The organism is Stenotrophomonas sp. SAM-B, from assembly GCF_013387485.1.
Classification (GTDB): domain Bacteria; phylum Pseudomonadota; class Gammaproteobacteria; order Xanthomonadales; family Xanthomonadaceae; genus Stenotrophomonas; species Stenotrophomonas maltophilia_AA.
Genome location: NZ_JABBXB010000012.1, coordinates 1 through 57,671 on the forward strand (window position 1 = coordinate 1; position 57,671 = coordinate 57,671).

The 57,671-nt window shown below is 66.8% G+C and carries 46 protein-coding genes (1 of these 46 running past the window's edge); 26 read left to right on the top strand and 20 right to left on the bottom strand.

Annotation, left to right across the window (positions count from 1 at the left end):
* Positions 1-187: 187 nt before the first annotated feature.
* The 5 genes from HH110_RS16955 to rpmH all read right to left on the bottom strand — a co-directional run bounded on the left by HH110_RS16955 (position 188) and on the right by rpmH (position 5,162).
* Positions 188-1,240, bottom strand: a complete 1,053-nt coding sequence (locus tag HH110_RS16955) for a glycerophosphodiester phosphodiesterase (protein ID WP_176990789.1) — start codon at positions 1,238-1,240, stop codon at positions 188-190.
* Positions 1,241-1,375: 135 nt separating this feature from the next.
* Positions 1,376-2,719, bottom strand: coding sequence for a tRNA uridine-5-carboxymethylaminomethyl(34) synthesis GTPase MnmE (gene mnmE / locus HH110_RS16960; RefSeq protein WP_176990743.1), 1,344 nt, complete (start codon positions 2,717-2,719; stop codon positions 1,376-1,378).
* Positions 2,720-2,827: 108 nt separating this feature from the next.
* Complete coding sequence (gene yidC / locus HH110_RS16965; RefSeq protein WP_176990744.1) at positions 2,828-4,525, bottom strand: membrane protein insertase YidC; 1,698 nt, start codon at positions 4,523-4,525, stop codon at positions 2,828-2,830.
* Entirely contained in the window at positions 4,525-5,016 is a 492-nt protein-coding gene (gene rnpA, locus HH110_RS16970) for a ribonuclease P protein component (RefSeq protein ID WP_176990745.1), read from the bottom strand. The genes yidC and rnpA overlap by 1 nt, the downstream gene beginning before the upstream one ends.
* A 5-nt stretch (positions 5,017-5,021) precedes the next feature.
* Positions 5,022-5,162, bottom strand: coding sequence for a 50S ribosomal protein L34 (rpmH, locus tag HH110_RS16975; protein ID WP_006404565.1), 141 nt, complete (start codon positions 5,160-5,162; stop codon positions 5,022-5,024).
* 252 nt (positions 5,163-5,414) lie between these two features.
* Here rpmH and dnaA point away from each other — a divergent pair, with 252 nt between their 5' ends.
* From dnaA to HH110_RS17055, 16 genes are all read left to right on the top strand, one after another.
* Positions 5,415-6,749 carry a chromosomal replication initiator protein DnaA gene (gene dnaA / locus HH110_RS16980; protein ID WP_176990746.1) on the top strand — a complete coding sequence of 445 codons (1,335 nt, stop codon included), beginning with the start codon at positions 5,415-5,417 and terminating at the stop codon, positions 6,747-6,749.
* A gap of 276 nt (positions 6,750-7,025) precedes the next feature.
* A complete protein-coding gene (gene dnaN / locus HH110_RS16985; protein WP_019184048.1) occupies positions 7,026-8,126 on the top strand; it encodes a DNA polymerase III subunit beta in 1,101 nt (366 codons plus the stop codon).
* Between the two features lie 1,133 nt (positions 8,127-9,259).
* Positions 9,260-10,357, top strand: coding sequence for a DNA replication/repair protein RecF (gene recF / locus HH110_RS16990; protein WP_176990747.1), 1,098 nt, complete (start codon positions 9,260-9,262; stop codon positions 10,355-10,357).
* A gap of 113 nt (positions 10,358-10,470) precedes the next feature.
* Entirely contained in the window at positions 10,471-12,930 is a 2,460-nt protein-coding gene (gene gyrB / locus HH110_RS16995; protein ID WP_176990748.1) for a DNA topoisomerase (ATP-hydrolyzing) subunit B, read from the top strand.
* A gap of 73 nt (positions 12,931-13,003) precedes the next feature.
* Positions 13,004-13,855, top strand: a complete 852-nt coding sequence (locus tag HH110_RS17000; protein WP_176990749.1) for a CPBP family intramembrane glutamic endopeptidase — start codon at positions 13,004-13,006, stop codon at positions 13,853-13,855.
* 71 nt (positions 13,856-13,926) lie between these two features.
* The gene (locus HH110_RS17005) at positions 13,927-14,733 is read left to right on the top strand and encodes a M48 family metallopeptidase (protein WP_176990750.1); all 807 of its coding nucleotides are present in this window, start codon (positions 13,927-13,929) and stop codon (positions 14,731-14,733) included.
* A 142-nt stretch (positions 14,734-14,875) separates the two neighbouring features.
* Complete coding sequence (locus HH110_RS17010; protein ID WP_176990751.1) at positions 14,876-16,072, top strand: lipopolysaccharide assembly protein LapB; 1,197 nt, start codon at positions 14,876-14,878, stop codon at positions 16,070-16,072.
* 257 nt (positions 16,073-16,329) lie between these two features.
* Positions 16,330-16,887 carry an energy transducer TonB gene (locus HH110_RS17015; protein ID WP_026069914.1) on the top strand — a complete coding sequence of 186 codons (558 nt, stop codon included), beginning with the start codon at positions 16,330-16,332 and terminating at the stop codon, positions 16,885-16,887.
* An 86-nt stretch (positions 16,888-16,973) separates the two neighbouring features.
* The gene (gene exbB / locus HH110_RS17020; RefSeq protein ID WP_176990752.1) at positions 16,974-17,732 is read left to right on the top strand and encodes a TonB-system energizer ExbB; all 759 of its coding nucleotides are present in this window, start codon (positions 16,974-16,976) and stop codon (positions 17,730-17,732) included.
* Between the two features lie 57 nt (positions 17,733-17,789).
* Positions 17,790-18,215 (top strand): biopolymer transporter ExbD, encoded by a 426-nt coding sequence (locus HH110_RS17025; RefSeq protein ID WP_176990753.1) that lies wholly within the window; start codon positions 17,790-17,792, stop codon positions 18,213-18,215.
* 3 nt (positions 18,216-18,218) lie between these two features.
* Positions 18,219-18,632, top strand: coding sequence for a biopolymer transporter ExbD (locus HH110_RS17030; protein ID WP_176990754.1), 414 nt, complete (start codon positions 18,219-18,221; stop codon positions 18,630-18,632).
* A gap of 115 nt (positions 18,633-18,747) precedes the next feature.
* Positions 18,748-20,208 carry a cardiolipin synthase gene (gene cls, locus HH110_RS17035; protein ID WP_176990755.1) on the top strand — a complete coding sequence of 487 codons (1,461 nt, stop codon included), beginning with the start codon at positions 18,748-18,750 and terminating at the stop codon, positions 20,206-20,208.
* A 68-nt stretch (positions 20,209-20,276) separates the two neighbouring features.
* Entirely contained in the window at positions 20,277-20,537 is a 261-nt protein-coding gene (locus tag HH110_RS17040; RefSeq protein WP_019184059.1) for a hypothetical protein, read from the top strand.
* Positions 20,538-20,541: 4 nt separating this feature from the next.
* On the top strand, positions 20,542-21,285 hold the full coding sequence (locus HH110_RS17045) for a pyridoxine 5'-phosphate synthase (protein WP_176990756.1): 744 nt from the start codon (positions 20,542-20,544) through the stop codon (positions 21,283-21,285).
* A gap of 285 nt (positions 21,286-21,570) precedes the next feature.
* Positions 21,571-22,662 carry a PA0069 family radical SAM protein gene (locus HH110_RS17050; RefSeq protein WP_176990757.1) on the top strand — a complete coding sequence of 364 codons (1,092 nt, stop codon included), beginning with the start codon at positions 21,571-21,573 and terminating at the stop codon, positions 22,660-22,662.
* 103 nt (positions 22,663-22,765) lie between these two features.
* Complete coding sequence (locus HH110_RS17055; RefSeq protein ID WP_176990758.1) at positions 22,766-23,131, top strand: hypothetical protein; 366 nt, start codon at positions 22,766-22,768, stop codon at positions 23,129-23,131.
* Here HH110_RS17055 and HH110_RS17060 read toward each other — a convergent pair whose 3' ends face one another.
* From HH110_RS17060 to HH110_RS17070, 3 genes are all read right to left on the bottom strand, one after another.
* The gene (locus HH110_RS17060; RefSeq protein ID WP_176990759.1) at positions 23,132-23,842 is read right to left on the bottom strand and encodes a 2OG-Fe(II) oxygenase; all 711 of its coding nucleotides are present in this window, start codon (positions 23,840-23,842) and stop codon (positions 23,132-23,134) included.
* Positions 23,843-23,951: 109 nt separating this feature from the next.
* Positions 23,952-24,968 (bottom strand): class 1 fructose-bisphosphatase, encoded by a 1,017-nt coding sequence (locus tag HH110_RS17065; RefSeq protein ID WP_176990760.1) that lies wholly within the window; start codon positions 24,966-24,968, stop codon positions 23,952-23,954.
* 131 nt (positions 24,969-25,099) lie between these two features.
* The gene (locus HH110_RS17070) at positions 25,100-26,302 is read right to left on the bottom strand and encodes an aromatic amino acid transaminase (protein ID WP_176990761.1); all 1,203 of its coding nucleotides are present in this window, start codon (positions 26,300-26,302) and stop codon (positions 25,100-25,102) included.
* Between the two features lie 176 nt (positions 26,303-26,478).
* Here HH110_RS17070 and HH110_RS17075 point away from each other — a divergent pair, with 176 nt between their 5' ends.
* Positions 26,479-28,605: a TonB-dependent receptor gene (locus HH110_RS17075; RefSeq protein WP_176990762.1), complete on the top strand. Its 2,127-nt coding sequence runs from the start codon at positions 26,479-26,481 to the stop codon at positions 28,603-28,605.
* Position 28,606: 1 nt separating this feature from the next.
* Here the strand turns inward: HH110_RS17075 and HH110_RS17080 are convergent, their stop codons facing one another.
* Positions 28,607-28,948, bottom strand: a complete 342-nt coding sequence (locus HH110_RS17080) for a hypothetical protein (RefSeq protein WP_176990763.1) — start codon at positions 28,946-28,948, stop codon at positions 28,607-28,609.
* Positions 28,949-29,092: 144 nt separating this feature from the next.
* Between HH110_RS17080 and HH110_RS17085 the strand changes: the two genes are divergently transcribed.
* From HH110_RS17085 to ligD, 3 genes are all read left to right on the top strand, one after another.
* Entirely contained in the window at positions 29,093-29,488 is a 396-nt protein-coding gene (locus HH110_RS17085; RefSeq protein WP_176990764.1) for a hypothetical protein, read from the top strand.
* A 95-nt stretch (positions 29,489-29,583) separates the two neighbouring features.
* The gene (locus HH110_RS17090; RefSeq protein WP_176990765.1) at positions 29,584-30,525 is read left to right on the top strand and encodes a Ku protein; all 942 of its coding nucleotides are present in this window, start codon (positions 29,584-29,586) and stop codon (positions 30,523-30,525) included.
* A gap of 6 nt (positions 30,526-30,531) precedes the next feature.
* Positions 30,532-33,093 (top strand): DNA ligase D, encoded by a 2,562-nt coding sequence (gene ligD, locus HH110_RS17095; RefSeq protein ID WP_176990766.1) that lies wholly within the window; start codon positions 30,532-30,534, stop codon positions 33,091-33,093.
* On the opposite strand, the gene HH110_RS17100 is transcribed toward ligD, so the two are convergent.
* The 4 genes from HH110_RS17100 to adh form a co-directional block, all read right to left on the bottom strand.
* Positions 33,094-33,489 (bottom strand): hypothetical protein, encoded by a 396-nt coding sequence (locus tag HH110_RS17100; RefSeq protein ID WP_176990767.1) that lies wholly within the window; start codon positions 33,487-33,489, stop codon positions 33,094-33,096. It lies immediately after the preceding gene.
* Between the two features lie 56 nt (positions 33,490-33,545).
* On the bottom strand, positions 33,546-33,923 hold the full coding sequence (locus HH110_RS17105) for a DUF779 domain-containing protein (protein ID WP_176990768.1): 378 nt from the start codon (positions 33,921-33,923) through the stop codon (positions 33,546-33,548).
* A 115-nt stretch (positions 33,924-34,038) separates the two neighbouring features.
* Positions 34,039-35,067, bottom strand: coding sequence for an alcohol dehydrogenase AdhP (adhP, locus tag HH110_RS17110; protein ID WP_176990769.1), 1,029 nt, complete (start codon positions 35,065-35,067; stop codon positions 34,039-34,041).
* 82 nt (positions 35,068-35,149) lie between these two features.
* Positions 35,150-36,679, bottom strand: coding sequence for an aldehyde dehydrogenase (adh, locus tag HH110_RS17115; protein WP_176990770.1), 1,530 nt, complete (start codon positions 36,677-36,679; stop codon positions 35,150-35,152).
* A 239-nt stretch (positions 36,680-36,918) separates the two neighbouring features.
* On the opposite strand from adh, the gene HH110_RS17120 reads away from it, so the two are divergent.
* Positions 36,919-38,802: a sigma 54-interacting transcriptional regulator gene (locus HH110_RS17120; RefSeq protein ID WP_176990771.1), complete on the top strand. Its 1,884-nt coding sequence runs from the start codon at positions 36,919-36,921 to the stop codon at positions 38,800-38,802.
* A 19-nt stretch (positions 38,803-38,821) separates the two neighbouring features.
* On the opposite strand, the gene eda is transcribed toward HH110_RS17120, so the two are convergent.
* Together eda and HH110_RS17130 are read right to left on the bottom strand one after the other, a co-directional pair.
* Positions 38,822-39,460, bottom strand: coding sequence for a bifunctional 4-hydroxy-2-oxoglutarate aldolase/2-dehydro-3-deoxy-phosphogluconate aldolase (eda, locus tag HH110_RS17125; RefSeq protein WP_176990772.1), 639 nt, complete (start codon positions 39,458-39,460; stop codon positions 38,822-38,824).
* The gene (locus tag HH110_RS17130; protein WP_176990773.1) at positions 39,447-40,463 is read right to left on the bottom strand and encodes a sugar kinase; all 1,017 of its coding nucleotides are present in this window, start codon (positions 40,461-40,463) and stop codon (positions 39,447-39,449) included. The genes eda and HH110_RS17130 overlap by 14 nt, the downstream gene beginning before the upstream one ends.
* A gap of 271 nt (positions 40,464-40,734) precedes the next feature.
* On the opposite strand from HH110_RS17130, the gene HH110_RS17135 reads away from it, so the two are divergent.
* The 3 genes from HH110_RS17135 to HH110_RS17145 all read left to right on the top strand — a co-directional run bounded on the left by HH110_RS17135 (position 40,735) and on the right by HH110_RS17145 (position 50,908).
* A complete protein-coding gene (locus HH110_RS17135; RefSeq protein WP_176990774.1) occupies positions 40,735-43,494 on the top strand; it encodes a TonB-dependent receptor in 2,760 nt (919 codons plus the stop codon).
* A gap of 264 nt (positions 43,495-43,758) precedes the next feature.
* Positions 43,759-46,938 carry a TonB-dependent receptor gene (locus HH110_RS17140; RefSeq protein WP_176990775.1) on the top strand — a complete coding sequence of 1,060 codons (3,180 nt, stop codon included), beginning with the start codon at positions 43,759-43,761 and terminating at the stop codon, positions 46,936-46,938.
* 151 nt (positions 46,939-47,089) lie between these two features.
* Positions 47,090-50,908, top strand: coding sequence for a LamG-like jellyroll fold domain-containing protein (locus HH110_RS17145; protein WP_176990776.1), 3,819 nt, complete (start codon positions 47,090-47,092; stop codon positions 50,906-50,908).
* 33 nt (positions 50,909-50,941) lie between these two features.
* On the opposite strand, the gene HH110_RS17150 is transcribed toward HH110_RS17145, so the two are convergent.
* From HH110_RS17150 to HH110_RS17170, 5 genes are all read right to left on the bottom strand, one after another.
* Entirely contained in the window at positions 50,942-51,781 is an 840-nt protein-coding gene (locus HH110_RS17150; RefSeq protein WP_176990777.1) for a PhzF family phenazine biosynthesis protein, read from the bottom strand.
* A gap of 68 nt (positions 51,782-51,849) precedes the next feature.
* Positions 51,850-52,440, bottom strand: coding sequence for a cysteine dioxygenase family protein (locus tag HH110_RS17155; protein WP_176990778.1), 591 nt, complete (start codon positions 52,438-52,440; stop codon positions 51,850-51,852).
* 116 nt (positions 52,441-52,556) lie between these two features.
* The gene (locus HH110_RS17160; protein ID WP_176990779.1) at positions 52,557-53,420 is read right to left on the bottom strand and encodes a rhamnogalacturonan acetylesterase; all 864 of its coding nucleotides are present in this window, start codon (positions 53,418-53,420) and stop codon (positions 52,557-52,559) included.
* Positions 53,420-55,042 carry a carboxylesterase/lipase family protein gene (locus HH110_RS17165; RefSeq protein WP_176990780.1) on the bottom strand — a complete coding sequence of 541 codons (1,623 nt, stop codon included), beginning with the start codon at positions 55,040-55,042 and terminating at the stop codon, positions 53,420-53,422. Before HH110_RS17165 ends, HH110_RS17160 begins: the two co-directional genes overlap by 1 nt.
* Positions 55,035-56,027 carry an alpha/beta hydrolase gene (locus HH110_RS17170; RefSeq protein WP_176990781.1) on the bottom strand — a complete coding sequence of 331 codons (993 nt, stop codon included), beginning with the start codon at positions 56,025-56,027 and terminating at the stop codon, positions 55,035-55,037. Before HH110_RS17170 ends, HH110_RS17165 begins: the two co-directional genes overlap by 8 nt.
* A 152-nt stretch (positions 56,028-56,179) precedes the next feature.
* Between HH110_RS17170 and HH110_RS17175 the strand changes: the two genes are divergently transcribed.
* Positions 56,180-57,001 carry a 2-keto-4-pentenoate hydratase gene (locus tag HH110_RS17175; protein ID WP_176990782.1) on the top strand — a complete coding sequence of 274 codons (822 nt, stop codon included), beginning with the start codon at positions 56,180-56,182 and terminating at the stop codon, positions 56,999-57,001.
* A 37-nt stretch (positions 57,002-57,038) separates the two neighbouring features.
* Positions 57,039-57,671, top strand: the 5' portion of a protein-coding gene (locus HH110_RS17180; protein WP_176990783.1) for a TRAP transporter substrate-binding protein. 372 nt of this gene lie beyond the right edge of the window; only the first 633 of its 1,005 coding nucleotides appear in the window; it begins with the start codon at positions 57,039-57,041; the stop codon falls past the right edge of the window.

Below are 57,671 nucleotides of genomic sequence, written 5' to 3' on the forward strand. Positions count from 1 at the left end.
AAACCGGCGTGGGGACCCAAGCTACCCAGCGGTCGCAAGACCTAGAGCCACACGGTCGCCCACGCCGGGCTCTCGGCACCTAAAGTGCCAGATCGGCAAGAGATAAGAGCCACGCCATGCGTGGCTGCCGTGCGCCGGACATTCCGATATCGCGCCGATCACGATCGTACCGACCAACGGTCGGTACCTACCGGGTCGCCGGTGTGCCATCCCCATCCACCGCACGCCGGCCCAGCGCCGGGTCATCGGTGAAGAACGCATCGATGCCGGTGGCCAGGTAGGCCCGCATCTCGGCGACCGAACCTTCCGCGTTGCGGGCATTCGGCTCGCCGCTGCGGAACTCCGCGGCCTGGAAGTAGTTCTCCGGCCGGAACGTATACGGCACCACCATCAGACCGGCCGCATGCGCATCGTGTACCAGCGACGTCGGGGTGCCCAGTTTTCCCTGCGCGTCCAGCGGAATGACCATGCGCAGGCTCGGACCGATGCCATCGGCGTAGGTGGCCACCTCGCGCAGCCCGGCCGGGGTGATCAGGTCGGCATAGCGCTGGCTGCCCTGGGCGGCCAGCACGTCACCGGGCTGCTGCTTCGGGTCACCGAGCAGCTGCAGCAGGCGGATGTTGCTGTCGCGACCGAGCTTGCCGCGCAGGTAACGCAGGTTGCCGACCTCGAAGGACTGGATCGTCACCGGTGCCACGCGCGTATAGGCGTTGCCCCGCAGCGCGGCGACCACCTTGTCTTCCATCGGCAGGCCGATGCGCGTGAAGTAGGTGCCGTGCTTGATCTCCGGTACCAGCCCGATGCCGCGGTTGGCGCGGCCGGCCTGCTGCACCAGGAAAGCGATGATCTCGTCCAGCGTGGCGATGCGGAACTGGCCGTCGAACGCGGTGCTGCGCAGCTGCGGCAGGCGCTCGCGGGCGTAAAGAGTTTTCAGTTCGGCGAGGGTGAAGTCTTCGGTGAACCAGCCTTCGATGCGTTCGCCATCGATGGTCTTGACCGCCTTGCGGCTGGCGAACTCCGGATGCGCGGCCACATCGGTGGTGCCGCTGATCTCGTTCTCGTGGCGCGACACCAGCACACCGTCCTTGGTCATCACCAGGTCCGGCTCGATGTAATCGGCGCCGTCGGCGATGGCCTGCGCGTACGCGGCGAGCGTGTGCTCGGGCAGCAGCGCACTGGCACCGCGGTGGCCGTAGACGGCGGCCTTGGCAGGCGTGGAGGAAGACGATTCAGCGCTCATGGCCACCGATGGTGCCACGGCCAGCGACACCAGCAACACACATCCCCACAACTGCTTGGACACTGCAAACCCCTGTCGACAAAGAACGCGGTCAGTCTGCTGCAAGGCTGTGACAGCGCGAAGAAAGGCGCCCCCCTACTTCCCGATGCAGAAGCTCGAGAAGATCCGCCCCAGCAGGTCGTCGGCGCTCATCCGCCCGGTGATCTCGCCCAACGCCTCATGGGCCAGGCGCAGTTCCTCGGCGGCCAGCTCCAGGTGCTCGTGGACCAGCTCCGATTCGGCGCGCTCGGCATGGCCGATGGCCTGGCTGATCGCCTCCACATGGCGGGCACGCGCGGAGAACTCGCCGTCCACGCTGTCGCCGGCGCTGCCACTGGCCAGCGCGCGCAGGCGCGCGTGCAGCTGATCCAGGCCGAGGCCGGTCGCGGCCGAGACATGCACCACGTCCGCGGGGGCGTCGGACGGGATCACGTCCAGCAGGTCGCTCTTGTTGTGGATCCACAGCTGCTGCGGCACGTCGGCGATGCTGTCGCCCACCGCGTCGCGGCCGGCCTGCGGGTCGCGCGCATCGACCACAACGATGGCCAGGTCGGTGCGCTGCATCTCCGCGCGCGCCCGGCGCATGCCTTCGCGCTCGATGGCATCGCCCCCTTCGCGCAGGCCGGCGGTGTCGACCAGGGTCAGTTCCAGGCCGTCGATGCGGATGGTTTCGCGCAGGGTGTCGCGGGTGGTGCCGGCGATGTCGGTGACGATCGCCCGCTCACTGCCGGCCAGCGCATTGAGCAGTGAACTCTTGCCGGCGTTCGGCGGGCCCACCAGTACCGCATGCAGGCCGTCGCGCAGTTTGCGGCCGCGCTCGGCATCGTCGCGCAGCCGGAGCATCGCCTGCAGCGCGGTGACCAGGCCACTGCGCACCTGCGCCCCGCCGAGGGTATCGAGCGGTTCGTCGGCGAAATCGATTGCCGCCTCCACGTGGATCCGCAGCAGAACAAGCTGTTCCGCGACCTCATCGACGCGGCGCGAGAACACGCCGTCCAGCGAGCGGCGGGCCGCGCGCGCTGCGCGGGTGTCGCTGGCGGCGATCAGGTCGGCGATGGCCTCGGCCTGGGCCAGATCGAGCTTGCCGTTGAGGAAGGCGCGCTCGCTGAACTCACCGGGTCGCGCCTGGCGTGCGCCCAAGACAATGCAGCGCGCGACCAGCTGCTGCAGCACCACCGGGCTGCCATGCCCCTGCAGTTCCACCACTTCCTCGCCGGTGAAGCTGTTCGGCGCCGGGAACCACAACGCGATGCCGTCGTCGATCACCTCGCCGCCCGCATCGCGGAAGCGCGCGTAGTGCGCGTGCCGCGGCTGCATCGCGCGCACGCCGATTGCTTCGGCGATGGGCCGCGCCTGCGGGCCGGACAGCCGCAGCATGCCGACGCCGCCAGCGCCGGGCGCGGTGGCGATGGCCACGATGGTGTCGGGGGCATGGGTCATGTCGGGCTCACTGCAGCGTGCGGGGAATCAGGGGGCATTCTACGGACCACGCGGCTGCGCGGGCCGCAGATGCAGGAAACCCGCCTTGCGGCGGGTTTCCTGTGTGGCTTACTTCTTGGCGGTGACGACCGGCAGCGGATCGCTGCCATGACGCTTGGTCATCCACCACTGCTGGAGCAGGCCCAGGCCACCGTTGACGACCCAGTACAGCACCAGACCGGACGGCATGAAGGCCATCATGACGCCGAACACCAGCGGCATCAGCTGCATCATCTTGGCCTGCATCGGGTCCATGCCCGGCGCCGGGGTCAGCTTCTGGGTGGCCCACATCACCGCCACGTTGATCACCGGCAGGATGAAGTACGGGTCGCGCGCGGTCAGATCCTGGATCCAGCCGAGCCACGGGGCCTGGCGCAGTTCCACCGATTCCACCAGCACCCAGTACAGCGCGAAGAAGATCGGCATCTGGATGAGGATCGGCAGACAGCCGCCCATCGGGTTGATCTTCTCTTTCTTGTACAGCTCCATCATCGCGGTCTGGAACTTCTGGCGGTCATCGCCATAGCGTTCCTTGAGCTGCGCGATGCGCGGCTGGAAGCGACGCATCTTGGCACCGGACTTGTACTGCACGGCCGAGAGCGGATACAGCACCAGCTTCAGCAGCACCACCAGGCCGACGATCGCCCAGCCCCAGTTGTTGACGACCTTGTGGACCTGGTTGAGCACCCAGAACAGGCCCTGGCCGATGATCGCCATCAGCGAGAAGCGGCTGTAGTCGACCACGCGGTCCAGGCCCTTCACGTCTTCCTTGGCGATCAGGTTGACCAGCTTCGGGCCGACCCACAGGCGGGCCTCGGTGCTGACCTGCTGGCCCGGAGCCACGGTGAAGGCCGGGCCACGCGCTTCGATCTGGTCGCGGCCGTTGTTCTGCGCCAGCGAGTACTGCGCGGCCTGGTCGGCCTGCGGAATCCACGCGGTGAAGAAATGGTGCTGCAGCATCGCCAGCCAGCCGCCGGTGATGGTGCGGTTGAGGTGGCCGTCGTCCAGGTAATCCTTGAACGCGCGACGCTCGTAACCGTCCTGCGGGCTGAACCAGGTCGCGCCGTTGAAGCTGAACGAGTCCGGATTGGTCATGCTGCGCGAAAGGATGGTCGGGGTGCGGTCCAGGGTGCGGAACACGTAGCCGCTCCACGGAGCGCTGCCGCCGTTGACCACTTCATCCTTCACCGTGATCGCGTACTCGTTGCGACCCAGCGAGTAGGTACGGCGGATGGTCACGCCGTTCGGGCCGGTCCATTCGAAGGGCACCGTGACCTCGTCCTGGCCCTTGGCCAGCACGAAGTCGTGGTTGTCGCCGACCAGCTTGAAGCCGTTGGCGGCCGGCACCGGCATGGTCTTGTCTTCGCTGATCCAGCCACTCACCGCGCGGTACGGGTGGGTCGCCTCTTCGGTCAGCAGGCGGACCGGCGGGCTGCCTTCTTCCTTGGTCTGCGGGAACTGCAGCAGCTCGGCGTCCAGCACCGTGCCACCGTCCAACACCAGGCGCAGCACGTCGGTGGTGATGGTCACGCGGGCCGGGCCCGTCGCGGCCTGCGCGGTCGGCTGGGTCGCCGGCAGCGTGCCGTCGGCCTGGGGCACGGCGGCACCGGGGATGCTGCCGGCAGCGGCACCCGGCACGCTGGCCTGGGTGGTCTGGGCGGCCACGGCCGGGGTCGGCGGCGCGGCTTTGTCGCGGCCCCACTCCATCCACAGCAACACGGCCACCATCAGCCAGGCAAAAATCAGGAAAACGCGGGTCTGGTTCATCAGCGTGCAGGCTCGGCGGGGCCGGCACGCAATGCCGGCTCGGACTGGGAAAGGGGTGCAACGCCCAGGGGCGGCGGCATTGTGCCGTCCGCGCCCGGCATGGGCAATGCGCCAAGGCGGCGCAGCAGGCGTTCAAAGGCCTGGCGGATTTCGGGATTGCTGGCGGTACGGGCGGCGCTGCGCGCAACGACGACATAATCGCCGGCACTCATCCACGGCCGTAGATGGCGTGTGGCATCGCGCAACACACGCTTCACTCGGTTGCGACCCACGGCTCGGGGATCGACTTTGCGCGACACCGCAAGACCCAACCTGGCTGGCGTATCGCTCTTCAGCCAGTGCAGGGTCATCAGCGGATCGGACACACGGCGGGCGCCGTTGAAGACCGTTGTATATTCGGCACGCGTACGAACCCGCGCAGAGCGAGGAAATCGCTTGCGCGGGTCGGAACTGCTCACAGTCAGGATTGCGTCTGCCGCGGAAAGCGGCATTGCAATCAAGCGCTCAGGACTTTACGGCCCTTGGCGCGGCGACGCGACAGGATCTTGCGGCCGTCAGCGGTCTTCATACGGGCACGGAAGCCATGGTCGCGCTTACGCTTGAGGTTGCTGGGTTGGAAAGTGCGCTTGGTGGCCATGCGGGCCTCTATATGAAGGGGACGGAAAGAACCGGAAATTCTATAGACCTCATCGAGGTCCCGTCAAGTGTCTGTCACTACGGGAATTCACCGGGCTGTGCAATAGCTGTGGATCATTTTGTGAATAACTTTGGGACAACCATTCCCGGCCCCCCTCGTCGGTGGTAGTCTGCGCCATCCATTCTTCCCCCTTCCGGCCTGCGGTGCGGCGCTTTTGTTCGCCTATCCGCTGGCCTCAGACGATTATTGCCGATGGATGCCTGGTCTCGTTCCCTCGAACGCCTCGAAGCGGAGTTCCCGCCCGAAGATGTTCACACCTGGTTGAAGCCGCTGCAGGCAGATCTGCGCGCGGACAGCCTGGTGCTTTATGCGCCAAACGCCTTCATCGTCGACCAGGTGCGCGAGCTGTACCTGCCGCGCATCAAGGAGCTGGTGGCGCACTTCGCCGGTTTCGGCGACGTTTTTCTTGAAATCGGCTCGCGTCCGCGTCCGGTAGAGGCGCAGATCGCGTCGATTCCGGGCCTGTCCGCGCCCGCGGCCCCGGCTGAGCCGCTGGTGCCGTTCGCCGGCAACATGGATTCGCACTACACCTTCGCCAACTTCGTGGAAGGCCGCAGCAACCAGCTGGGTCTGGCCGCGGCGTTCCAGGCGGCGCAGAAGCCGGGCGACCGGGCCCACAACCCGTTGCTGCTGTACGGCGGGACCGGCCTGGGCAAGACCCACCTGATGTTCGCGGCCGGCAATGCGATGCGTCAGGCCAATCCGGCGGCCAAGGTGCTGTACCTGCGTTCGGAACAGTTCTTCAGCGCGATGATCCGTGCGCTGCAGGAAAAAACCATGGACCAGTTCAAGCGCCAGTTCCAGCAGGTGGACGCGCTGCTGATCGATGACATCCAGTTCTTCGCCGGCAAGGACCGTACCCAGGAAGAGTTCTTCCATACGTTCAACGCCCTGTTCGACGGCAAGCAGCAGATCATCCTGACCTGCGACCGGTACCCGCGCGAAGTCGAGGGCCTGGAAGCACGGCTGAAGTCGCGGCTGGCCTGGGGCCTGTCGGTGGCGATCGAGCCGCCGGACTTCGAAACGCGTGCAGCGATCGTGCTGGCCAAGGCCCGCGAGCGTGGCACCGATATCCCCGACGATGTGGCGTTTCTGATTGCCAAGAAGATGCGCTCCAATGTCCGCGACCTCGAAGGTGCGTTGAATACCCTGGCCGCCCGCGCCAATTTCACCGGCCGTGCGATCACCACTGATTTCGCCCAGGAAACCCTGCGCGACCTGCTTCGCGCCCAGCAGCAGGCGATCAGCATTCCCAACATCCAGAAAACCGTGGCCGACTACTACGGGCTGCAGATCAAGGATCTGCTGTCCAAGCGTCGGACCCGGTCGCTGGCCCGTCCCCGTCAGGTCGCCATGGCCCTGACCAAGGAACTGACCGAGCACAGCCTGCCGGAAATCGGCGACGCCTTTGCCGGCCGGGACCACACCACGGTGCTGCATGCCTGCCGGCAGATCCGGACGTTGATGGAAGCGGACGGCAAGTTGCGGGAAGACTGGGACAAGCTGATCCGGAAGTTGAGCGAATGATGCATGTACGCCGCTAAGGCGTCATCGCATAAAACGGTGCAGAATCCGGTAGTAAGCGCGGGATAGGTTGTGGATAAGAAAGCCGCTCGATTCGACGGTAAAGTTATCCACAGCTTTCCCCACCCCTTGGGGGCTAGTAATGCAGAGGGTTTCGAGGTCAAAAATCCTTTTGTTTACAACGGCTTAGTCGTGTTTTCCCGCGATTCTGGCCCTACCAGCACCACCAAGCTTTTGATTTATTCCACATTTTTTTAAAGCATAGGGGCACGGAACCACATGCGTTTCACACTGCAGCGCGAAGCCTTTCTCAAGCCGTTGGCACAAGTCGTCAACGTGGTCGAACGCCGCCAGACCCTGCCGGTTCTGGCTAATTTCCTGGTTCAGGTCCAGAACGGACAGCTGTCGCTGACCGGCACGGACCTAGAAGTGGAAATGGTGTCGCGGATCGCGGTGGAAGATGCCCAGGACGGCGAGACCACCATCCCCGCCCGCAAGCTGTTCGAGATCATCCGCGCCCTGCCCGATGGCAGCCGGATCACCGTCTCGCAGACCGGTGACAAGATCACCGTCCAGGCCGGGCGCAGCCGCTTCACCCTGGCAACGTTGCCGGCGAACGACTTCCCGTCGGTAGACGAAGTCGAAGCGACCGAGCGCGTGGCCATCGGCGAAGCGACCCTGAAGGAACTGATCGAGCGCACGGCGTTCGCGATGGCCCAGCAGGACGTGCGCTACTACCTCAACGGCCTGCTGTTCGACCTGCGCGGCGATGCCCTGCGTACCGTGGCGACCGACGGTCACCGCCTGGCGCTGTGCGAAACCGAGCTGGAAAAAGCCAGCGGCGCCAAGCGTCAGATCATCGTGCCGCGCAAGGGCGTGACCGAGCTGCAGCGTCTGCTGGAAAGCGGCGATCGCGAGATCGAGCTGGAAGTCGGCCGCAGCCATGTCCGCGTCAAGCGCGACGATGTGACCTTCACCTCCAAGCTGATCGACGGTCGCTTCCCGGATTACGAGGCCGTGATCCCGATCGGTGCTGACCGCGAAGTGAAGGTCGATCGTGAAGCGCTGCGTGCCTCGCTGCAGCGCGCTGCGATTCTGTCCAACGAGAAGTACCGCGGCATCCGCGTGGAAGTCTCGCCGGGCAACCTGAAGATCAGCGCGCACAACCCGGAGCAGGAAGAAGCCCAGGAAGAAATCGAGGCCGACACCACGGTCAGCGATCTGGCCATCGGCTTCAACGTGAACTACCTGCTGGACGCGCTGTCGGCACTGCGCGATGAGCACGTCGTGATCCAGCTGCGCGATTCGAACTCCTCCGCCCTGGTCCGTGAGGCCAGCAGCGAGAAGTCGCGTCATGTGGTGATGCCGCTGCGTCTGTGACCTGAGACGCGCAGGTTCCACGTGGAACCGAGTGGTTCAGAGAAACCCGGCACTGCCGGGTTTCTTTTTGGGCGGAAGAACCGATGTTCCACGTGGAGCATTCAGCGGATGGGCGGATATCGATACCGGTGTGCCGCCCGGTTGAACCTTCGAACCTCCAGCAAACGCCTTGCCGGCAGTTCCATCGGTCGAGCGGTCATCGGCAGCATTGCGTCACCTGGGGCGACGCTCACACGCCAGCCTCGATCCAGCGCTGGCCATCGACCTGGAGGCGATCATCCGATCCAGTCGATTGCCCGCTCCCGCCGTGGTCGATTCCCGAAGATCCAGCGTCGTGAACGAGCTGGATTTCCTCTTGCCCTGGAGCGCGGCGGCGGCCTGCTTTTGAACGGCTGAATCACAGCTCTAAGCTTTTAAAAACTGTATATAAATCTAAAGCTAGGTGGTGGTGGTAGGGCCAGATTTGGTTGAAAAGTAGGTTAAGTGTTTGGTTTGAAAGGGAAATATGGCCTCGAAACCCCCGGTAAAACAGGGTCTAAGCCTGGGGGTGATCCTGTGGATATCTTTCAAGCCCCTCCAAGGGGTGCTTTTTATCCACAGATTGCCCATGGGTTGTGCATAAGTCATACATGGGGGATGTGGACAGTCTCGTTTGGGTCTGCGTGGCGTCCGTTGGATTCTGGACAGCCGTCTCCACCTCCGTCTCGCAGAATTCGAAGAAATGGGCTGTCGGCTCAGATCGAGCCGTCCTGACGGGTGGAAATCAGCGCGAATTTCTTGAAATCTGCACGGCCTCCCTGCTGCGCACGCCTCAGATTTGAAGAAATTCAGCGGGTTTCCGCATCGCGATGCTGCTCATCCAGTGACATGTTCCACGTGGCGCGCCGTATGTGCCCAACTCGGCCTGGGCGGCGGTACCGCAGCGGCCGGTCTCTTGTGGTGGCTCGCACCCTTGGATGGATGCCTTTGGGGGCCCGGATGCCTTTTGGGCCCAGACATCCTGCAGGAAGAGTCGACATCTCCACCGCAGTCCACTCTGCGCGAGGCGGTGTCCCACGTGGAACCAGGGCAATGCAGTAAGCTGATCGATTCCCCCTACCCGTCTGCCGCCCCGTGCGGCGTTGATCTCCCGCATGCACATCCGCCGTCTGTCCCTGCACCAGGTCCGCCGCTTCGACACCGTCGAACTGGCGCCGAAACCGGGCATCAATCTGATCACCGGTGACAATGGCGCCGGCAAGACCAGTGTCCTGGAGGCGCTGCATGTCATGGCGTATGGCCGCAGTTTCCGCGGACGGGTGCGGGATGGCTTGGTACGCCAGGGGCGGGAAGCGCTGGATGTGTTCGTCGAATGGGACGAGCAGCGCGAAGGCGCCGATACGCCGACCCGTCGAAAGGCGGGGCTTCGCCACAGCGGCCAGGAATGGAAAGGACGGCTGGACGGGGAAGACGTCGCCCAGCTGGGCACGTTGTGCGCAGCCTTGGCCGTGGTGACCTTTGAACCTGGCAGCCACGCCCTGGTCAGTGGCGGAGGTGAGCCTCGCCGGCGATTCCTCGATTGGGGCTTGTTCCACGTGGAACCAGACTTCATGGGACTGTGGCGGCGGTACTCACGGGCCCTGAAGCAGCGCAATGCCCTGCTCAAGCAGGGCGGGCACCCGCATGCCCTGGATGCATGGGATCGGGAACTCGCCGAGGCCGGCGAACCCCTGACGACCCGCCGCCAGCACTACCTGGAGCGGCTGCAGGAGCGGACCGTGGAACTGGCCGCCGTACTGGCGCCCAATCTGGGCATCCGGTCGTTGAACCTCAGCCCCGGCTGGCGCAAACAGGAGCTGTCCCTCTCCGACGCCCTGCTCCTGGCCCGCGAGCGCGACCGGATGGCCGGCTACACCTCGGTGGGTCCGCACCGGGCCGACTGGAGTGTCGTGTTCGAGACCATCCCCGGGCGGGATGCGCTTTCGCGCGGACAGGCCAAACTGACCGCCCTCACCTGCCTGCTGGCCCAGGCCGAGGACTACGCGGAACAGCGCGGGGAATGGCCGGTCATCGCGCTGGACGATCTTTCTTCCGAACTGGATCGCCACCACCAGGCGCGGGTGCTGGAGCGGTTGAAGGCGGGCCCCGCGCAGATCTTCATCACCGCCACCGAAGTCCCGGCGGCTCTGGTGGACGCACCGGATATCACCCGGTTCCACGTGGAACATGGACAGGTCCAGCCTGTGCCATAGTGGTCCCCCAGGGGCCACGGTGCCCGGCTGGTATAATTGCTGTTGCAACCCCTTATTACCCGGCGCCCCGCCTCACCGCGGCGGCCCGACCTGCGGAGCCTACGGCAAGCGCAATGACTGAAGAACAGAACATCCCCGCAAACAGCGGCAACTACGACGCCAACAGCATCACCGCCCTGGAAGGCCTCGAGGCTGTCCGCAAGCGTCCTGGTATGTACATCGGCGACGTCCATGACGGCACCGGTCTGCACCACATGGTGTTCGAGGTTGTCGACAACTCCATCGACGAAGCCTTGGCCGGTCACGCGGACAACGTCTCGGTCATCATCCATGCCGATGGCTCGGTCTCGGTGTCGGACAACGGGCGCGGCATCCCGACCGGCAAGCACGAGCAGATGAGCAAGAAGCTCGACCGCGAAGTCTCCGCGGCCGAAGTCGTGATGACGGTCCTGCACGCCGGCGGCAAGTTCGACGACAACAGCTACAAGGTTTCAGGCGGCCTGCACGGCGTCGGCGTCAGCGTGGTCAACGCGCTGTCCCAGAAGCTGCTGCTCGATATCTACCAGGGCGGCTTCCACTACCAGCAGGAATTCGCGGACGGTGCGGCGGTCAATTCGCTGAAGCAGGTCGAAGCCAGCAGCAAGCGCGGCACCACCCTGCGCTTCTGGCCGTCGGTCAAGGCGTTCCACGACAACGTGGAGTTCCACTACGACATCCTCGCCCGCCGCCTGCGCGAACTGTCCTTCCTCAATTCCGGCGTCAAGATCGCGCTGGTCGACGAGCGTGGCGATGGCCGCCGCGACGACTTCCATTACGAAGGCGGCATCCGCAGCTTCGTGGAGCATCTGGCGCAGTTGAAGACGCCGCTGCACCCGAACGTGATCTCGGTGACGGGCGAGTCCAACGGCATCGTCGTGGACGTGGCGCTGCAGTGGACCGATTCCTACCAGGAAACGATGTACTGCTTCACCAACAACATCCCGCAGAAGGACGGCGGTACCCACCTCGCCGGCTTCCGCGGGGCGCTGACCCGCGTGCTCAACAACTACATCGAGCAGAACGGCATCGCCAAGCAGGCCAAGATCAACCTGACCGGCGATGACATGCGCGAAGGCATGATCGCGGTGCTGTCGGTGAAGGTGCCGGACCCGAGCTTCTCCAGCCAGACCAAGGAAAAGCTGGTCAGCTCGGATGTGCGCCCGGCCGTGGAAAGTGCCTTCGGCCAGCGCCTGGAAGAGTTCCTGCAGGAAAACCCGAACGAAGCCAAGGCGATCGCCGGCAAGATCGTGGACGCCGCGCGTGCCCGTGAAGCGGCGCGCAAGGCGCGCGATCTGACCCGCCGCAAGGGCGCGCTGGATATCGCCGGCCTGCCGGGCAAGCTGGCCGACTGCCAGGAGAAGGATCCGGCGCTGTCCGAACTGTTCATCGTCGAGGGTGACTCGGCAGGTGGCTCGGCCAAGCAGGGTCGCAACCGCAAGAACCAGGCGGTGCTGCCGCTGCGCGGCAAGATCCTCAACGTGGAACGCGCGCGCTTCGACCGCATGCTGGCCTCGGATCAGGTCGGTACGCTGATCACCGCGCTGGGCACCGGCATCGGCCGGGACGAATACAACCCGGACAAGCTGCGCTACCACCGCATCATCATCATGACCGATGCCGACGTCGACGGCGCGCACATCCGTACGCTGCTGTTGACGTTCTTCTACCGGCAGATGCCGGAGCTCATCGAGCGCGGCCACATCTACATCGGCCTGCCGCCGCTGTACAAGATCAAGCAGGGCAAGCAGGAGCTGTACCTGAAGGACGACCCGGCACTCGACGCCTACCTGGCCAGCAGCGCGGTGGAAAACGCCTCGCTGATTCCGGCCGAAAGCGAACCGGGCATCGAAGGCGTGGCCCTGGAGAAGCTGCTGCTCTCCTATGCCTCGGCCCAGGAAACCATTGCGCGCAACGGCCATCGCTATGACCGCCAGGTGCTCGAAGCGCTCATCGATTTCACCCCGATGGATCTGGAACACCTGCGCAAGGCCGGTGCCGACGAAGGCCTGGCCGCGCTGGCAACCCGTCTCAACCAGGGCAGCCTCGGCTCGCCGCGCTACACGCTGGAACTGCAGGAACCCACCGACGAGCGTCCGGCCGCCGTGCTGGTCACGCGTCGCCACATGGGCGAACAGATGATCCAGGTGTTGCCGCTGGCCGCGTTCGAAACCGGTGAACTGCGTGCCCTGCACCAGTCCTCGCTGCTGTTGCATGGCCTGGTCCGCACCGGTGCCAAGATCAGCCGCGGCGCCAAGTCGGCCGAGGTGGCCAGCTTCGCCGAAGCGCGCAACTGGCTGCTGGACGAGGCCAAGAAGGGCCGCCAGATCCAGCGATTCAAGGGCCTGGGTGAAATGAATCCCGAGCAGCTGTGGGACACCACGGTGAACCCCGATACCCGCCGCCTGCTCCAGGTGCGCATCGAGGACGCCGTGGCTGCCGACCAGATCTTCAGCACGCTGATGGGCGACGTGGTCGAACCGCGCCGCGACTTCATCGAAGACAATGCGCTGAAGGTCGCCAACCTGGATATCTGACACAATCGGGGACGGGCCGGCCGGGTGCGACCTGCACCCTGGCCGGCCATCGCTCCCCGATGCCAGGAATCCGATGTCTGCAACCACCCCGGCGTCCATGACGCCTCCGCTGCCCCCTGCCGTTCCGTCATCGCCGCGTACGCCGGGTTCCCCGCTCGCGGGCTTCTTCATCGACCTGGGCATCGGCGCAGCGGTACTGCTGTCGCTGAGCCTGATCGGCGGGCTGATCTGGGGGTTGTATCGCGGCGCGACCGTGGGTTACCAAGCCGCCCGCAACGGCGCGGATGCGTCCGCCGTGGCGGATCTGGCCCAACAGCTGGGCCAACCGGGTGCACTTGCCCAGATCCTGATGGCACTGGGCGCCACCGGTGGCGCGGCGCTGGTGCTGTACTTCTTCCGTCGCCGGGCCACGCCCGCCGAACGTGCACTGTCCTTCCAGGCCGCGCGTCGCCCCTCGACATGGGGTTGGACGTTGCTGGTCGCCACCGCTGTGATCATCGGCAGCAACCTGATCGCCTGGCTGGCCAAACAGGCCGGCATCGAGCCGGTCCCAACCAACCTTGCGCTGATGGAACAGGCGATCACGCGCTTCCCGTGGTTCCTTGCTCTGTTTGCCGTCGTGCTCGCGCCGGCCTATGAAGAGCTGCTGTTCCGCCGTGTCCTGTTCGGTCGCCTGTGGCAGGCCGGCCGTCCGGCGCTGGGCATCGTCCTGAGCAGCCTGGCCTTCGCCCTCGTGCATGAAATCCCCGGCACGAGTGCCAACGGCCCGTGGGAAATCGCTCAGCTGTGGCTCGTCTACGGCGCCATGGGCGCAGCCTTCGCCTGGTTGTACCAGCGCACCGGTACCCTCTGGGCCCCGATCGCCGCACATGGGTTGAACAACGGCATCGCGCTGGTGGCGCTGATGTTCCTGGGCATCCAATGATCGATGCGCGGCTTGACGAAAATTTACGTCGCCGCGTTCCACACTGCGCACATGAACACGGGGGATCGCACATGAAACCAGTGCTGTTGGGAATTGCCATCGCCATGCTGGTGAGCGCGTGCGCCACCACGACCTCGCCGACGGGCCGCCGCCAGATGGTCGGCGGGGTGTCGCAGGCCGAACTGGATCAGCTCGGCGCGCAGGCATTTACCGAAACCAAGTCCAAGGGCACGCTCAGCAAGGATCCGAAGCAGACGGCCTACGTGCAGTGCGTGGTCAATGCCCTGGTCGCCCAGCTGCCCCAACAGTACCGTGGCGTACGGTGGGAAACAGCGCTGATGGTCGACAAGGAACCCAACGCGTTCGCCCTGCCCGGCGGCAAGGTCGGGGTCAACACCGGCATCTTCACCGTCGCCAAGAACCAGGATCAGCTGGCCGCGGTGATCGGCCACGAGATCGGGCATGTCATCTCGCGCCACCACGAAGAACGCATCACCCGGCAGATGGGCGCGCAGACCGGCCTGTCGGTGCTCGGCGCCCTCGCGGGCGCGGCGTACGGCGAGGGGGCGGCCAGCACGGTCAACCAGCTCGGTGGCGCTGGCGCCCAGGCAGCCTTCCTGCTGCCAGGGTCGCGCACCCAGGAAAGCGAGGCCGATATCGTCGGCCAGCGCCTGATGGCCGAGGCCGGTTTCAACCCGGCGCAGGCGGTCGATCTGTGGCAGAACATGATGGCGGCCAGTGGCGGCCGATCACCGCAGTGGCTGTCCACCCACCCCGATCCAGCCAACCGCATCCGCGAATTGCAGCGAGACGCGCCGTCCCTGAGTGGTGTATACCAACAGGCCCAGGCAGCCGGGCGGCGGCCGAAGTGCGGCTGATGCCCCCGTATGCGACCAAAAGATGCTGTATTGCAGCATCGGAAACGATTTCTCACGCCATCAGTTTCTGATACGTTTGGCGGCTCAGATTTTTCTGACAGTCCGTTTTGATGCCGCTGCGGCGGTTCGATCGAGGTGAAAGATGATTTTCAGCAATCACAAGCAAGCCGTCCTTTCCGTCCTCATCGCGACCGCTGTAAGTGGCGCCATGATCACCGATGCCTTTGCCCAGGCCCGCTCCTCCGAGCGCGGTGCCCGCGGTGGGAAGAAGCAGGCCAAGGCCGAAGTGCTCTACCCGAACGCAACCCGCCAGGAGCCGGAGCAGAAGTCCTCGGCCAAGGTCGGCCCGAAGCTGCAGAAGCTGATTGACAGTTACAACGATCAGAAGTTCCCGGAAACCCGCGCGCAGGCCGAAGAGATCCTGGCCAACCCGGCCGCGAACAACTACGACAAGTCGCTCGCCGCGCAGCTGGCCTCGCAGGCCGCCTACCAGCTCGACGACAACGTCGCTGCCAAGAAGTACCTCGAGCAGGTGCTGCAGCTCGGTGGGCTGGACAACAACGGCCACTACCAGTCGATGCTGATGCTCGGCCAGCTGCAGCTGCAGGACGACCAGACCAACGAAGGCCTGGCCACGCTGGACAAGTATTTCGCCGAGACCAAGTCGAGCAAGCCCGAAGAACTGATCGCCAAGGGCCAGGCGCTGTACCAGGCCGAGCGTTACGCCGAGGCCATCCCGGTGCTGCAGCAGGCCATCGCCGGCTCGTCGGAGCCGAAGGACAGCTGGAACCAGCTGCTGATGGCTGCCATGGCCGAAGGCGGCCAGACCGGTGAAGCGGTCAAGCAGGCCGAAGCCCTGGCCGCAAAGAACCCGAACGACAAGAAAGCCCAGCTGAACCTGGCCAGCATGTACATGCAGGCCGACCAGATGGACAAGGCCGGCGCGGTGATGGGCAAGCTCTACACCGCCGGCCAGCTGACCGACGAGCGCGAGTACAAGCAGCTGTACTCGATCTACGCCAACAGCGAGAACAAAGAAAAGGACGTCATTGCCGTTATCAATGATGGCCTGCAGAAAAACATCCTGAAGCCGGATTATCAGGTATACCTGGCACTGGCCCAGGCGTACTACTACTCCGACCCGCAGCAGGCGGACAAGGCGATCGAGGCGTGGCAGAAGGCTGCCCCGCTTTCCAAGGACGGCGAGACCTACCTGAATCTGGCACGCGTGCTGCATTCGGAAGGTCGCATTCCGGAGGCCAGGCAGGCCGCCCAGCAAGCGCTGGCGAAGGGTGTGAAGAACCAGGCGGATGCCAAGAAAATCATCAACCTGAAGTAAGTAGGAATAACGCCTGAATGCCTGCAGAAGTGATGCGCAGGCGCTCAGGATTGGTATAAGCTTGGAGGTTCCTGCGGTGTCATGCACCGCTGATCATGGGCTACCTGTCCCCGGGTATCCCGGCCCCACTAATGAGCTCTTGGCGCATGACGGAACAACTAGTCGTTCACAGGTACGAACAACGCGATGACACCGGCCTCTCCTGGCCGCGTATCGTGGGTATCGCTTTTGTAATCGCACTGCATCTCGCCGCCTTCATGATGCTTCTGATCCCGGCTGTGGCTCCCAAGGCCGTGGCGGAGAAAGAACGCAACATCATGGTGACCCTGGTCGACGCTCCGCCGCCGCCCCCACCGCCGCCGCCGCCGCCGCCGCCGGATGACACCCCGCCGCCGCCGGTAAAGAACCTGTCGCCGCCGAAGCCGTCCCCGGTTCCGCCGCCGCCGCAGGCTCCAGTGGTCGATATCCCGGACCCGCGTCCGACCGACATCGTCACGCCGCCTTCGCCGCCGTCGCCGCCGCAGCCCCCGAGCACCATCGAGGCAAGCGTCGACATCTCGTCGAAGAACATGAACCCCCCGCGTTACCCGCCGGCAGCGTTCCGTGCTGGTATCCAGGGTGAAGTCATCCTGATCATTGACGTCGATGCCAATGGCAACGTCACCAATGTGTCGGTCGAGAAGTCCAGCCGTAACCGTGACCTCGATCGCGCCGCCATGGAAGCAGCTCGCAAGTGGAGCTTCCGTTCCGCGGAATCGGGCGGGAAGAAGGTCGCAGGTCGCGTTCGCGTCCCGGTCAACTTTGCGCTGAACTGATAGTGGCCGGTGGCCCGCCGGCCACCGCCTCTAGCGGTTATTTCTAGCAATACCCTTTATCACCACACACAACAAAGGTAAGCGTCATGCTGCAGGAACTTTTCATCGCCGCTGCTGCCGGGGGCAACTCCAACGCCCTGTCGCAGATGGGCTTCGAGCACCTGATCCACGAGATGACCACCCAGCCGGGTGACTTCGCGGTCTCCTGGGTCGTGCTGCTGACCCTGATCATCATGTCGGCCATGTCCTGGTACTGGACCGTCATCAACATCTTCCGCGCTGCCCGTCTGAAGGCCGCCGCCGACAAGGTCACCAGCCTGTTCTGGGATACCCCGAACGCGCAGGACGCCATCCGTGCGATGGAAGAACAGCCGGCTTCGGAGCCCTTCTCCAAGATCGCTCTGGACGCTGCACAGGCTGCTGCGCACCACCAGCGTTCGGAAGGCGGCACCTCGGGTGGCCTGGGTGAAAACCTGAGCCGTTCGGAGTTCGTCGATCGCGCCCTGCGTCAGGCCGTGACCCGCGAAAGCAACAACCTGCAGTCGGGCATGACCCTGCTGGCCACCGTCGGCGCAACCGCTCCGTTCGTGGGTCTGCTGGGTACCGTGTGGGGCATCTACGGCGCGCTGATCAAGATCGGTGCCACCGGTTCCGCCTCGATCGACGCCGTTGCCGGCCCGGTGGGTGAAGCACTGATCATGACCGCCATCGGTCTGTTCGTGGCTATCCCGGCCGTGTTCGCCTTCAACTTCTTCAGCAAGATCAACAGCGCCACGATCAGCAAGTTCGATACGTTCGCTCACGACCTGCACGACTTCTTCGCCACCGGTTCGCGCGTTCGCTAATAGCGACGCGCGTCACCCAGCGAGAACGTAGTCAACACGATCTAGACGGAGCCCGTTATGGCTTTCAGTAGTGGTAACAGCGGCGGCCCCATGGCCGACATCAACGTTACGCCCCTCGTGGACGTGATGCTGGTGCTGCTGATCATCTTCATCATCACGGCGCCCCTGATGTCCCACAAGGTCAAGGTGGATCTGCCTGAGGCCAACCTGGTGCAGAATCCGGAAGACGCTGAAAAGCGGGCGAGCCCGATCACCTTGGCAGTCAAGGAAGACGGCTCGATCTACTGGAACGACGAGGAAATCGACAAGCAGACGCTCGAGTCTCGCTTGGCGACCGCCGCCCAGCAGACCCCGCAGCCGCCCCTCAACCTGCGTGGTGACCGCACCACCAAGATGCGCGTCATCAATGAGATGACGAAGATCGCGCAGGAACAGGGCATGCTCGACGTGGGCTTCGTCGCCACCAAAGAGAAGGGGCAGTAAGCCATGGCATTCAGTACTGGTGGTAGCCGCGGCCCCATGGCCGACATCAACGTCACGCCCCTCGTGGACGTGATGCTGGTGCTCCTGATCATCTTCATCGTCACCGCGCCGATCATGACGTACCCGATCGCCGTTGACCTGCCGCAGCGCGTGCTCAACCCACCGCCGGTGACTGTCGAACCGCCGCCGCCGATCGAGCTGAAGGTGGACGCCAGCAACCAGGTGTCGTGGAACAACAGCCCCGTGGCTGTGGGCGAACTGCAGCAGCGTATGGAGCAGGAAGTCCAGCGTGATCCGACCAACCAGCCGGAACTGCGCATCGATGCCAGCCCGGACTCCGAGTACGACGTGATGGCCAAGGTGTTGGCTGCCGCGAAGAATGCTCAGATGAAGAAGATCGGCTTCGTGCAGCAGTAATACGCAAGACGCAGTCATGACGCGACTGGAAAACGCCCCTGGAAACAGGGGCGTTTTTTTTGTGCCGCCGGCCGTGGATACGCGCCAGCGGCACGCCGCCCGCTATCATCCGGCCATGCTCGCAACCTTCGACGTCTTCGGGGACTGGCTCGATGCCATCCCCCACCTGCGCCCCCTGATGGTGGCGGCCTACATTCTCTATCTGCTGTGGCTGATCGGTTGGATCATGCTGCAGAAACGCGAGCCGGTCGCCACGCTGAGCTGGATTCTCTCGCTGGCCGCCCTGCCCTACCTGGGCCTCTTCATTTATTACCTGCTCGGCCCGCAGAAGGTGAAACGGCAGCGCCTGCGCCGTGGCCGTTCGCGCTCGGGCATGGAGCACTACAGCAGCGTCTGCCCCCCCGATGCGGACTGCACGGAGCTGGCCAAGATCGCCCAGGCCACCACCGGGCTGTCGCCGAGCTCGGCCACCGAAGTGGAGTGGCTGGTCGATGGTGCGGCGACCTACAGCGCACTGCTTGCCGCGGTGGCCACGGCCAAGGACCACCTGCACCTGGAGTACTACATCTTCAACCCGGACCACGCCGGCACCGCGTTGCGCGATGCGCTGACCGAGCGTGCGGCGGCCGGCGTGCGCGTGCGCCTGCTGCTGGATGCGGTCGGCTCGTCGTCCCTCCGCAAGCGCTTCCTGCAGCCGCTGCTGGATGCCGGTGCCGAAGTGGTCTGGTTCCATCCGCGGCAGCTGCTCAAGCCGTTCAAGCGGCCGTGGTTGAATCTGCGCACGCACCGCAAGCTGGTCATCATCGACGGCCTTCAGGCGTTCACCGGCGGCATCAACATCACCGATGAGGAAGACGAGAGCGTCCGCGCGGATGCGTATCGCGACCTGCACATGCGGCTACGGGGCCACGTGGTGCGCAGCCTGCAGCTGGTCTTCATCGAGGATTGGATCTACGCCACCGGCCAGGAGCCGGCGCGCTTCAACATCGCCCAGCTGTGGCCGGAGACGATGCCCAGCCGCAGCGAGGGCAGCATCAATGCGCAGGTGCTGGTGTCCGGTCCGGATTCGTCGTGGGAGACCATCCATCGGCTGCATGTCGCGGCGATCCATGAAGCGAAGGAGCGGGTCTGGCTGGTCACGCCCTACTTCGTTCCCGGCGAGGCCGCGCGCATGGCGCTCACCTCGGCCGCGCTCGGCGGCCTGGACGTGCGTCTGCTGGTGCCCAAGATGAGCGACTCCTGGTTCGTCACCCAGGCCGCGCGTTCCTACTTCGACGAGCTGCTGCAGGCAGGCGTCAAGATCTACGAGTATGGCCCGCGCATGCTGCACACGAAGGCGTTCATCGCCGATGACGACGTCTGCATCGTCGGCAGTGCCAACTTCGACCACCGCAGTTTCCGGCTCAACTTCGAGCTCTCGATGATGATCAGCGATACCGGCCGGGTGGCCGCGCTGGCCGAGATCCTGCTTGCCGAGTACAGCAGCGCTTCGCCGGTGCGCAACGACCGCCAGCGCTCGCTGTGGCGGCACCGCGTCCCGGAGGCGTTCGCGCGGCTGGCCTCGCCGCTGCTGTAGCCGCCGCTCCCCGTGGAACCACACCGGGCGCCAGCGCTACACTGGCCCGGTCAATCGGGGAGAACGACATGTACTGGCTGTTTCTGCTGTTCGCGCTGGCCTGTTTCGGCATGGCGCTCAAGACCCCCCACATGGGGCTGATGGCGCTGTCGCTGCTGGGCACCCTGGTGTTCCTGCTGGCGTGGGTCCGCGGCCTCTACGTGGCCCGCTTCGGCGATGTGCAGCCCACCCGTGCGGCCATCACCGATCCCAACGAACTCCGTCGGCTGCGGGAGCTCGCCCTCCAGGCGCGCACCCCGACCGCTCAGGGTGAATCCGACCCCTCGTAGTGCCATGACCCAACTCAGCGTCAACGTGAACAAGATCGCCGTCCTGCGCAACTCGCGCGGCGGTGCGGACCCGGACGTGCTGCAGGCCGCCCGTGCCTGCCTGGACGCCGGCGCGCACGGCATCACCGTGCACCCGCGCCCGGACCGTCGCCACATCCACGCCGAGGATGTGCTCGCGCTGTCCGCGTTGACGACCGAGCGCGGCGTGGAGTTCAACATCGAGGGCAACCCGTTCGCGCCCCCGCGTGAGGGCTATCCCGGGCTGCTGCCGCTGTGCGCGCAGACCCGCCCCGCCCAGGCCACCCTGGTGCCCGATGGCGACGGCCAGCTCACTTCCGACCACGGCTTCGATTTCGGCCGTGATGCGCAGCGCCTGCGCCCGCTGATCGCCGAGCTGAAGACGTACGGCTGCCGGGTCAGCCTGTTCGTGGATGCGGGAAACCCCGACATCGCCCAGGCTGCGGCGATCGGTGCCGACCGCGTGGAGCTCTACACCGGCCCCTATGCCGAGGCGCATGCCGCCGGCGACGCCACGGCCATGCTGGCGCTGTTCGCGGATGCCGCCCGCCGCGCGCAGGCGGCCGGCCTGGGCGTCAACGCCGGGCACGACCTGTCGCAGGACAACCTGGCGGCGTTCCTGCAGGCGGTGCCCGACGTGCTGGAGGTCTCGATTGGCCATGCCCTGATCAGCGAGGCGCTGTACGCCGGGCTGGACGCCACGGTGAAGGGATATCTGCGGCTGCTCTGATGCGGCGCGTATCCCCGCCGCGTAAGGGCCCCGCATCCGGTAGCAGCCGACCGTTGGTCGGCTCAGCCGCCTGGTGACATGGCACGCCAGGCACCCGCCCAGACCCTGTGGATAATTTTGGGGATCAATTCGGCCCCCACCCCCGGCGACCCTTGCCTGGCGCGGGTTTCACTTCCAATTGCCCCTGTGGTTAGTAATACTACTAACCATGGAAATCTCCTATCTCCGCCGTTCCGACGCCGCGACGTCTCATTCCCTGAGACCTCGCGGCGATAGCCTTTGATCATGGGTATTGCGATCAAAGGCCGGGGCTCCAGCACGCACTTGGCGGGCCGCTTCGAGGTCACCGTCAGCGAAGCGATGGACGACGGCTGGGCGCCGGACGAGAGCGAGGAGTTCGCCGCGCCGCGCCTGCGCACCGAAGTACGCGCCGAAACCGCGCGCAGCATCATCAGCCGCAACAAGTCGCCGGATGTCGGCTTCAGCCAGTCGGTCAATCCCTATCGAGGCTGCGAACATGGCTGCTCGTACTGCTTCGCCCGGCCCTCGCACGCCTATCTCAATCTCTCGCCCGGTCTGGACTTCGAGACCAAGCTGTTCGCCAAGACCAACGCCCCGCAGTTGCTGCGCAAGGAGTTCTCGCGGCCCGGGTACGTGCCACAGCCGATCGCGCTGGGTATCAATACCGATGCCTACCAGCCGATCGAGCGCAAGCTCAAACTGACGCGCCAGCTGATCGAGGTGATGCTGGAGACCCAGCACCCGTTCTCGCTGATCACCAAGAACGCGCTGGTCGAGCGTGACATCGACCTGCTCGCGCCGCTGGCCGAAAAGCAGCTGGTCAGCGTGCACTTCTCGGTGACCTCGCTGGACCCGCACCTGTCCGCCAGGCTGGAACCCCGTGCCTCGGCCCCGCATGCACGGCTGCGCGCGATGCGTCGCCTGAGCGATGCCGGCATCCCGGTCGGGGTGATGGTCGCGCCGGTGATCCCGTGGATCAACGATGCCGAACTGGAAGCTGTTCTCGAGGCTGCCCGTGATGCCGGTGCGTCCACCGCCGGCTACGTGCTGCTGCGCCTGCCGCTGGAAGTGGCACCGTTGTTCCGCGATTGGCTCGACACCCACCACCCGGACCGCGCCACGCACGTGATGAGCACCATCAACCAGCTGCGCGGCGGCAAGGACTACAACAGCCAGTTCGGCACGCGCATGCGCGGCGAAGGCGTGTACGCGGATCTGCTGTCCAACCGCTTCAAGCTGGCCCGCAAGCGCCTGGGCTTCGACGCGCAGAACAGCCACTGGCCGAAACTGGACTGCACCCGCTTCCTGCGGCCGCTGCCGCCGCGGGTGGACTCACCCCAAGGCTCGCTGTTCTAACCCGCGCCCCGATGGACTTTGGGACGCGCCCGCCCAACAATCGGGTCCAGGCACCGCGCCGCGGTGGTCTGACGTCCACATCGGATATCCAGGGGGGAACCACATGTCATCGGCAGCCACCTCGGCCGCGTCCAACGCGGCCAGCATCGCGATCAATGCCGCCATCACCGCAGCGGTGCAGCAGCAGCGCGACGCCGTGATCGCACACTTTACTGGACGCCAGGCGCTGTCTCCGCAGAGCGCGATCGCGGCCGACACCATCGACCCCGCATTGCAGGTGCCGCTGAAGTATTACCGCGACAACGGCGTCATCCGCGACGCCGGCGCTGATCGTCTCTATCTGGATCTGGACGTGCTGGCCGGGTTGAAGGCGAAAGCGAAGCGCACCGGCCGCACTGTGCTGATCACGGTGATGGTGTTGGCCGTGGTGGTGGTTGTCGGCGCTGTGTTGCTGGTGTTGGCGCGCTGATCAATTCCCACCAAACAATTTCTGCGCACTCTGGAAAAGAATCCAGCTCGTCGCAATGAACTTGTCCCCGCCCTGCGGCCGGTTGCCCCGATGCGTATGGGTGAACGCGGTCGGTGCGATCAACAGGCTGCCCGTGCGCGGCGCGACCTTGCGGCCCTGGAACAGGAACTCGGTTTCGCCGGCGTCGAAATCGTCGTTGAGGTAGAGCGTCCACAGCAGATGGCGGTGCAGTGTTTCGCCGGCTGGATCGCGTGGATACAGCTCGCAGTGCCAGTACGGATAGCCGCCCTCGCCCGCTGCATACCATTGCAGATTGATGGCACCCGGGCGCAGGCAGGTGCGGGCCAGATCGGACAACGCGGCGTCGTCCATGTCGGGGAAATCCTCGGCCGCCAACCGGCGCGGCTGGCCCTGGCTGTCCTGGATCTGCAACATCAACGGCGAGATCAGGGCCTGTGGATAACGGCGTAGATAAGTCAGCAAACCCTTGAAAACCGCCTGCTGCAGCACCGCTTCCGCCTGCCGCCACTCGGGGCGCCCGCTGATCCGCAGATCCTTGCTGTGCTTGAGTTCCGGGAACACGCCGCTGCCCACTTCGCCCGGCTGCAACTGCGTACTGGATCGCATCTGGGCCCGCAGGGCCGCGCAGACCTCGTTGGGGACGGCGTTGTGGATTACTTCGATGAAATCGAGCGGCGCGTCGGCAGTCATGGGGTCGTCCGTGGGCACGAGTGGCCGATGGTGACCGCTGCCGTGGCCGATGTCACGCCGTTCCCACGTAACAACAGGGCTGACCGATCGGCCAGCCCTGTGTAGGAAATCAACCCGCCGCGCTGTCGTGTTCGCGGTGGTAACGGGTGGCTTCTTCCACCTCGTTGCGCGAGCCGAGGAACACCGGCACGCGCTGGTGCAACTGGTCGGGCTGGATGTCGAGGATGCGCTCGCGGCCGGTGGTGGCAGCGCCGCCGGCCTGCTCGACCAGCAGGCCCATCGGGTTGGCTTCGTACATCAGGCGCAGCTTGCCGGCCTTGGACGGATCCTTCGTGTCCCACGGATAGATGAAGATGCCGCCGCGGGTCAGGATGCGGTGCACGTCGGCCACCATGCTGGCGATCCAGCGCATGTTGAAGTTCTTGCCGCGCGCGCCTTCCTTGCCGGCCAGCAGGTCCTGCACGTAGCCCTGCATCGGCGTTTCCCAATGCCGCTGGTTGGACATGTTGATCGCGAATTCCTGGGTGTCCGCCGGGATCTGCATGTCCGGCGTGGTCAGCACGAACTCGCCTTTCTCGCGGTCCAGGGTGAACGCATGCGTGCCGTGGCCGACGGTGAGCACCATCTGCGTGCTCGGCCCGTAGATGCAGTAGCCGGCCGCGACCTGCGCGGTGCCCGGCTGCAGGAAGCTGGCATCGTTGGTCTGCTCGGTGCCCGGCGGGCAGCGCAGCACCGAGAAGATGGTGCCGACCGACACGTTGACGTCGATGTTGGAGCTGCCATCGAGGGGATCGAACAGCAGCAGGAAGTCACCGCGCGGGTAGGTGTCGGGCACCGGCTGGCAGTGATCCATCTCTTCCGAGGCGCAGGCGGCCAGGTGGCCGCCCCATGCGTTGGCTTCCAGCAGGATCTCGTTGCTGATCACGTCCAGCTTCTTCTGCGCCTCGCCCTGCACGTTGCCGGTACCGGCTTCGCCGAGCACACCGCCCAGCGCGCCCTTGCTGACCGCGATGGAGATGCTGGTGCAGGCGCGGGCGACGACAGCGATCAGCTGGCGCAGATCGGCGTTGATGCGGCCGGCATGTTGCTCTTCGATCAGATAGCGGGTCAGCGACGTCTGGGACATGGAATCAGGCGGCCTTCAGAGGAGAAGCGCCTATTGTCGCCCTTCGCTGGAGCCATTACGAGGCGCGGGCGGCGCCACATGGCAGAACGGCCGCGCAGGGCGGCCGTTCTGCTTCACAGGGGCGATATCGCTCAGCCCTTGCTGACGGTCGCCACGGCCTTGGCCACGTATGCCAGGTTGCCCTGGTTCAGTGCGGCCACGCAGATGCGGCCGGTGCCGACGGCGTAGATCGCGAACTCGTCGCGCAGGCGGTCCACCTGGGCGCGGCTCAGGCCCGAGTACGAGAACATGCCGGCCTGGTCGTTGATGAAGGCGTACTCCGGTGCGCCGGCGGCGACCAGGTTCTCCACCAGGCCATGGCGCAGGGCGTGGATGCGCTCACGCATCTCGGTCAGTTCCGCTTCCCACACCTGGCGCAGCTCGACGCTGTTGAGCACGCCGGACACCAGTGCCGCACCGTGGTTGGACGGGCTGGAGTAGATCGTGCGGATGATGCGCTTGACCTGCGACTGCACGGCCTTGGCCGCGTTCGCGTCCGGGGCGACCACCGACAGTGCGCCAATGCGCTCGCCATACAACGAGAACGACTTGGAGTACGAATTGGCGACCACGAAGCTGTCGATGCCGGCCTCGGCGATGATGCGCACGGCGGCGCCGTCTTCGCTGATGCCCTTGTCGAAGCCCTGGTAGGCCATGTCGATGAACGGGAACAGCTGGCGGTCCTTCAACAGCTCGGCCACCTGCTTCCACTGCGCGACGGTGAGGTCGGCACCGGTCGGGTTGTGGCAGCACGCGTGCAGCAGCACCACGGTGCCCGGCTGCAGCTTGCCGAGGTCGGCGAGCATGCCGTCGAAGTCCACGCCATGCGTGGCGGCATCGAAGTAGGTGTAATCGACCACGTCGAAGCCGGCCGCGCCGAACACCGCGCGATGGTTTTCCCAGCTCGGGTTGCTGATCGCGATGGTGGCGTGCGGCAGCAGCTTGTGCAGCAGGTCCGCGCCGACGCGCAGCGCACCGCTGCCGCCGATGGTCTGCGAGGTGGCCACGCGGCCGGCGGCCAGCAGCGGCGAATCCTTGCCGAAGACCAGCTCACGGGTGGCCTGGTTGTAGGCCGGCAGGCCGTCGATCGGCAGGTAGCCGCGCGGTTTGGCGTCATTGGCCAGCTGCTGTTCGATCGTGTTCACGGCGCGGAGCAGCGGGATGCGGCCGCTCTCGTCGTAATAGATGCCCACGCCCAGGTTGACCTTGATCGGGCGGCTGTCGGCGTTGTAAGCCTCGGTCAGGCCCAGGATCGGGTCGCCTGGGACCAGTTCCACATTTGCAAAGAAGGACACGGCGGTACTCATTCGGATGACGGAAGGGGGAGGGTGGCGCGACGCGGATCTGGCGGCAGAATCAGCCAAAACCGACCCATCGTAACAAAGCCCCGCCGAGGGCGCCGAGGCTGTCGTCACGTCCGCTTCCGTACCATGGCGTGCGGCACGCCCATTCACCGAGGATCCCGCCCCGCATGCTCCGTCTTACCCCGCTGGCCCGCCACTGTGCGCTGGCCTCGGCCGTGTTGCTGCCATCGCTGGCGCAGGCCCAGAACACCCCCGCCCCGCCCGCGCCGGTCGAGCGGCTGCCCACCGTGCAGGTCCAGGCCGCGCGCGTGGCACAGGTGGCCGATATCGACCTGCCGGCCTCGCTGACCACAGTCTGGGTGGACGAGGACCGTACCGGACCGCTGGCCCAGCTCTCCGAGGCGCTCAACGGCATTCCCGGGGTGGTTGCCCGCGATCGTCAGAACTACGCGCAGGATACCCAGCTCTCGATCCGCGGTTTCGGCGCGCGCTCGACCTTCGGCGTGCGCGGCGTGCGGGTGCTGGTGGACGGTGTACCGGCCACCATGCCCGACGGCCAGGGCCAGCTCTCCCACGCCAGCCTGCTCTCGGCGCAGCGCGTGGAAGTGCTGCGCGGGCCGTTCTCGGCGCTGTACGGCAACTCCTCCGGCGGCGTGGTCCAGGTCTGGAGCGCGGACGGCGCCGAAGGCGACCCGTGGCGCCTGCGGGTGGATACCGGCAGCGACAACACCGTGAGCGCCGGCGCCCAGCTGCGCGGCGTGCAGGGACCGATCCGCTACAACGTGGCCGCCAACCACTTCCGCACCGATGGCTGGCGCGACCACAGCCGGGCCCGGCGCGAGTCGGTCAACGCCCGTCTCGGCACCGATGTCGGTGGCGGCCAGCTTGATCTGGTGCTGAACTACTTCGATGCACCCGATGCGCAGGATCCGCTCGGCCTGACCCGCGCCCAGGTGCGCGAGAACCCGCGCCAGGCCACCGCCGTGGCCACCCAGTACAACACCCGCAAATCCGTGCGCCAGGCCCAGGCCGGGCTGGTGTTCACCCGAACGGAAGGCGCGCAGACGTGGCGTGCGATGGGCTATGCCGGTCAGCGAAGTGTCGAGCAATACCTGGCGATCCCGCCGGGGCCGCAGGCCAATCCGCTGCATGCCGGCGGGGTGATCGACCTGGACGGGGCCTACGGCGGTGTCGACGCGCGCTGGGCCTGGCGGGGCGACTGGGCCGGGCGCCCGCTGGACGTGGTGATCGGCGCCAATGCCGACCGTCAGCAGCAGGATCGCAACGGTTACGAGAACTTCGTGGGCGACCAGGTGGGCATCAAGGGCCGCCTGCGCCGTGACCAGAGCGACCGGGTCGAGAACGTGGACCAGTTCGCCCAGGCGTGGTGGCAGTGGGCGCCGCGCTGGTCGTTGCTGCTCGGTGTGCGCCACAGCACGGTCCGTTTCCGCTCCAACGACCACTACATCACCGCCGGAAATCCGGACGACAGCGGTTCGCGGCGTTACGAGGCGACCACGCCGGTGGCCGGGGTGGTGTTCCGTGCCAGCGATGCCTGGCGGCTGTACGCCTCGGCCGGCCGTGGCTTTGAAACCCCGACCTTCAACGAGCTGGGCTACCGCGCCGATGGCCAGGCCGGGCTGGCGCTGGATCTCTCTGCGGCCCGCAGCCGCAACCTGGAAGTCGGCAGCAAATGGCATGGGCAGAGTGGCGCGCAGGTCGAGGCCGCGCTGTTCCGCGCCGATACCGATGACGAGCTGGCCGTGGCCAGCAACAGCGGCGGCCGCAGCACCTACCGCAACATCGGCCGCACCCGCCGCCAGGGCGCGGAGGCCAGCGTCGTGCAGCCGCTGGGCACGCAGGCGGATCTCTCGCTGGCCTACACCTGGATCGAGGCCACCGTGCGCGACCCGTATGCGCTGTGCGCGGCCACGGGCTGCAACACGGTGACGGCCGGTTCACGCCTGCCGGGCGTGCCCAGGCAGCAGTGGAACGCGCGGGTGCAGTACCGGCCGGGCCCGTGGCAGTGGGCGGCCGAGGTCGTGGCCTCCAGCGACACCGTGGTCAACGACCTGGCCACCGACATCGCACCGGGCTACGCGCTGCTGAATCTGGAACTGTCGCGGCGCTGGACCACCGCGCAGGGCACGCTGCGGGCCTTCGCGCGGATCGACAATGCGCTGGACCAGCGTTACATCGGCTCGGTGATCGTCAACGACGGCAACCAGCGCTTCTTCGAACCCGGCCCGGACCGCCGCTACAACGTGGGGTTGCAGTGGCAGTGGGCGCCGTGACCTAACGGGGCGGCTTGGCGGGCACGAACGGTGAGGTCGGGTCGCTCGCCGGGAAGGTCTCTTCCAGCGCCTCGTCCTGGTTGTCGCTGGCGTGTTCCTTGCGCTGGCGGCGCTGGTATTCATCTTCGCGGCGGTGATGACCGGCCGGGCCCTTCTCACTGGCGGCCGAATCCTTGCGGTCGCGCGGGACGGGGTCCGGGGTGACCGCCACCGGCAGGTGATCGGGTGTGTCGTCGGGCACGGACATGCCGGCGCCGCGGTCTTCGGCATCCTGGTTGTCATGTTTGGCGCGCTGCTCGCCGGGGACCGGGGCGGTGGCGTCGCGCAGGGGATCGCGTGGCATGGGAGTTCTCCAGTAACGGTGCGCTCCACTACAGCGCGCGGCGGGTGAAGTCGCCGCGAATCCCGTTGCAGCAACGAATCTGTCACGGCTGGATAACGGCGGCGGGTCTATTCCTGCCTGCCCCACCGCTGTCGGAGTCGTGTCATGCCCCGCCTGGACCGCCGTGCCGCACCCGCGTTGTTCAACGCCTACCTGCAGCCGGAACGGAGCGGGCGCCGTGCGCGCCGCGACCGCGCCGAGGACGCGCAGGCGATCGCACAGGACTACCTGCAGTACATGCGCAGCGATTACGAGCAGCGCCGCAGCCACGGCCGCCGCAGCTGGCGTGACCTCTACCCGGCCTATGCCTTCGCGCTGACCACGCATTACGCCGACTGGCCGCGCGGCGCCGACGACACCGATGGCGAGCTGGCCGAGCACTGGGAGCAGATGCGCGGCCAATCCCGGCTGGGCTGGCCGCAGGCGCGGGCTGTGGTCGAGGATGCTTGGCTGGCGCTGGACCACATGCCGGCGGCGGCGGTGCACGGCCTGCTGCAGTAGCAGTGCCGTGCAGCCGGCCTGCACAGGCCGGACACGGGCGTTTCACGTGCCGCGCGGTACAGCTGCCCTCCCTGTAGTGTTGGAGTGGCGCCACCATGGCCCGACCGATCTGGACCGGCACGCTGTCATTCGGGCTGCTCAATGTCCCGGTGTCGCTGATGTCCGGCGAACGCAACGTCGATCTGCACTTCCGGATGCTCGATTCGCGCGACCGCAAACCGATCCGCTTCGAGCGCGTCAACGCCGACACCGGCGAGGAAGTGCCGTGGAAGGACATCGTCAAAGCCTACGAATACGACAAGGGCAGCTACGTCGTGCTGGAGGAAGACGATATCCGCTCGGCCGCACCGGAGAGCCATGAGGCGGTCGAGGTGGAGACCTTCGTCGATGCCGGCACGATCGATCCGCGCTACTACGAGAAGCCCTACCTGCTGGTGCCCGCCAAGAAAGCCGAGAAAGGCTACGTGCTGCTGCGCGAAACGCTGCGCAGCACCGGCAAGGTCGGCATCGCACGGGTGGTGGTGCGCACCCGCGAGTACCTGTGCGCGGTGATGCCGCATGGCGATGCGCTGGTGCTGATGATCCTGCGCTATCCGCAGGAACTGGTGGACCCGGAAGACTACAAGCTGCCCAGTGGCAGCCTGTCCGAATACCGCATCAACAGCAAGGAAACCGCCATGGCCGAGCAGCTGATCGAGTCGATGTCCGGCGAATGGAAGCCGGACGAGTACCACGATGAGTTCCGCGAGCGCCTGCACACGCTGCTGAAGAAGCGGATCAAGGCCAAGGGCGGCACCACCAAGGTGGAGGAAGAGCCGGTTCCGCGCGAGGACGATGCGACCAACGTAGTCGACTTCATGTCGCTGCTGCAGAAGAGCCTGGATGCCAAGAAGCGCACGCCGGCGGCCAGGAAGACACCGGCGAAGAAGGCCACGGCCAAGGTCGCCAAACCCACTGCCGCGAAGAAGGCGACCAAGACAGCGGGCAAGGCAGCCAAAAAGACAACCAAGCGCGCGCCCGCGCGCAAAGCCGGGTAAGCGCGCATGTCCCTGCAGGAGTACCGCCGCAAACGCCGCTTCGACGGCACTCCCGAGCCGGACGCCGAGCGTCGCGGTGCACCGGCGCGGCGACCGATCTTCGTCGTGCAGCTGCACCATGCCAGCTCGCGCCACTACGACTTCCGGCTGGAAGCCGATGGCGTGCTCAAGAGCTGGGCGGTGCCGAAGGGCCCCTCGCTGCGTGTCGGCGAGAAGCGGCTCGCGGTGGAGGTGGAGGACCATCCCCTGTCCTATGCCACCTTTGCCGGTGATATCCCCAGCGGTCATTACGGTGCGGGGCACGTGGATGTCTACGACCACGGTACCTGGGCCTGCGATGGCGATCCGCTGGAGGCGATCGCGGCTGGCAAGGTGGACTTCGTGCTGCACGGCGAGCGGCTGAAAGGCGGCTGGAAGCTGGTGCGCACCGCGATGAAGGGCAAGCAGCACCAGTGGCTGCTGATCAAACGCGATGACGAAGAGGCGAGGGACATGGAGGCCGATGATCTGCTGGAGGGGCCGCCGACAGCGGCCAAGCGCGCGGGCACGAAGAAGGCCGCCGCGGCCAACACGAAGAAGGCGACCCCGGCAAAGAAGACCGCACCCGCCAAGCCTGTGAGGAACGGCGCCGCACGCAAGGCCGACGCGCGCTGGTCCAAACGCGCGCTCGCGCTTGAAGGCGCACGCGAGAGGCCCTACCCGCATGATTTCAAGCCGCAGCTGACCGATCACCGTGCCAGCGCGCCGGACGGCGAGCAGTGGCTGCACGAGATCAAATGGGACGGCTACCGCCTGCTGGCCGACGTGCGCGAGGGCGTGGTTGCGCTGCGCTCGCGCGGTGGCCTCAACTGGACGGACGATTTCCCGGAAGTGGTGCAGGCGATCGAGCGGCTGCCGGTGCGCGATCTGCGCCTGGACGGTGAGCTGGTGGTGCTGGATGCGCAGGGCCGCAGTGATTTCACCGCGTTGCAGAAGGTCATCGACGGCACCGCGAAGCAGCCGCTGCGCTACGTGGTGTTCGACATGCCCGGCATCGCCGGGGTGGATGTCAGCCGCGTGCCCCTGCTGGAGCGCAAGGCGCTGCTCAAGGACCTGCTGGGCAGCAAGCCGGACACCCTGGCCTACAGCGACCACGTGCGCGACCACGGCCCGGCGGTGTTCGCCGCCAGTGGCGAAGCCGGCTTCGAAGGCATCATCAGCAAGCGGATCGACGCGCCCTACGTCAACGCGCGCTCGCGCGACTGGATCAAGATCAAGCACGAGAACACCGATGAGTTCCTCATTGTCGGTTACACCGAGCCCAAGGGATCGCGCAGTGGCTTCGGCTCGCTGCTGATGGCCACGCCGGCCAAGGGCGGGCTGCGCTATGTCGGCCGGGTAGGCACGGGTTTCGATGATGCGGCGCTGCGCGCGCTGACGAAGCAACTGACGCCGCTGACCGTGAAGGACGCGGTGGTCGAACTGCCCTCGCACGTGCCGTTCACCGCGCGCAGCGTGCACTGGGTGAAGCCGGTGCTGGTCGCGGAAGTCGCCTTCCGCGGCTGGGCGAAGGAAGGCCTGCTGCGCCAGGCCAGCTTCAAGCGCCTGCGCGAAGACAAACAGCCGAAGGATCTGGGCGCGGCAGCCAACGTCACTACCGCCGCTGCGTCCGCCTCCGCCCCGGCGGCGAAAACCAGCGGCCGGAAGCAGGCCGCAGCTGCGCAGGAAGAGAGCACCGTGACGATCAGCCATCCCGAACGCGTGGTGTTCGCCAAGGCGAAGATCACCAAGGGCGAGGTGGCCGACTACTACCGCCGCATGGCGCGCTGGATCCTGCCCGAGGTCGCGCACCGTCCGCTGTCGGTGCTGCGCTGCCCGGACGGCGTGGACAAGCCCTGCTTCTTCCAGAAACACCATGGCACCGGCCTGGGCGGCGCGGTCAAGGCGATCCCGCTGGAACAGAAAAGCGGGCGCGAGGATTACCTCTACATCGAGGATGTGGAGGGGCTGCTGCAGCTGGTGCAGATGAACACCCTGGAGCTGCATCCCTGGGGCGCGACCGTCGATGGCCCCGAACATCCGGACCGGCTGGTGTTCGATCTGGATCCGGGTGAAGGCGTGAACTGGACGCAGATCAAGGCCGCCGCACGCGACGTGCGCGCGCGCCTGCAGGAAGCCGGATTGGAGAGTTTCGTCCGGCTCTCCGGCGGCAAGGGCGTGCACGTGGTGGTGCCCTTGCAGCCCAAGGCTGACTGGGCCCAGGCCAAGGACTTCTGCGAGGCGTTCGCGCAGGCCATGGCCACCCAGGCACCGGACCGCTACGTGGCGACGATGAGCAAGGCCAAGCGCGATGGAGTGATTTTCATCGATTGGCTGCGCAATGCGCGCGGCGCCACCAGTGTGAGTTCGTGGTCGCTGCGGGCGCGGCCGGGTGCCGGCGTGGCGGTACCCCTGCGCTGGGAAGAGCTGGGCCGCGTCACGGCGCCGGACGCCTTCCCGCTGGCGAAGGCGCTGCAGCGCGCGGAGCGGTTGAAGCAGGATCCGTGGGAGGGCATCGAGCAGGTGAAGCAGGTACTGCGCGGCAGCTGATCAGGCGCGCCCTGGCCGGAACCGTGTGCCCAGCCACAGGCCGAGCAGGGCCTGCACCGGCAGCGAGACCAGCAGGATCACCACGAACCAGAACGGGAAGTCGCTGCCGAAATCCCAGGCGGTATAGATCGATGCGGCCGCGATCACCGCCCACACCACGCCGCCGTGCACACGCGGCCAGGTGGGCGCATAACGGCTGGCGAAGGCGATCGCAGCGATGCCGCTGAGGATCGTCCAGGCCAGGTCCCAGGCCAGCTGGGTTTCTCCGCCGGGCGGAATGCGCAGCAACGGCACCAGCCAGGAACCGACGCTGTTGACCAGCACCATCACCGCGAACGCGAACACGACGGCGAGCACGGACAGCAGCGGATTTTTCAGGGCGGACCACACAGGCATGGCGGCGACATCACGGCGGGAGAGCCACCATTATGGACGGGTTGCCGCGGCGTGTTTCAGACCCGGCCGGCCGCCTTGAGCTGGGCGAACTCGTCATCACTGAACAGCCGCGAGCGGACCAGGAAGCGCACGCCCTCGCCGTTCTCCAGCGAGAACATGCCGCCGCGGCCGGGCACCACGTCGATGATCAGCTGGGTGTGCTTCCAGTACTCGAACTGCGAGGGACTGATGTAGAACGGCGCCCCGCCGATCTCGCCCATGCGCACGTCACGGTCGCCGACGATGAAATCGCCCTGGGCGAAACACATCGGCGAGGAGCCGTCGCAGCAGCCACCGGACTGGTGGAACAGCAGGTCGCCGTGGCGGGCCTGCAGTGTCTCGATCAGCTGCAGGGCCGGGAGCGTGGCCATTACCTGGAGCGGTAGGTCGGTCATGATCGGGGGGGCACCCTGGGCGCCGGCGAGTGGCCGGCAGGACGGAAGAACCGGCGCTGCCGTCCTGCTGCCACCGGGAGAGGGGAAGCGGCGCAGGACGGCAACGCGGCGCCGTTTACGCGCTCATGTCCAGCACCACGCGGCCTTCGATCTTGCCGGCCTGCATGCGCGCGAAGATGTCGTTGATGTTCTCCAGCGAATCGCTGGTGACCGTGGCGGCGACCTTGCCCTGCTCGGCGAACTCCAGCGATTCCTGAAGGTCCAGGCGGGTGCCGACGATCGAGCCACGCACGGTGATGCCGTTGAGCACCATGCCGAAGATATCCAGCGGGAAGTTGCCCGGCGGCAGGCCGTTCAACGAGACCGTGCCACCGCGGCGGACCATGCCCAGTGCCTGCTCGAAGGCCTTCGGCGAGACGGCCGTGACCAGTGCCCCATGCGCCCCGCCGATCTCCTTCTTCAGGAACGCCGCCGGATCGGTGTTGCGCGCGTTGACGGTGATCGTCGCACCGAGCCGCTCGGCCAGGGCGAGCTTGCCGTCGTCGATATCCACCGCGGCCACGTTCAGGCCCATCGCCTTGGCGTACTGCACGGCCATGTGGCCCAGCCCGCCGATGCCGGAAATCACCACCCACTGGCCCGGCTTCGTATCGGTGACCTTCAGGCCCTTGTAGACAGTGACGCCGGCGCACAGGATCGGCGCGACCTCGATGAAGCCCACGCTCTTGGGCAGCAGCCCGACATACGCCGCGTTGGCCAACGCGTACTCGGCGAAACCACCGTTCACCGAGTAGCCGGTGTTCTGCTGCGCCTCGCAAAGGGTCTCCCAGCCGCCCAGGCAGTGCTCGCAATAGCCACAGGCCGAGTACAGCCACGGGATGCCGACGCGGTCGCCTTCGCGGATGTGGCTGACACCCGCACCCACCGCCACCACGTGGCCGACGCCCTCGTGGCCGGGAATGAACGGCGGGTTGGGCTTGACCGGCCAGTCACCGTCGACCGCATGCAGGTCGGTGTGGCACACGCCACAGGCTTCGATCTTCACCAGGATGTCGCCCGGGCCGGGACGCGGCACCTCGACTTCCTCGATGCGCAACGGCTTTCCGAATTCGCGGACGACAGCGGCCTTCATGGTCTTGTTCATGCGTGGATCTCCGTGGATTGCCAATGACTGCACTGTGGCGCCGGCCGCATGCCGGCGCCTTGATCGGGATCAAGCCCGGGGCTCAGAAGAAGCCCAGCTTCCTGGGCGAGTAGCTGACCAGCAGGTTCTTGGTCTGCTGGTAGTGGTCGAGCATCATCTTGTGGTTCTCGCGGCCGATGCCCGACTGCTTGTAGCCACCGAATGCGGCATGGGCCGGATAGGCGTGGTAGCAGTTGGTCCACACGCGCCCGGCCTGGATGCCACGGCCCATGCGGTACAGGCGCGAGGCATCCCGGCTCCACACACCGGCACCGAGGCCGTACAGCGTGTCGTTGGCGAGCTCCAGGGCTTCTTCCTCGGTCTTGAACGTGGTCACCGAGACCACCGGCCCGAAGATCTCTTCCTGGAACACGCGCATCCTGTTGTGGCCCTCGAACACGGTCGGCTTCACGTAGAAGCCGCCGGCCAGGTCGCCCTCGAGCGTGGCCTGCTCGCCGCCGATCAGCACCTCGGCGCCTTCCTGCCGGCCGATGTCGAAGTAGGAGAGGATCTTTTCCAGCTGCTCGGAGGAGGCCTGCGCACCGACCATGGTGGTGGGGTCGAGCGGATTGCCCTGCTTGATCGCGGCCACGCGCTTGAGCGCACGTTCCATGAATTCTTCGTAGATCGATTCCTGGATCAGCGCGCGCGAGGGGCAGGTACACACCTCGCCCTGGTTGAACGCGAACAGCACGAAGCCTTCCACGGCCTTGTCGAGGAAATCGTCGTCCTCGGCCATCACGTCGGCGAAGAAGATGTTGGGCGATTTGCCGCCGAGTTCCAGCGTCACCGGAATCAGGTTCTGGCTGGCGTACTGCATGATCAGGCGGCCGGTGGTGGTCTCGCCGGTGAAGGCGATCTTGGCGATGCGCGGGTTGGACGCCAGCGGCTTGCCGGCCTCCACGCCGAAGCCGTTGACCACGTTGAGCACGCCCTTGGGCAGCAGGTCGCCGATCACTTCCATCAGCACCAGGATCGAGGCCGGCGTCTGCTCGGCCGGCTTGAGCACCACGCAGTTGCCGGCGGCCAGCGCGGGCGCCAGTTTCCACGCCGCCATCAGCATCGGGAAGTTCCACGGGATGATCTGCCCGACCACGCCGAGCGGCTCGTGGAAATGGTAGGCGATGGTGTCCTTGTCGATCTCCGACAGGCTGCCTTCCTGCGCGCGTACCGCGCCGGCGAAGTAGCGGAAGTGATCGGCCATCAGCGGCACGTCGGCGTTGAGCGTTTCGCGGATCGGCTTGCCGTTGTCCCAGGTTTCGGCATGGGCGAGCAGCTCGAGGTTCTCCTCGATGCGGTCGGCGATCCTGTTGAGGATGTTGGCGCGCTCGGTGGTCGAGGTCTGGCCCCAGGCGGTCTTGGCCGCGTGGGCAGCGTCCAGCGCCGCTTCGATGTCCTCGGCGTTGGAGCGGGCGACCTCGGTGAACACCTTGCCGGTCACCGGGGTGGTGTTCTCGAAGTACTGGCCGCTGCGCGGCGCCACCCACTCCCCGCCGATGTAGTTGCCGTAGCGCGGCTTGAAGATGGACTGCGGATCGGTGGCGTGCGGCTTGGCGGACGTGACGGCATTCATGGGTGCATCTCCGGATGGCAGTGGACAGGCCCGGTAAGGGTCTGTCCCCTGCCGCAAGGACGATGCCAGGTTCGGTGTGGTGCAGTGCGGCAAGGCATGACCCGGCGCGCCGATTGGAAAGCGGGACGGAAACTGATGCGGTGCACCACGGCAGGTCATTGCGCGGTAACGCCGGGTGTGGTGTTTATCGGAACAGGCCCCGCTACAACTGTCGCAGATTGCGACACTGGAGAATCCAGGTGTCCCAGCGTCCGCTCCAGCACCGTGTCGGCACTGCACGACGCTCGTTCTTCGAGCGTGGCGCGGCGCCGGTCGGGATCGTGCCCGACACCATCCTGCAGTCCTGGCAGCGCTGCCAGCGCGGCGGGCTGTCGGTGGACGCGCAGCCGGAGGTCGAACCGCTACCGGACGCACGCCTGCGCGAGCTGCGCCAGCGCCAGGAAACGCTGTGGCGGCTGGCGCGGCCGGAGCTGGACGGGCTGGCGGCCGACATCGCGGCGACCGGCAGCATCGCGCTGCTGACCGACGAGGCCGGCTGGATTCTGGATGCCGAGGGCAACCCGGGATTTCTCGAAAAGGCCGGGCGCGTGGCGCTGATGCCGGGGGTGCGCTGGGACGAAACCACGGTGGGCACCAATGCGATCGGCACCGCCATCGTCGAAGGCCGCTCGGTGGAGGTCCGGGGCGGCGAGCACTACTTCGCCCCGCACGCGATCCTGACCTGTTCGGCGACGCCGATCTTCGATCCCTACGGGCAGCGCGTCGGCGTGCTCGACATCTCCGGCGACGCGCGCCAGCAGCACCTGCATGCGCGCGTGCTGGCACGGCAGGCGGTGGCGCATATCGAGCACCGCTACTTCGACGCGGGGCTGGGCGATTGCGAGGTCGTGCGCCTGCATCATGACGCCGGCCTGCTGGGCACCGCGCGCGAAGGCGTGCTGGGCTTCCGCAATGGCCGCCTGGTGGCCGCCAACCGCGCCGGGCTGGCCCTGTTCGGTCTGGACCACGGCGACATCGGCAGGGCGCCTTACGAGGCGCTGTTCGATGGTCCGCTGTCGCGGCTGCACGATGACGGTGCGCTGGTCGATCGCCAGGGGCGCGCGCTGTACGGGCACCTGGGGCCGGCAGGCGGCACCCGCGTGCGTTCGCCCCTGCCTGCCCGCCCGACACCGGCGGCCCCTGCGCGTGCCGCCGCCGCCGCAGTGCGTGCCGATGCCACGCCCCTGTTCGACGCGGCCCAGCAGCAGGTGCTCGACCGCGCCTGCCGCGTGCTGGACGCACAGCTGCCCGTGCTGCTGCAGGGTGAGACCGGCACCGGGAAGGAGGTCTTCGCGCGTGAGCTGCACCGGCGCAGTGCACGCGCCGACAAGCCGTTCGTCGCGGTGAACTGCGCGGCGCTGCCCGAAGGCCTGATCGAAGCCGAACTGTTCGGTTACGAGGAAGGCGCCTTCACCGGGGCACGCAAGAGCGGCAACACCGGCCTGCTGCGCCAGGCGCAGGGCGGCGTGCTGTTCCTGGATGAAATCGGCGACATGCCGCTGGCGCTGCAGCCGCGCCTGCTACGGGTGCTGCAGGAGCGCACGCTGTCACCGCTGGGCGGCGGCAAACCGGTACAGCTGGATTTCGCCCTGATCTGCGCCACCCACCGCGATCTCGACCAGGCCATGGACGCCGGTGAATTCCGCAGCGACCTGTACTACCGCATCGCCGACCACAGCGTGCGCCTGCCTGCCGTGCGCGAGCAGGCCGACCGTGCGGCACTGGTGCGCGGTCTGTGGGACAGGCTCGGCCAGGGCCGGCAGCTGGAGGCGGCCGCGCTCGACGCGCTGGCGGGTTACACGTGGCCGGGCAATGTACGGCAGCTGTGTTCCTGCCTGCGCACGCTGGTGGCGCTGAGTGATCCAGGTGAGCAGATCCGGCACGGCATGCTGCCCGCCTATCTGCAGACCGTGCGCGCGCCGGTCCTGCCGTCCACGGCCGAGGGCCTGGAGGCGATGACGGAAACCGCGATGCGCGACGCGCTGCGGGCCAGCAATGGGAATGTTGCCCAGGCGGCACGCGCGCTGGGCATCAGCCGCAGCACCCTGTATCGCCGCGTCGGCGCGACCGCCCGCCGCCACTGAGGCGGCAGGCGATGCGGACTCAGCCGACCAGCGCGGCCGAATCGCGCGCGAGCTGCTCGATGCCGGCCCAGTCCCTGGCCTGCAGCAGCGCCCGCGTGGTCAGCCAGGAACCGCCCACGCACAGCACGTTGGGCAGGTGCAGGAAATCGCGCGCGGTCTGCGCGCTGATGCCGCCGGTCGGACAGAACCGCACATCGCCGAACGGGCCGTTCCAGGCCGACAGCATGGCCGCGCCGCCGGCCTGCACCGCCGGGAAGAACTTGAACGTATCCAGGCCGTGCTCCAGGCCGAGCATCAGCTCCGAGGAGGTCGCCACGCCCGGCAGGAACGGCAGGTCGGTATCGCGTGCGGCCGCGTACAACCGCGGCGTCGCGCCGGGCGACACCGCGAAGCGGCCGCCCACCTGCTTGACCTTCTCCATCTGCGCGGCGGTCAGCACGGTGCCGGCGCCGACCACGGCATCGGGTACGGCCTCGACCATCGCCTGGATCGCATCCATCGCCATCGGCGTGCGCAGCGTCACTTCGATCACCGGCAGGCCGCCGTTGAACAGTGCACGCGCGACCTCGACGGCGTCCTCGACGCTTTCCGGGGTGAACACCGGAATCACCGGGGCCAGTTTCAGGACTGCGCGTACGCGCGGATCAGCGCCGGACATCGAATCGCTCCTCGCCCGTGAGGGCCATGATGTCAGCCTCGCTGACAGGGTTGAAGTCGCCGGGGATCGAGTGCTTCAGGCAGCCTGCGGCCAGGCCGAAGCGCACGATCATGTCCGGCGCGAAGCCGCGCATCATGCCATGCAGGATGCCGGCGGCGAAGGCATCGCCCCCGCCGATGCGGTCCACGATGCCGATCATCTCGCGGGTCGGCGCCACGGCGCGGGTGCCATCGCGGCCGACCAGCATCGCCCCGAGTGCATGGTTGTCCACGCTGTGCGGGGTGCGCTGGGTGCAGGCCATCCACTGCAGACGCGGGAACGCGGCGAAGGCCTGTGCGGCGGCCGCATCGACACGCTCACGCACATCGGCCTGCTCGAACCCGCCGCCGAGCACCACGCCGATGTCGCGGTAATCGGCGAACAGCAGATCGGCGCAGGCGAACAGTTCGCGCAGGATGCCGGGCGCATCGCCCTGCCAGCGCGCCCACAGCGACGGCCGGAAGTTGCCGTCGAACGACACCTTCACGCCCCGCGCGCAGGCGGCACGCGCCGCCGCCAGCGTGGCCTGGGCCATGGCCGGGTTGAGCGCCGGGCTGACCCCGGACAGGTGCAGCCAGTCGGCGCCGGCCAGCAGCGTGTCCCAGTCGTAATCGGCGGCGCTGCTGTTGGCGAAGGCCGAGTCGGCGCGGTCGTAGACCACTTCGCTCGCGCGCTGGACCGCACCGGTGGTCAGGAAATAGAGCCCCATGCGGCCGTCGGTGCGGCGCACCGCCGTGGTGTCCACGCCATGCCGGCGCAGTTCGCCCAGTGCGTACTCGCCCAGCGGGTTGGCCGGCACCGTGCTGACCGCCGATACCGCATGCCCGAGGTGGGCCAGCGAGACACCGACGTTGGCCTCCGCGCCACCCGCGTGGACCATCAACTGCGGGTGCTGCAGCAGCAGCTCACGGCCGGGGGCGCTCATGCGCAGCAACAACTCTCCGAAACAGACAACACGACTCATGGTCCTGGATCCTTGTGAGGGCCGCGGACGCCGCGAGGACGTCCAGCAGCAATGGCTAGCGGTGTCATTCTAGCGATGGACGCCGCCCCGTCCACCTGTCCCGAATGTCGGAACCATTGTCCTGCAAGCGTCTGCGGGACATTGAAAGTCTGCTGCGGTGCAAGATGCCGGATCAGTAACGGGCTGTTAACGTCCGCCCTGACCAGCGGTGTCATTGCACTGACATGTCGTTGGATAGCTGTTTCATGTAGCACCTTGGGAGAGGGAAAACATGCAAGTCCAGAACACGCAGAAAAAGACACCGGTTACCCTGCTCGCATTGTCGATCGGCCTGGCGCTGAGTGGTACCGCGCTGGCCCAGGATGCGGGCACCACCAACCCCACCGAGCTGGATACCGTCACCGTCACCGGCTACCGCGCCAGTGTCGAGAAGGCGCTGGACATCAAGCGTGGCGAAGCCGGCGTGGTCGACGCCATCGTCGCCGAGGATATCGGCAAGTTCCCGGATCTGAACCTGGCCGAGTCGCTGCAGCGCATCCCCGGCGTGGTCATCACCCGCGAAGCCGGCGAAGGCCGCAACATCTCGGTGCGCGGCCTGGGCCCGGATTTTACCCGCGTGCGCATCAACGGCATGGAAGCGCTGACCACCGTCGGCGCCGGCGACCAGAGCGGCGGCACCAACCGTGGCCGTGGCTTCGATTTCAACGTGTTCGCCTCGGACCTGTTCTCGCAGCTGATGGTGCGCAAGACCGCCTCGGCGGACGTCGAGGAAGGCTCGCTGGGTGCCACGGTCGACCTGCGCACCGCGCGCCCGTTCGACTATGACGGCTTCACCTTTGCCGCCAGCGGCCAGGCTGGCTACAACGCGATGGCCGAGAAGGCCGACCCGCGCATGGCCGCGCTGATCTCCAACACCTTTGCCGACGGTACCTTCGGTGCGTTGCTGTCGGTTGCCTACTCCGAGCGCCAGGCGCTGGAAGAAGGCTCCAACACCGGCCGCTGGGCCAACGGCCCGAGCAACGGCAACTTCAACGCCGCCTCGCCGTTCGCCGCCGCGCGCTCGGCCGACGTCTACCACCCGCGCTTCCCGCGCTATGTGCAGATGGAGCATGAGCAGAAGCGCCTGGGCGTGACCGGCACCCTGCAGTGGAAGCCGAGCGACGCCACCGAGATCTCGCTGGACGCGCTGTACTCGAAGATCGACGCCACCCGCGACGAGCACTACATCGAGGCGATTTCCTTCAGCCGTGGCACCAGCACCACGCCGCGCCTGGTCGGCAAGCCGGCGATGATCGTCAAGAACGGCGTGATCGAGAACAACGCACTGGTCTACGGCGAGTTCGACAATGTCGATATCCGCACCGAAAACCGCCATGACGAGTGGAGCACCGAGTTCAAGCAGCTCAGCCTGAACGGCCAGCACCGCTTCGGTGATGATTTCACCTTGTCCGGCAAGGTCGGCATCTCGCGCTCCAAGCACGAGAACCCGGTCCAGACCACGATCATCATGGACAAGTACGACGTCGACAATTACAGCTACGACTACCGGGGCAACAGCCGGTTCCCGACGCTGAACTACGGCATCGACCCGACCAACCCCGCGGGCTGGGAACTGGCGGAAATCCGCCTGCGTCCGCAGTACGTGGACAATGACTTCGATACCGGCCAGATCGACTTCAACTGGAACATCAGCCCCGGCTTCCGCCTGAAGGGCGGCGTGCTCGCCAAGGACTACACCTTCAAGACCACCGAACTGCGCCGCGCCAGCGAACTGGCCGTGCCCAACTTCGCCGACGGCACCAAGATCGTGCCGGTGGACATGACCGAGCAGGCCGGCCTGAAAGGCATCAACGGCAGCCCGTCCAACTGGGTGGTGCCGGATCTGAACGCGATCGCCGATCAGTTCGACATCTACAGCAACAGCGGCATCTTCGCCGTCGCCCCGCGCGCCAACAACGTCCGCAGCGTCGAAGAAAAGGACCGCGGCGCCTACCTGATGGGCGAGTTCTCCACCGAGATCGGCGCGCTGCCGCTGTCGGGCAACGTGGGCGTGCGTTACGTGCGCACCAAGCAGAGCTCCACCGGCCTGTCCACGCTGGCCACCGGCACGGTCTCCACCACGGAGAACCGCACCTACAACGACACCCTGCCCTCGTTCAACCTGGTGGCGGAAGTCACCCCGGACTTCCTGATCCGCCTCGGCGCGGCCAAGGTGATGAGCCGCCCGGGCCTGGGCAGCCTGACGCCTGGCGCCACGGTGGCCGTGGCCGGTGGTGCACGCACCATCTCCAGCGGCAACCCGGACCTGGAACCGATCCGCGCGACCAACGTCGACCTCGGCTTCGAGTGGTACTTCGCCGAAGGCGCGATGGCCGGCATTGGCCTCTTCTACAAGGACATCGAGAGCTTCGTGCAGACCACCCGCGAAGTGCGTCCGTACTCCGACAGCGGCCTGCCCGCCTCGCTGCTGATCGGCACCGGTGCCTCGCCGGCCGATGACTTCACCTACAGCCGACCGGTCAATACCCCCGGTGGCGAACTGCACGGCGTGGAAGCCAACTACACCCAGCCCTTCACCTTCCTGCCGGGCAAGTGGTCCAATCTCGGTGTGCAGTTGAACTACACCTGGGTGGAATCGCAGATCCAGTACCTCAATGCTGCCGGCCAGCCGGTGATGAAGACCGACCTGACCGGTCTGTCCAAGTCGTCCTGGAACGCCACCCTGTTCTACGAAGGGAAGGTCTTCTCCGGCCGCGTCTCGGCGACCAACCGCGATGACTACCTGACCCAGGCACCGGGTACCGAAACCGGCTTCAACATCGATGGCTACCACGGCATGACCGGCACCACGGTCCTGGATGCGTCGATCCGCTACACGATCAGCGATCAGCTCGAGCTGAGCCTGGAAGGCATCAACCTGACCAACGAAGCCTCCGACGAGTGGGTCTACTCGCCGGCGACGGGTCAGCTGCCGCTGCAATACACCGAAACCGGCCGCCAGTTCCTGCTCGGCGTGCGCTACAAGTTCTGATTCAACGGCACTACCCACCGGCGGCGTGAGCGATCACGCCGCCGGCTGCGCGCGCGACGCCATCGTTGCCATCCCCGACCCTCGCCAACACATGCACGCGCTGCTGCGGCGCAAGATGCCGCCGCGTGAAGGGTTTGTTACGTTTCGGATGACCAGCGGTGTCACCGCGGCCACGCGCGATGGACGCTCCGGAGGAGGCCGGACGTCATGACTCATCAACATCACGGTCGCATGGCGGCGAACCCTGGGAGGGGCTTACACACGATGGAACGACAGGACATCCGCAGGAAGACACCGGTTACCTTACTCGCGGTTTCGATCGCCTTCGCGCTGCAGGGCGCGGCCGGCATCGCCGCTGCCCAGCAGACACCCGAACAGGCTGCCGCGCTCAACGCGGTGGATCTGGACAAGGTCGAAGTCAAAGCGACCTACCGCGAAAGCCTGCAGCAGTCGCTGGATGAAAAGCGCTACAGCGTCGAGCAGGTCGATGCGATCTACGCCGAGGACATCGGCAAGTTCCCTGATCTGAACCTGGCCGAGTCGATGCAGCGCATCGCCGGCGTCTCGATCGACCGCGAAGGCGGCGAAGGCCAGCAGATCTCGGTACGCGGCCTGGGCTCGGACTTCACCCGCGTGCGCATCAACGGTCTGGAAGCGCTGTCCACGGCAGGCAGCGGCACCACCGGGGTCAACCGCAGCCGCGGCTTCGACTTCAACACCTTCGCCTCGGAGCTGTTCAGCCGGGTCAAGATCAACAAGACCCAGTCGGCGCAGACCGACGAGGGTTCACTGGGCGCCACGGTCGATCTGCGCGGTTCGCGCCCGTTCGATTTCGAGGGCTTCCAGGCTTCGCTCGGTGGCCAGTACGGTTACAACGAGCTGTCCAGGAACAAGGACCCGCGCATCTCCGGCCTGATCAGCAATACCTGGGCCGATGGCCGGGTAGGCGCGCTGATGTCGGTGGCCTACAGCAAGCGCACCATCTTCGAAGAAGGCTACAACCCGGTCCGGTGGGAGCACGGCAACTACCGCAACTCCAATCAGAGCACCGCGGCCAACAACGGCACCTACGGCTTCTGCAGCCCGGCCGGCTACGACCCGCAGACCCCGCGCAATCCGCTCGCCAATGAAACCGCTGCCGGTGTCGGCAGCGCCGCCAACCAGGCGCGCAGCAACGGCTGGGGCAGCTACGGCATCGATGCGACCCACTGCGGCCCCGGCCTGGATCGCCCCGCGGCGACCGCCGGGAACATCGCCGCCTATGAGACCGCGACCAACGCGTGGATTCCGCGCTACCCGCGCTACATCCGCACCGAACACGAGATCGAGCGCCTGGGCGTCACCGGCGCGCTGCAGTTCAAGGTCAGCGACGACACGCAGTTGAACCTGGACATGCTGTATTCCAAGCTCGACAAGAACGTCCGCGAAGACTCCATCGGCGCCAACCTGCACCGCACCGCGCAGTACGGCGGCAAGACCCAGATCGTGGTCCGCGAGGCGCAGGCCGATGAGCAGAACCGCCTCACCTACGGTGTGTTCGACAACGTCGACTTCCGCACCGAATCCACCGCGATCGAAGAGAGCACCGAGTTCAAGCAGTTCAGCCTGAACCTGGAACACCGCTTCAACGATGCGGTGCGCCTGGATGCGGTGGTCGGCCATTCCGAGTCCAACTACGAGCGGCCGGTCTTCTCGATGGTCAGCTTCGACAACAGCAACCTGGCTGGCTTCGTGCTGGACATGCGCAACGGCAAGGTGCCGGCGATGTCCTTCCCGTTCGATCTCAATGCGGTCGACAACTGGAAGTGGCTGGGCTACGGCAGCACCCCGGTCAATGCCAACGGCACCGCGCGCGGCGGCAACATCAGCGAAGTGCGCTTGAACCCGCAGTACGTCGACAACGCCTTCGACACGGCCAAGGTCGACCTGACCTTCGACATCAATCCCACCTTCACCCTGCGCGGCGGTCTGGCCTACAAGGACTACGACATGAGCACGCAGGAGTACCGCAACATCAGCTACGGGCGCCTGTCGCAGGCACTGCCGGGCGGTGTGACCGTGGGGGACCTGAGCGACACGCTGAGCGGCTTCGGCAAGGGCATGGACGGCAACCTGCCCAACGCCTGGCTGGTGCCGGACTTCAACCAGATCGCCAAGCTGCTGGACATCTACTGCAACTGCGACACCGGTGCGCTGGGCGGCGACTACCGCCTGGCCAGCGTCGGCCATTTCGGTGCGTCCAACAACAACTTCGACGTCAACGAGAAGAGCTACGGCAGCTACCTGCAGCTGGACTTCAACACCGACCTGCTGGGCCGCGCGTTCCGCGGCAACCTCGGCGTGCGCTACGTGCAGACCCGCATCACCGCCGATGGCTATGCGCCGTGTACCGCCACCAACGCGAACGATCTGTCCTCGGCCTGCGAACCGTTCTTCGGGGTAGCCAGCGCCACCGCCGATCCCGGCGAGCGCCTGCAGGTCGGCACCCGGGTCGGCCACAAGTACGACGACTGGCTGCCCTCGTTGAACCTGGCCTGGGACCTGAGCGATACCTTCGTGCTGCGCTTCGGCGCGGCCAAGACCATGGCCCGCCCCACCCTGTCCAACCTGTCGCCGAGTGTCAGCGGTGGTCCCACCGCGTACTTCGATGACGACCGCAGCTACTCGATCAACCTGGGCAATCCCAAGCTGGACCCGTTCCGCTCGACCAACTACGACCTGAGCGCGGAGTGGTACTTCGACGAAGGCGCGCTGCTGTCGGCGGCGCTGTTCTACAAGGACATCGAGAGCTACGTCCAGCGTACCCGCCTGCTCACCACCTGGGCAGACATGGGGTACTCGCTGGACCTGCTGCCGACCGGCTTCAGCCCGGACACCGTGTTCAATGTGCAGAGCTACTTCAACACCCCGGGCGGCCCGCTCAAGGGCTACGAAGTGTCCTACCAGCAGCCTTTCAGCTTCCTGCCCGGTTTCTGGCGCAACTTCGGCGTGCAGCTCAACTACACGCACGTCGAGTCCAAGATCAAATACATGTTCAGCTCCGGCACCGGCAGCACGATCGTCACCACGTACACCGAGAACGACCTGCTGAACCTCTCGCCGAACTCGTACAACGCCACGCTGTACTACGACGACGGCCGCTTCAGCGCCCGTGTCTCCACCAGCTACCGCGATGCGTACATCAGCACCATCCTCTCGCAGGAGAACGTGTGGGACCTGGACGGCAATCCGTTCGCCACCGCCGATGTGCAGGGCAAGTACAGCGTGGAGAACGTGGATTTCAACATGTCCTACAAGGTCAACAAGAATCTCTCGCTGACCTTCGAGGCGATCAACCTGCTCGACACCGCCGATGAGCGCTATGTCGATTCGGCGCTGTCGCTGCCGGACCGCTACACCCACACCGGCCGCCAGTACTACCTCGGCCTGCGCTACAAGTTCTGACCGTGCTGCGTCTTCCGCCACCGCCATCGGGCCCGTCCCCGTCCTTCTCTCCGGGATGGCGGGCGCGGTGCCGGGGCGGAAGGCCACCGTGAGCGGCTGACCCCCGCTGCTGGTTCCGCTGTACTGTTTCTGCTGTCGAAAGGAAGGTCTCATGCATCGCGTTGTCGCCGCCTCGATCCGCCCCTCCCGCCTGTCCGCCAGCCTGCTGGCGCTGCTGCTCGCGGGCAGTGGCACCGCCTGGGCGCAGACCGCGCCGCAGCTGCTGTTCCACGTGTCGGCCGACCAGGGCCTGCAGGCCGACAGCGCCGCGGGCGACCCGGTCCCGAACTTCGTGGACAAGGTGAAACGGGTGCCGAACGGGGCACATGGCAGCGCCATCGAATGGGCCGACGACGGCGTGCTGTCCTGGAATGCACCGGGCAACATCCAGGCACAACGCGGCACGCTCGGCTTCTTCTGGCGCGCGCGCTACGCGGTGGGTGAAGCGCCGTTTGTGATCTTCCGGGTCGGCTACGCCGACCACAGCAGCTGGGACATGGCCTGGCTGCGCATCGACTGGAACGGCCACGGCTTCGATGCCTTCGTCACCGATGCCAACCTGGCGCGCACGCGCGTGTCGTTCAAACTCGATAAGAACCCCTCGCCGCAGCAGTGGCAGCACATCGCCTTCGGCTGGGACGAGAACCACGGCGTGCGCCTCTACGTGGACGGCAGGGAAGTCGCCCGCCAGGAGACCACGGCCGACTACGACGCCGCGCTCGACCAGCTCGGCCTGGCCGCGCGCGTGATGGCGCCCTACCAGGTGCAGAGCCGCTACAACTTCCTGCGTGGCAGCGATTTCGATGAGATCCGCGTCTACGACCGCCTGCTCGATCCGGCCGGCATGGCCGCACTGGCCCGCAATGCCGCCCCCACCACCGCCGTCGCCGGGCCGGACCCGATGCGCGCCTGGCGCCATCGGCACGGCTGGGACGCTGCCCCGCCGCCGGCGTTGACCGCACCGACCACCACGATCCGCAAGGTCGAGTTCGCCGATACCAAGGACCACAAGCAGTGGATGTGGAAGGCTACCGACGGCATCGCTGAAACGACCTGGCCGGGCGTCTACAACCGCTCGCGCCTGCCGGGGCGCAATGATTACTTCCAGCTGCCGGACTGGAACACCTATGTCGACGGCGGCCAGCAGCTCGACCTGACCCTGCCGGCCGGTGAGACCGTCAACCGCATCGAAGTGCGCGGCGCCGCCTTCGGCGGGCTCAGCCACAGCGTGGATGGCCAGCCGGCGCAGACGCTGTTCGAGCGTCCGCAGGGCGTCGTCCGCAGCGTCAACGCGATTCCCGCGCAGGCGGGCGGCGTGCTGCACTTCCGCAACACGGCGCAGGAAACCCCGATCCAGGAAATCTGGGCCTACCAGGTCAGCGATGCGGCCGAGCCGGAAGGCACGGTCAAGCAGCGCTACCTGATCGACAGCCAGGCCCTGCCGGACTACACCAACATCGCGGCACTGCGCGAGTACATCGACGGTCGCTACCCGGCGGCCGAACGCAGCACGGTGATGGCACTGCCCAAGGGCGCCGGCTCACGCAAGCGCACGGCCGACACGCTGCCCGCGCAGCCGCTGCCGATCGTGCACGTGCTGATTCCCTCCGGCGTGAGCGACGCACCGGCCGCGCAGCCGCTGATCCGCAGCTGGGCGCACAGCTGGGAGAACATGCACGACGGCCTGGACGGCGTGGCGATCGACCTGCCCGCGCTCGATCTGCCGGCCACGCAGGATGGCCTGATCCCGCTCAATATCCGCATCAAGGATCCGATCTGGCCGGCGCGCGACATGATCGACGTGTCGGTCTCGGTCAAGCCGGGCCAGAAGCGCACCCTGTGGCTGGACCTGCGCGACCGCATCCTCACCGCCGACAGCCTGTGGATCTCCATCGCCTCGGCCGCCCCAGGGTTCAACGCCACCTCGCTGGACGGTGCCGAGATCCGCATGGTCTACAAGGATCGCGAGGAGGCGAAGAAAGAGCATCTGGCCGATCGCTTCAACCAGGTCCGCGACAACTGGGGCTTCCTGGTCGAAGAGCACACCACGTCCAAACGCCAGCGCCTGTACGCGCGCGTGTACGCCGATCTCAGCGACCTGCTGCGGGTCGATCCGGACCACGAACTCGGCCGGCTGTACTGGAACTACATCAGCTACAACAGCCAGGGCAAACCGCCGTTCACCCAGCCCGAGGCCCCCAAGGGCGTGCCGCAGTGGGCGTTCGCGCAGACCGAAGACCTCAAGTACGTGCGCCGCTTCATCGACTGGTGGATCGACAACCGCCAGATCGCCTATGGCGACTTCGGTGGCGGCATCTCCGACGACTCCGACCTGACCCAGCAGTGGCCGGGCCTGGCGCTGATGGGCGTGCAGCCGGACAAGCTCAATGCCTCGCTGACCGCGCTGTCCGATGCGGTCTACCGCAATGGCATGTTCAGCAACGGCCTGAGCACGATCGAAACCGATGAGCTGCATTCCTACGAGGAGGGCATCAACACCAACAGCGCGATGCTCTACCTCAACTGGGGCGATCCGCTCACCGTCGAGCGCCTGATGGAAACGGTGAAGGCCTTCGACGAACGCATCATCCTGCCCAACCCGCAGGGTCACCTGCTGTTCTCCAGCAACTGGTTCGGCGGCAACAAGGTCTACCGCGAACCGAACTGGCAGTGGCAGAAGCCGTATTCCTTCCCGGTGCTGCACCCGGCGTTCCTGATCGGCCAGTACAACGCCGATCCGACCGGCCGCAAGCTGGTCACCGGTCTGGCCGATGGCTACCTCGCCCATGCCTACACCGACGACAAGGGCCGCTGGGCGCTGCCCAACGAGATCCACTGGGCGACCGGCAAGACCCGCGGCGGTGAGCTCAACAACGGCTCGGGCAGCGGCGACATCATGCATACCTTCTGGGCGGCATGGCGCTGGACCGGCGATGACAAGTACCTCAAGGCATTGGACTACCGCGTCGAGCGCGGTGGCCCGGGGGCGCTGTCCAACCTGGGCGAGAACTATGTCGAGGCCCTGGGCCGCGGTGCCGAGTGGAACCCGCGTTTCATCCGTGATGCCGACGGTGGCAGCACTGGCTTCGCCAGCCTGATGGCGTGGCAGGCCACCGGCGACAAGAAATACCTGGAAGCCCTGCACGCCGACGGCATCCAGGCCAAGGCGCAGCGCGAATACATGAACACCGAGGGTCATTGGTGGTCCGACCGTGTCGAAGCGCCCAGCGAATTCCTGCAGCGTGCGCGCTTGGGCGGCATCGCGCTGAAACGCAACCAGAGCTGGCCGGGCCACACCGTGAGCTGGCGCTTCGCCCAGCCGGACGCGGCCGAGCAGGTCGCGCTGCTGGTGCATGCGCCCTCGCCGGACCGCTTCAAGGTGATCGCCTACAACCTGGGCACGCGTGCGGTGGACGCGGAGATGAGCACCTGGAATGTCACCGCCGGGCAGTGGCGGATGACCAGCGGCGTGGACCGCAATGGCGATGACACCATCGACGGCAAGGCCACAACGCGTGACCTCACCCTGGAACGCAGCGCCTCGACCACGCTGCGGTTCGCGCCGGGCCAGAGCCAGGTGTTCGAGTTCGCGCTGGTGCAGGCCGGGACACCGGTCGAACAGCGTGCCGACCTCGGCATCGGGCGCGGCGATGTGCGCGTGGAGGACGGCCAAGTGCAGGTGACGGTGCACAGCCTCGGCCATGTGGCGACCGGCGTGGGCGTGGCGGTGCTGGAAGATGCCAGGGGCCGTGAGCTGGCCCGGGTCGAGATTCCGGGCCTGGCCGCGCCGAGCGATCTGGTGCCGAAGACCGCCACCGTGCGCCTGCCGTTGCCGGCCGGCAACCGTAGTGGCTGGCGGGTGCGGGTCATGCAGGCCGACGGCGCCGCCGAGGTGACCCAGCGCAACAACGTGGTGACGCTGGACCGGTAGCGCCCTGCCAGGCACGGCGGCTTCGGCCGCCGATCACAGCGTGACCTGCCCCGCGATGCAGGTCACGCAGTCGCCACCGATCCACAGCGCATCGCCTACGCGCTCCACCCGCAAGCGCCCGGCGCGGCCGATCGCCGTGCCCTGGCTGATCACGTAGCGGTCCGGCGCTTCGCCGGTGGCCAGCAGCCAGCGCGCGATGCCCGCATTGAGGCTGCCCGTGGCCGGATCCTCGGGTACGCCATCGCCGGCGATGAAGGAGCGGCTCTCGTACAGCGCCTCATCGCCATCGCCGGGCTGCCACGGTCCGAACACGCCGACCTTCAGGCCTTCCAGCTGCGCATAGTCCGGCTGGACGGCCAGTACCGCCGCACGGTCGCGCAGCCGCAGTGCGAGCCAGCCGGTGCCGTTGTCCGCCCAGCGCGCATCCACGACGTCCTCCGTCGCCACGTCCAGGCCGCGCCGGACGCGCTCGCGCAGGTCCGGCGTCAACGCCTCGCCCCGCAGCAGCGGCGGCGCCAGGAAGGCCAGACCCGCGTCGCTGCGCCGGATGCGTACCAGGCCGATCCCGCACTCCTGCACGATGTCCTCGCCCTTCGGCACGCCGCCATGCGCCAGCCAGGCATGGCAGCTGCCCAGGGTCGGATGTCCGGCGAACGGCAGCTCTTCCAACGTGGTGAAGATGCGCACGCGGTAGTCCGCCCGGGGATCGGTCGGCGGCAGCAGGAAGGTGGTCTCGCTCAGGTTGGTCCAGCGTGCGAATGCGGCCATCCGCGCGTCGTCGATGCCTTCGGCCTCCAGCACCACGGCCAGCGGATTGCCGCGCAGTGGATCCCGGCTGAAGACATTGACCTGTTGGAACGGCAGCGTGGGCATGGCGGACCATCGGGAACGGGTGGAACGCGCATGATGCGCGCCACGCCGCCGCCCGGTCGAGCGGAGGGCTAGGCCGCGTCGGTTTCCATCACCTGCACGCGGCGCTGGTACCAGCCGTCGGCCTCGGGCTCGAAGATCGCGCTGCGGGTCATCTCGCCCTGGTAGACGTGCACCGAGATCGCCAGGTCGTCATCGCTGGTATTGCGGAGGGTGTGGTACTCGTGCGGCGGGATCAGGCTGCCGGCACTGCCGCAGTCGCCCAGCACGGGCGGCTCCGGGCGGAAACGGAAGCGCTCACCGTCGCGCTCCAGCAGCTGGTACTGGGTGATCTCCAGCTGGCCCAGCCAGACCCCCTCCACGCACCACAACCCGCTGTGGTCGTGCAGCGGCGTGCCCTGGCCCGGCCCCCAGCTCATCGCGACGATGCTGTAGCCGTGCACCGGGCTGCGGTACAGCTCGCGGCGGGCGTAGTGATCCTCGATCGGGTGGTGCACGCAGGCCGGCAGCTGGATGCGGCTGTCGGCGATCGCCTCGCGCAATGCCGCCCGCAGCGTGGCGGCGATCTGGTGCGCGTGCTCGTGCTGGACGGCATGGTCGACCGCAGCGATCAATCGATCACGACCATGGAACGGCGGAAACGGGTTGCATTGGTCTTGCATGCCTCGAGTCTAGGCGATTCTGGTGAACAGCGTGTTTGACCTGAATCACATCCAATCGACCCACGATCGCCGACGTAGTAATCCATTCGAAAGAAATCTTCGCGTTCGCCTATCGATCAGGGGATCAGCAGCGGCCGCAACGACGGGACCTGCCGGGCCAGTTCCTCGGTCACCAGCGTGGCGAACAGCGCCGCGCCGTCGGGGCCGAGGTGGGTGTAATCGAAGGCGAGCTTGGCCTGCCCCATCGGCTCGGCGACCGCGTTGTTCTGCGCGACGGGTGCGCCCGCCACGGGCGCCGCACCCACGGTGGTACCGCCCAGCGCCGCGCTGACCTGCGCCGGTGTGGCGGCCGCCTGTGCCAGCGGCATGGCGGCGACCGGGCCCAGCGCCTGCACCACCGCACGGCTGCGCGCGTGCAGATCGACCAGCGGCACCTCCATCTCGCGCGCCACCGTCCGCACCGCCTCGGCCCACGGCGCCAGGTCATCGATCAGCACGCCATCGGCGAACTGGCGGCGGGTCAACGGGGTCAGCAGGACCGGTTGCGCACCGGCGGCACGGATCTCGCGCACGTAGCGGCGCAGGTTGTCCGGGAACTCGCGCTGCAGGTCGGTGGAGCGGCCCGGCTTGCCGGGCTGGTCGTTGTGGCCGAACTGGACCAGCACCCAGGTGGTGGCATAGCCAGGCGTGCGTATCTCCGCCTCGGCCAACGCCCACGAGCCTTCGGCACGGTAGTTGTAGGTGCTGCGGCCGCCGCGGGCCAGGTTGGTGCAGGTCAGGAACGAGGTCACGTGCCGCGCGCAGAAGGCCGGGCCCCAGCCGCCCTGCACGGCCGTGGTGGAATCGCCGACCAGCACGATCTTGCTGGCCCGGATCGGCGTCGGTGCGGGTCGATCCAGTACCGCCGGGTCGACCGCGGCCTGCGCCGCACTGATCAGGCCGAACAGCGCGCTGCCGAGCAGCCAGGACTTACAACGCATCAGAACGTGCCTCGTTGAATGAAGGGGGCCTGCTGATAGAGGCGGCGCTCGCCACCGCGCGGGTCGTCGGCCTGCTGCGAGGTAGCATCGAACACCATCGTTTCGCGGCGGGCGAGCGAATAGGTCTGCCAGCGTGGCAGTGCGCCATGATTCGGATCGCCATGGCGGGCAAAGGCGATCAACGCCCCGCTCATCGTGGCCGCCATGCGCGTGGCCTCTTCACCGTCACCGGTGCGCGAACCGGGGCGGTCGGTGTTGTCGAACACCAGCGGGATATCCAGCGTGTGGAAGGCACCAAACCTGCCGCCGTCCAGCGGCGAGCCCCAATCGAGTTGATAGGCCCAGGTCGGTGCGCCCTGCCGCGCACGCGCCTCCAGTTCCTCCACCGCGCCCCGCCAGGAGCGGCCCGCGGTGGTGGCTGCGAAGAACACCTCCGACGGCGTGTACTGCGGATACAGGCGACGGTACTCGGCGATCACCACCGACGGCAGCAGGTCCACGTACTGTTCCTTCTCCAGTTTCGCCGGCAGCGTCTCCCAGGTGAGGGCGAAGTTGGCCGGGTCGTTGCCGAGGAAGGCGCGGGTTTCATCGTGGGTGTTGCCGATCACCATCGGAATCCCGGCGGACTGCGCGGGCGCCTCCGGCCAGAACGGATGCACCGGCAGCGAACGCCCGTCGAGCACCGGCCCGACGTAGAGGCTGCTGTTCTCCACGCGCGACGGGTCGCGCGCACGGGCGGCGGCCAGCAGTGCTTCCATCGGCATCGTGCGCAGCGCCCCCGCATCGGCCGCGCCGACCGCCTGCATCGCGATCTGCGCGCGCTGGGTGGCCGCACGCGGGCCGGCAGCGGTGACCTGCTGCCCGCTCATGGTCCACGCGCGCTGGAACAGGCCGCGTGCGGAGGGCATGGCCATCAGCGTGGCGATCTTCGCGCCGCCGCCGGATTGCCCCACCACGGTGATGTTGCCCGCATCGCCGCCGAACTCGTGTGCATGCTGACGGACCCACTGCAGCGCCTGGACCAGATCGAGCTGGCCGACGTTGCCGGAATCGGCGAACCGCGCATCGCCCAGCTGCGCCAGGTACAGATAGCCGAACACGTTGAGGCGATGGTTGACCGTGACCACGACCACGTCGCCACGCCGGCACAACGCGCTGCCGTCGTACAGCGGGTCGCTGCCCGAGCCGTTGTTGTAGGCGCCGCCGTGGATGTAGAACACGATCGGGCGCTTGCCGCCATCGCGCAGCGCCGGGGTCCACACATTGAGATAGAGGCAGTCTTCGCTGCCCGGCCCTTCGCTGCCGCCCTGCGGCGCAGCGTGGCCGTACGCCAGCGCATCACGCACGCCCCGCCAGGCCGATTCCTGCACGGCCGGCTGGAAGCGCCGGGGGGCGGTATCGGCGCCGTAGGGAATGCCACGGAACACGTGGATGCCCTGTTCCAGCTGCCCGCGCACGCGTCCACTACGCACGCGTGCCAGCGGCGCGGCATCGTGGCGGGGGCCGGGCACGCCGGCGAAGGCGGGCAGCAGCGGCAGGCTGGTCGCACCCAGCATCACGGCATAGCGCGCGCTGTCACGCAGGAAACGACGCCGTTGCAGATCGGCGGGGGAATCAGTCATGGCGCGCAGGCTCCGTATGGCGCGAAGGAATCCAGCGCAGGGCCAGCCCGGGCCACTGCGCGACGGTCAGACCGGCCGGGATGCGGACGCCGAAGCCATGGCCGCCGGACGGGAACAGATGCATTTCGGTGGAGACGCCGGCGCGCAGCAGCGCCTGGTAGTAGACCAGGCTGTTGTGCACCGGGACCACGTTGTCGTCCTGCGCATGCACCAGGAAGGTCGGCGGCGTATCGGTGCGGACCTGACCCTGCATCGAAAACTGCTGCTGCAGCGCCACATCCGCATGCGGCCCGAGCAGGCGGGTACGCGAGCCGGTATGCGCATGCGTGCCCATGTCGATCACCGGGTAGATCAGCAGGGCGACATCCGGGCGTGCGCTGAGTGCATCGATGGCATCGCGGTGGGGATAGACCGGGACATCGAAGCCGTTGCTCAGCCGCGCGGCGACGTGTCCGCCGGCCGAGAAGCCCATGACCCCGACGCGCGCCGGATCGATCTGCCAGCGGGCGGCATCCGCGCGGATCACCCGCATCGCGCGCTGCGCATCGGCCAGCGCCGCTTGCCGATCGCTGCGGCCTGCGGGCAGCCGGTAACGCAGTACGAACAGGGTCACGCCGCCCTGCTCCACGAAGGCCGGCACCAGGGCGGTGCCTTCCTTGTCCAGCACGATGCGCTGGTAGCCGCCACCGGGCACCACCAGCAGGGCGCTGCCGTTCGGGCGTGCCGGCCGGTACACGACGAGATAAGGCGCACTGACGTTGTCGATGTAGCGGTCCGGCAGTGCGGGATCGGTGCTGCGCTCGATCACGTTGGGGACCGTGGCCGGGCCCGATTCGCCCGGCACCTGGCCCTCCGGCCACAGTGCAATGCGGTCCGGTGCGCCGGCGGCGGGTTCGGTCTCCGGGACGGCGCGCTCGGCCGCAGGCGCCACGCCGCTGGCCAGCAGCAGGAGGATCAACGAAGGCAACACAAGGCAACGGCGCATCCGGGGACGTCCTTCCGGTAGAGGAAACAGGCATCGTGCCTGACCGGCAGCCCTTCTGATGCGCTGCACATTGCCAATGACACCGGTTTACCATATACAGCTCATCCAACCGCTGTCGATTGGCAGTGCAACAATTTTTCCGGGAGACCCGCTTGAGCAACGACCACGGCAAACAGGACCTGCCCGACCAGGGGTTGGGCGAGATCGCCCGGCACTTCGTCAGCGCCCGCCAACACGGCCAATCCCTGCCGGATTTCCCGGGAACCATCCCGGAAGACCTCGTCACCGCCTATCAGGTACAGGACCAGGCCATCGCGCTGTGGGACGACCAGGTGGTCGGCTGGAAGGTCGGCTACATCGCTGCCGAACGCCGCGACGGGTCGGGCGATGACCGCCTGCTGGGCCCGATCTTCGCGCGCCAGCTCTGGAATGCTACCGGTGGAACAGTCGAGATTCCGGTGTTCGTCGGGGGCTTCGGCGCGGTCGAAGCCGAGTATGTGATCCAGCTGCAGGAAGACGCTCCGGCGGACAAGCTGCACTGGACGCCGGAAGAAGCCGAGGCACTGCCCGCCAGGCTCTTCATCGGCGTCGAGGTCGCGAGCAGCCCGCTGGCGACGATCAACAAGCTCGGCCCGCGCGTGGTGGTGTCGGATTTCGGCAACAACAACGGCCTGGTGCTGGGCACCGAAATCGCGGACTGGACCCGCCTGGACGATGCCGACCTGCGTGCGGAGACCCGCATCGAAGGCCAGGTGGTCGGTACCGGTGGCGCCACCCTGCTGCCCGGCGGCCTGCGCACTGCCTACGCGTTTGCGTTGGCCCGTTCAGCGCAGCGTGGCCGACCGCTGAAGGCGGGTGATCTGATCGCCAGTGGCAACGCCACCGGCATCCATGACATCGCCGTGGGCCAGGAAGCATTGATCCGTTTCGTCGGTTACGGCGACATTACCTGCAAGGCCATCGCCGCCGGTTGACCGCGCGGACATGGCGAGCACGCTTGGGAGGGCGCAGATGTTCACTCGCAGAAGTTTCCTGGCTACCAGTCTGGGCGCGCTTGCCGCGCCCGCGCTGACGGCCTGTTCGCGGTCGTCCAACGCCGCACCGGCCGGTGCGCAGCTGTTGACCGCCACCGACGTCCACGTCGCCGATTACCCCACCGTCACCGCGGTGAAATGGATCGGGCAGACGCTGGAAGAAAAAACCGGCGGCCGGCTGCGGCTGCGCCAGTACCACTCCGGCCAGCTCGGCCGTGAGTCCGAGGCGATCGACATGGCCCGCTTCGGCGCCATCGACATCACCCGCGTCTACTCCGGCGCGCTCAACAACGCGTTTCCGCTGACCCAGGGCCTGTGCCTGCCGTACGTGTTCGAGTCGGTGGCGCACATGCGCCGCGCCCTCGATGGTGGCGTCGCCGATACGGTGCTGCAGGGCTTTGAAACCCGTGATCTGGTCGGTCTGGCGATCTACGATTCCGGCGCGCGCTGCTTCTACAACACCAAGCACCCGATCGTGGAGCCCAAGGATCTGCACGGCCTCAAGCTGCGCGTGGCGTCCTCGGACATCTTCATCCAGCTGATGCGCCTGCTCGGTGCCAACCCAACCCCGATGTCGCTGGGCGACACCTTCTCGGGCATGGAAACGCAC

Coding starts and splice junctions, on each gene's coding strand:
- HH110_RS16955 (WP_176990789.1), bottom strand. CDS start 1,240: ATGAGCGCTGAATCGTCTTCCTCCACGCCTGCCAAGGCCGCCGTCTAC.
- mnmE (WP_176990743.1), bottom strand. CDS start 2,719: ATGACCCATGCCCCCGACACCATCGTGGCCATCGCCACCGCGCCCGGC.
- yidC (WP_176990744.1), bottom strand. CDS start 4,525: ATGAACCAGACCCGCGTTTTCCTGATTTTTGCCTGGCTGATGGTGGCC.
- rnpA (WP_176990745.1), bottom strand. CDS start 5,016: ATGCCGCTTTCCGCGGCAGACGCAATCCTGACTGTGAGCAGTTCCGAC.
- rpmH (WP_006404565.1), bottom strand. CDS start 5,162: ATGGCCACCAAGCGCACTTTCCAACCCAGCAACCTCAAGCGTAAGCGC.
- dnaA (WP_176990746.1), top strand. CDS start 5,415: ATGGATGCCTGGTCTCGTTCCCTCGAACGCCTCGAAGCGGAGTTCCCG.
- dnaN (WP_019184048.1), top strand. CDS start 7,026: ATGCGTTTCACACTGCAGCGCGAAGCCTTTCTCAAGCCGTTGGCACAA.
- recF (WP_176990747.1), top strand. CDS start 9,260: ATGCACATCCGCCGTCTGTCCCTGCACCAGGTCCGCCGCTTCGACACC.
- gyrB (WP_176990748.1), top strand. CDS start 10,471: ATGACTGAAGAACAGAACATCCCCGCAAACAGCGGCAACTACGACGCC.
- HH110_RS17000 (WP_176990749.1), top strand. CDS start 13,004: ATGTCTGCAACCACCCCGGCGTCCATGACGCCTCCGCTGCCCCCTGCC.
- HH110_RS17005 (WP_176990750.1), top strand. CDS start 13,927: ATGAAACCAGTGCTGTTGGGAATTGCCATCGCCATGCTGGTGAGCGCG.
- HH110_RS17010 (WP_176990751.1), top strand. CDS start 14,876: ATGATTTTCAGCAATCACAAGCAAGCCGTCCTTTCCGTCCTCATCGCG.
- HH110_RS17015 (WP_026069914.1), top strand. CDS start 16,330: ATGATGCTTCTGATCCCGGCTGTGGCTCCCAAGGCCGTGGCGGAGAAA.
- exbB (WP_176990752.1), top strand. CDS start 16,974: ATGCTGCAGGAACTTTTCATCGCCGCTGCTGCCGGGGGCAACTCCAAC.
- HH110_RS17025 (WP_176990753.1), top strand. CDS start 17,790: ATGGCTTTCAGTAGTGGTAACAGCGGCGGCCCCATGGCCGACATCAAC.
- HH110_RS17030 (WP_176990754.1), top strand. CDS start 18,219: ATGGCATTCAGTACTGGTGGTAGCCGCGGCCCCATGGCCGACATCAAC.
- cls (WP_176990755.1), top strand. CDS start 18,748: ATGCTCGCAACCTTCGACGTCTTCGGGGACTGGCTCGATGCCATCCCC.
- HH110_RS17040 (WP_019184059.1), top strand. CDS start 20,277: ATGTACTGGCTGTTTCTGCTGTTCGCGCTGGCCTGTTTCGGCATGGCG.
- HH110_RS17045 (WP_176990756.1), top strand. CDS start 20,542: ATGACCCAACTCAGCGTCAACGTGAACAAGATCGCCGTCCTGCGCAAC.
- HH110_RS17050 (WP_176990757.1), top strand. CDS start 21,571: ATGGGTATTGCGATCAAAGGCCGGGGCTCCAGCACGCACTTGGCGGGC.
- HH110_RS17055 (WP_176990758.1), top strand. CDS start 22,766: ATGTCATCGGCAGCCACCTCGGCCGCGTCCAACGCGGCCAGCATCGCG.
- HH110_RS17060 (WP_176990759.1), bottom strand. CDS start 23,842: ATGACTGCCGACGCGCCGCTCGATTTCATCGAAGTAATCCACAACGCC.
- HH110_RS17065 (WP_176990760.1), bottom strand. CDS start 24,968: ATGTCCCAGACGTCGCTGACCCGCTATCTGATCGAAGAGCAACATGCC.
- HH110_RS17075 (WP_176990762.1), top strand. CDS start 26,479: ATGCTCCGTCTTACCCCGCTGGCCCGCCACTGTGCGCTGGCCTCGGCC.
- HH110_RS17080 (WP_176990763.1), bottom strand. CDS start 28,948: ATGCCACGCGATCCCCTGCGCGACGCCACCGCCCCGGTCCCCGGCGAG.
- HH110_RS17085 (WP_176990764.1), top strand. CDS start 29,093: ATGCCCCGCCTGGACCGCCGTGCCGCACCCGCGTTGTTCAACGCCTAC.
- HH110_RS17090 (WP_176990765.1), top strand. CDS start 29,584: ATGGCCCGACCGATCTGGACCGGCACGCTGTCATTCGGGCTGCTCAAT.
- ligD (WP_176990766.1), top strand. CDS start 30,532: ATGTCCCTGCAGGAGTACCGCCGCAAACGCCGCTTCGACGGCACTCCC.
- HH110_RS17100 (WP_176990767.1), bottom strand. CDS start 33,489: ATGCCTGTGTGGTCCGCCCTGAAAAATCCGCTGCTGTCCGTGCTCGCC.
- HH110_RS17105 (WP_176990768.1), bottom strand. CDS start 33,923: ATGACCGACCTACCGCTCCAGGTAATGGCCACGCTCCCGGCCCTGCAG.
- adhP (WP_176990769.1), bottom strand. CDS start 35,067: ATGAACAAGACCATGAAGGCCGCTGTCGTCCGCGAATTCGGAAAGCCG.
- adh (WP_176990770.1), bottom strand. CDS start 36,679: ATGAATGCCGTCACGTCCGCCAAGCCGCACGCCACCGATCCGCAGTCC.
- eda (WP_176990772.1), bottom strand. CDS start 39,460: ATGTCCGGCGCTGATCCGCGCGTACGCGCAGTCCTGAAACTGGCCCCG.
- HH110_RS17130 (WP_176990773.1), bottom strand. CDS start 40,463: ATGAGTCGTGTTGTCTGTTTCGGAGAGTTGTTGCTGCGCATGAGCGCC.
- HH110_RS17135 (WP_176990774.1), top strand. CDS start 40,735: ATGCAAGTCCAGAACACGCAGAAAAAGACACCGGTTACCCTGCTCGCA.
- HH110_RS17140 (WP_176990775.1), top strand. CDS start 43,759: ATGGAACGACAGGACATCCGCAGGAAGACACCGGTTACCTTACTCGCG.
- HH110_RS17145 (WP_176990776.1), top strand. CDS start 47,090: ATGCATCGCGTTGTCGCCGCCTCGATCCGCCCCTCCCGCCTGTCCGCC.
- HH110_RS17150 (WP_176990777.1), bottom strand. CDS start 51,781: ATGCCCACGCTGCCGTTCCAACAGGTCAATGTCTTCAGCCGGGATCCA.
- HH110_RS17155 (WP_176990778.1), bottom strand. CDS start 52,440: ATGCAAGACCAATGCAACCCGTTTCCGCCGTTCCATGGTCGTGATCGA.
- HH110_RS17160 (WP_176990779.1), bottom strand. CDS start 53,420: ATGCGTTGTAAGTCCTGGCTGCTCGGCAGCGCGCTGTTCGGCCTGATC.
- HH110_RS17165 (WP_176990780.1), bottom strand. CDS start 55,042: ATGACTGATTCCCCCGCCGATCTGCAACGGCGTCGTTTCCTGCGTGAC.
- HH110_RS17170 (WP_176990781.1), bottom strand. CDS start 56,027: ATGCGCCGTTGCCTTGTGTTGCCTTCGTTGATCCTCCTGCTGCTGGCC.